Origin of the sequence: Shewanella sp. AS16 (genome assembly GCF_021412365.1) — a bacterium.
Taxonomy (GTDB): domain Bacteria; phylum Pseudomonadota; class Gammaproteobacteria; order Enterobacterales; family Shewanellaceae; genus Shewanella; species Shewanella salipaludis.
The window spans coordinates 1-57671 of the sequence record NZ_JAKCLK010000002.1; the positions used below are offsets into that span (position 1 = coordinate 1).

At 54.6% G+C, this 57671-nt stretch carries 46 protein-coding genes, 4 tRNA genes, 1 rRNA gene and 1 riboswitch (1 of these 52 running past the window's edge); of the genes, 31 read left to right on the top strand and 20 right to left on the bottom strand.

Going from position 1 to position 57671, the window contains the following annotated elements:
* Together LZP73_RS04875 and pssA are read right to left on the bottom strand one after the other, a co-directional pair.
* Nucleotides 1-117, bottom strand: a 16S ribosomal RNA gene (locus LZP73_RS04875); the annotation flags it as partial.
* Nucleotides 118-927: 810 nt separating this feature from the next.
* Entirely contained in the window at nucleotides 928-1809 is an 882-nt protein-coding gene (pssA, locus tag LZP73_RS04880; RefSeq protein WP_234233354.1) for a CDP-diacylglycerol--serine O-phosphatidyltransferase, read from the bottom strand.
* Between the two features lie 124 nt (nucleotides 1810-1933).
* On the opposite strand from pssA, the gene LZP73_RS04885 reads away from it, so the two are divergent.
* The gene (locus LZP73_RS04885; RefSeq protein ID WP_234233355.1) at nucleotides 1934-2380 is read left to right on the top strand and encodes a DUF4124 domain-containing protein; all 447 of its coding nucleotides are present in this window, start codon (nucleotides 1934-1936) and stop codon (nucleotides 2378-2380) included.
* An 88-nt stretch (nucleotides 2381-2468) separates the two neighbouring features.
* On the opposite strand, the gene clpB is transcribed toward LZP73_RS04885, so the two are convergent.
* The 3 genes from clpB to rluD all read right to left on the bottom strand — a co-directional run bounded on the left by clpB (nucleotide 2469) and on the right by rluD (nucleotide 6832).
* Complete coding sequence (clpB, locus tag LZP73_RS04890; protein WP_234233356.1) at nucleotides 2469-5042, bottom strand: ATP-dependent chaperone ClpB; 2574 nt, start codon at nucleotides 5040-5042, stop codon at nucleotides 2469-2471.
* 95 nt (nucleotides 5043-5137) lie between these two features.
* A complete protein-coding gene (pgeF, locus tag LZP73_RS04895) occupies nucleotides 5138-5857 on the bottom strand; it encodes a peptidoglycan editing factor PgeF (protein ID WP_234233357.1) in 720 nt (239 codons plus the stop codon).
* Nucleotides 5858-6832, bottom strand: coding sequence for a 23S rRNA pseudouridine(1911/1915/1917) synthase RluD (gene rluD / locus LZP73_RS04900; RefSeq protein ID WP_234233358.1), 975 nt, complete (start codon nucleotides 6830-6832; stop codon nucleotides 5858-5860). It lies immediately after the preceding gene.
* A gap of 122 nt (nucleotides 6833-6954) precedes the next feature.
* Between rluD and LZP73_RS04905 the strand changes: the two genes are divergently transcribed.
* The 6 genes from LZP73_RS04905 to LZP73_RS04930 all read left to right on the top strand — a co-directional run bounded on the left by LZP73_RS04905 (nucleotide 6955) and on the right by LZP73_RS04930 (nucleotide 10612).
* Nucleotides 6955-7716 carry an outer membrane protein assembly factor BamD gene (locus LZP73_RS04905; RefSeq protein ID WP_234233359.1) on the top strand — a complete coding sequence of 254 codons (762 nt, stop codon included), beginning with the start codon at nucleotides 6955-6957 and terminating at the stop codon, nucleotides 7714-7716.
* Nucleotides 7717-8350: 634 nt separating this feature from the next.
* Nucleotides 8351-8426 (top strand) — tRNA-Phe (locus tag LZP73_RS04910).
* 54 nt (nucleotides 8427-8480) lie between these two features.
* Nucleotides 8481-8567: transfer RNA gene (locus LZP73_RS04915), tRNA-Leu, on the top strand.
* 48 nt (nucleotides 8568-8615) lie between these two features.
* Nucleotides 8616-8702, top strand: a tRNA-Leu gene (locus LZP73_RS04920).
* 27 nt (nucleotides 8703-8729) lie between these two features.
* Nucleotides 8730-8816 (top strand) — tRNA-Leu (locus tag LZP73_RS04925).
* A gap of 173 nt (nucleotides 8817-8989) precedes the next feature.
* Nucleotides 8990-10612, top strand: a complete 1623-nt coding sequence (locus LZP73_RS04930; RefSeq protein WP_234233360.1) for a methyl-accepting chemotaxis protein — start codon at nucleotides 8990-8992, stop codon at nucleotides 10610-10612.
* Between the two features lie 126 nt (nucleotides 10613-10738).
* Here LZP73_RS04930 and LZP73_RS04935 read toward each other — a convergent pair whose 3' ends face one another.
* Entirely contained in the window at nucleotides 10739-12601 is a 1863-nt protein-coding gene (locus LZP73_RS04935) for a methyl-accepting chemotaxis protein (protein ID WP_234233361.1), read from the bottom strand.
* A 573-nt stretch (nucleotides 12602-13174) separates the two neighbouring features.
* Here LZP73_RS04935 and LZP73_RS04940 point away from each other — a divergent pair.
* Nucleotides 13175-14134, top strand: coding sequence for a DUF4097 family beta strand repeat-containing protein (locus LZP73_RS04940; RefSeq protein ID WP_234233362.1), 960 nt, complete (start codon nucleotides 13175-13177; stop codon nucleotides 14132-14134).
* A gap of 110 nt (nucleotides 14135-14244) precedes the next feature.
* Here LZP73_RS04940 and rsuA read toward each other — a convergent pair whose 3' ends face one another.
* The gene (gene rsuA, locus LZP73_RS04945; protein ID WP_234233363.1) at nucleotides 14245-14973 is read right to left on the bottom strand and encodes a 16S rRNA pseudouridine(516) synthase RsuA; all 729 of its coding nucleotides are present in this window, start codon (nucleotides 14971-14973) and stop codon (nucleotides 14245-14247) included.
* A gap of 290 nt (nucleotides 14974-15263) precedes the next feature.
* On the opposite strand from rsuA, the gene LZP73_RS04950 reads away from it, so the two are divergent.
* The 4 genes from LZP73_RS04950 (at nucleotide 15264) to LZP73_RS04965 (ending at nucleotide 19309) form a co-directional block, all read left to right on the top strand.
* The gene (locus LZP73_RS04950; protein WP_234233364.1) at nucleotides 15264-17345 is read left to right on the top strand and encodes a M13 family metallopeptidase; all 2082 of its coding nucleotides are present in this window, start codon (nucleotides 15264-15266) and stop codon (nucleotides 17343-17345) included.
* Between the two features lie 159 nt (nucleotides 17346-17504).
* Nucleotides 17505-18299, top strand: coding sequence for a RelA/SpoT domain-containing protein (locus LZP73_RS04955; protein WP_234233365.1), 795 nt, complete (start codon nucleotides 17505-17507; stop codon nucleotides 18297-18299).
* Nucleotides 18300-18368: 69 nt separating this feature from the next.
* Complete coding sequence (locus tag LZP73_RS04960; protein WP_234233366.1) at nucleotides 18369-18776, top strand: SMI1/KNR4 family protein; 408 nt, start codon at nucleotides 18369-18371, stop codon at nucleotides 18774-18776.
* 32 nt (nucleotides 18777-18808) lie between these two features.
* Nucleotides 18809-19309 (top strand): DUF4447 family protein, encoded by a 501-nt coding sequence (locus LZP73_RS04965; RefSeq protein WP_234233367.1) that lies wholly within the window; start codon nucleotides 18809-18811, stop codon nucleotides 19307-19309.
* Nucleotides 19310-19391: 82 nt separating this feature from the next.
* Here the strand turns inward: LZP73_RS04965 and LZP73_RS04970 are convergent, their stop codons facing one another.
* Both LZP73_RS04970 and LZP73_RS04975 read right to left on the bottom strand, forming a co-directional pair.
* Entirely contained in the window at nucleotides 19392-20009 is a 618-nt protein-coding gene (locus tag LZP73_RS04970; protein ID WP_234233368.1) for a glutathione S-transferase family protein, read from the bottom strand.
* A gap of 114 nt (nucleotides 20010-20123) precedes the next feature.
* Entirely contained in the window at nucleotides 20124-22700 is a 2577-nt protein-coding gene (locus LZP73_RS04975; protein ID WP_234233369.1) for a TonB-dependent receptor plug domain-containing protein, read from the bottom strand.
* Nucleotides 22701-23197: 497 nt separating this feature from the next.
* On the opposite strand from LZP73_RS04975, the gene LZP73_RS04980 reads away from it, so the two are divergent.
* From LZP73_RS04980 to LZP73_RS04990, 3 genes are all read left to right on the top strand, one after another.
* On the top strand, nucleotides 23198-24469 hold the full coding sequence (locus LZP73_RS04980) for an Nramp family divalent metal transporter (protein WP_234234197.1): 1272 nt from the start codon (nucleotides 23198-23200) through the stop codon (nucleotides 24467-24469).
* Between the two features lie 147 nt (nucleotides 24470-24616).
* Nucleotides 24617-25081 carry a DUF1456 family protein gene (locus tag LZP73_RS04985; RefSeq protein ID WP_169565146.1) on the top strand — a complete coding sequence of 155 codons (465 nt, stop codon included), beginning with the start codon at nucleotides 24617-24619 and terminating at the stop codon, nucleotides 25079-25081.
* A 208-nt stretch (nucleotides 25082-25289) separates the two neighbouring features.
* Nucleotides 25290-26978 carry an NAD-dependent malic enzyme gene (locus LZP73_RS04990; RefSeq protein WP_234233370.1) on the top strand — a complete coding sequence of 563 codons (1689 nt, stop codon included), beginning with the start codon at nucleotides 25290-25292 and terminating at the stop codon, nucleotides 26976-26978.
* Between the two features lie 129 nt (nucleotides 26979-27107).
* On the opposite strand, the gene LZP73_RS04995 is transcribed toward LZP73_RS04990, so the two are convergent.
* Both LZP73_RS04995 and LZP73_RS05000 read right to left on the bottom strand, forming a co-directional pair.
* A complete protein-coding gene (locus LZP73_RS04995) occupies nucleotides 27108-27542 on the bottom strand; it encodes a DUF3069 domain-containing protein (protein ID WP_234233371.1) in 435 nt (144 codons plus the stop codon).
* A 32-nt stretch (nucleotides 27543-27574) separates the two neighbouring features.
* Nucleotides 27575-28090, bottom strand: coding sequence for a phosphatase PAP2 family protein (locus LZP73_RS05000; RefSeq protein ID WP_234234199.1), 516 nt, complete (start codon nucleotides 28088-28090; stop codon nucleotides 27575-27577).
* Nucleotides 28091-28324: 234 nt separating this feature from the next.
* Here LZP73_RS05000 and LZP73_RS05005 point away from each other — a divergent pair, with 234 nt between their 5' ends.
* Both LZP73_RS05005 and queG read left to right on the top strand, forming a co-directional pair.
* On the top strand, nucleotides 28325-30208 hold the full coding sequence (locus tag LZP73_RS05005) for a diguanylate cyclase (protein WP_234233372.1): 1884 nt from the start codon (nucleotides 28325-28327) through the stop codon (nucleotides 30206-30208).
* 78 nt (nucleotides 30209-30286) lie between these two features.
* On the top strand, nucleotides 30287-31522 hold the full coding sequence (gene queG, locus LZP73_RS05010) for a tRNA epoxyqueuosine(34) reductase QueG (protein ID WP_234233373.1): 1236 nt from the start codon (nucleotides 30287-30289) through the stop codon (nucleotides 31520-31522).
* 166 nt (nucleotides 31523-31688) lie between these two features.
* On the opposite strand, the gene LZP73_RS05015 is transcribed toward queG, so the two are convergent.
* Complete coding sequence (locus tag LZP73_RS05015) at nucleotides 31689-31904, bottom strand: dodecin (RefSeq protein WP_169565151.1); 216 nt, start codon at nucleotides 31902-31904, stop codon at nucleotides 31689-31691.
* 173 nt (nucleotides 31905-32077) lie between these two features.
* A complete protein-coding gene (gene metE / locus LZP73_RS05020) occupies nucleotides 32078-34348 on the bottom strand; it encodes a 5-methyltetrahydropteroyltriglutamate--homocysteine S-methyltransferase (RefSeq protein WP_234233374.1) in 2271 nt (756 codons plus the stop codon).
* A gap of 162 nt (nucleotides 34349-34510) precedes the next feature.
* Here metE and LZP73_RS05025 point away from each other — a divergent pair, with 162 nt between their 5' ends.
* Nucleotides 34511-35419, top strand: a complete 909-nt coding sequence (locus LZP73_RS05025; protein ID WP_234234201.1) for a LysR family transcriptional regulator — start codon at nucleotides 34511-34513, stop codon at nucleotides 35417-35419.
* 78 nt (nucleotides 35420-35497) lie between these two features.
* On the opposite strand, the gene LZP73_RS05030 is transcribed toward LZP73_RS05025, so the two are convergent.
* The 3 genes from LZP73_RS05030 to LZP73_RS05040 form a co-directional block, all read right to left on the bottom strand.
* Nucleotides 35498-36229, bottom strand: a complete 732-nt coding sequence (locus LZP73_RS05030) for an HDOD domain-containing protein (protein ID WP_234233375.1) — start codon at nucleotides 36227-36229, stop codon at nucleotides 35498-35500.
* A 316-nt stretch (nucleotides 36230-36545) separates the two neighbouring features.
* Nucleotides 36546-38498, bottom strand: coding sequence for a TonB-dependent receptor (locus tag LZP73_RS05035; RefSeq protein WP_234233376.1), 1953 nt, complete (start codon nucleotides 38496-38498; stop codon nucleotides 36546-36548).
* Between the two features lie 105 nt (nucleotides 38499-38603).
* Nucleotides 38604-38820: riboswitch (cobalamin riboswitch) on the bottom strand.
* A gap of 100 nt (nucleotides 38821-38920) precedes the next feature.
* Entirely contained in the window at nucleotides 38921-39571 is a 651-nt protein-coding gene (locus LZP73_RS05040; RefSeq protein WP_234233377.1) for a hypothetical protein, read from the bottom strand.
* 431 nt (nucleotides 39572-40002) lie between these two features.
* Between LZP73_RS05040 and azu the strand changes: the two genes are divergently transcribed.
* Entirely contained in the window at nucleotides 40003-40476 is a 474-nt protein-coding gene (gene azu, locus LZP73_RS05045; protein ID WP_442800715.1) for an azurin, read from the top strand.
* Nucleotides 40477-40514: 38 nt separating this feature from the next.
* Here azu and LZP73_RS05050 read toward each other — a convergent pair whose 3' ends face one another.
* The 3 genes from LZP73_RS05050 to LZP73_RS05060 form a co-directional block, all read right to left on the bottom strand.
* Complete coding sequence (locus LZP73_RS05050; protein ID WP_234233378.1) at nucleotides 40515-41120, bottom strand: pentapeptide repeat-containing protein; 606 nt, start codon at nucleotides 41118-41120, stop codon at nucleotides 40515-40517.
* A gap of 341 nt (nucleotides 41121-41461) precedes the next feature.
* A complete protein-coding gene (locus tag LZP73_RS05055) occupies nucleotides 41462-41773 on the bottom strand; it encodes a DUF3622 domain-containing protein (RefSeq protein ID WP_234233379.1) in 312 nt (103 codons plus the stop codon).
* Between the two features lie 151 nt (nucleotides 41774-41924).
* A complete protein-coding gene (locus tag LZP73_RS05060) occupies nucleotides 41925-42956 on the bottom strand; it encodes a DUF808 domain-containing protein (protein ID WP_234233380.1) in 1032 nt (343 codons plus the stop codon).
* 212 nt (nucleotides 42957-43168) lie between these two features.
* Here LZP73_RS05060 and rpiA point away from each other — a divergent pair, with 212 nt between their 5' ends.
* Complete coding sequence (gene rpiA / locus LZP73_RS05065) at nucleotides 43169-43822, top strand: ribose-5-phosphate isomerase RpiA (RefSeq protein WP_234233381.1); 654 nt, start codon at nucleotides 43169-43171, stop codon at nucleotides 43820-43822.
* A 164-nt stretch (nucleotides 43823-43986) separates the two neighbouring features.
* Here rpiA and LZP73_RS05070 read toward each other — a convergent pair whose 3' ends face one another.
* Nucleotides 43987-45504 carry a CYTH domain-containing protein gene (locus LZP73_RS05070; protein WP_234234205.1) on the bottom strand — a complete coding sequence of 506 codons (1518 nt, stop codon included), beginning with the start codon at nucleotides 45502-45504 and terminating at the stop codon, nucleotides 43987-43989.
* A gap of 231 nt (nucleotides 45505-45735) precedes the next feature.
* Between LZP73_RS05070 and LZP73_RS05075 the strand changes: the two genes are divergently transcribed.
* The 11 genes from LZP73_RS05075 to nrdD form a co-directional block, all read left to right on the top strand.
* Nucleotides 45736-46416 (top strand): TIGR00153 family protein, encoded by a 681-nt coding sequence (locus tag LZP73_RS05075; protein ID WP_169565160.1) that lies wholly within the window; start codon nucleotides 45736-45738, stop codon nucleotides 46414-46416.
* Nucleotides 46417-46440: 24 nt separating this feature from the next.
* A complete protein-coding gene (locus LZP73_RS05080; protein ID WP_234233382.1) occupies nucleotides 46441-47709 on the top strand; it encodes an inorganic phosphate transporter in 1269 nt (422 codons plus the stop codon).
* 113 nt (nucleotides 47710-47822) lie between these two features.
* On the top strand, nucleotides 47823-48401 hold the full coding sequence (locus LZP73_RS05085) for a TIGR04211 family SH3 domain-containing protein (protein ID WP_234233383.1): 579 nt from the start codon (nucleotides 47823-47825) through the stop codon (nucleotides 48399-48401).
* Nucleotides 48402-48637: 236 nt separating this feature from the next.
* Nucleotides 48638-51832 (top strand): bifunctional proline dehydrogenase/L-glutamate gamma-semialdehyde dehydrogenase PutA, encoded by a 3195-nt coding sequence (gene putA, locus LZP73_RS05090; RefSeq protein WP_234233384.1) that lies wholly within the window; start codon nucleotides 48638-48640, stop codon nucleotides 51830-51832.
* Between the two features lie 428 nt (nucleotides 51833-52260).
* On the top strand, nucleotides 52261-53436 hold the full coding sequence (nirK, locus tag LZP73_RS05095) for a copper-containing nitrite reductase (protein WP_234233385.1): 1176 nt from the start codon (nucleotides 52261-52263) through the stop codon (nucleotides 53434-53436).
* A gap of 125 nt (nucleotides 53437-53561) precedes the next feature.
* The gene (locus LZP73_RS05100) at nucleotides 53562-54440 is read left to right on the top strand and encodes a hypothetical protein (protein WP_234233386.1); all 879 of its coding nucleotides are present in this window, start codon (nucleotides 53562-53564) and stop codon (nucleotides 54438-54440) included.
* Nucleotides 54441-54462: 22 nt separating this feature from the next.
* The gene (locus LZP73_RS05105) at nucleotides 54463-55110 is read left to right on the top strand and encodes an SCO family protein (protein WP_234233387.1); all 648 of its coding nucleotides are present in this window, start codon (nucleotides 54463-54465) and stop codon (nucleotides 55108-55110) included.
* An 11-nt stretch (nucleotides 55111-55121) separates the two neighbouring features.
* Nucleotides 55122-55580: a copper chaperone PCu(A)C gene (locus tag LZP73_RS05110; protein WP_234233388.1), complete on the top strand. Its 459-nt coding sequence runs from the start codon at nucleotides 55122-55124 to the stop codon at nucleotides 55578-55580.
* Nucleotides 55581-55677: 97 nt separating this feature from the next.
* Complete coding sequence (locus LZP73_RS05115; protein WP_234233389.1) at nucleotides 55678-56478, top strand: Crp/Fnr family transcriptional regulator; 801 nt, start codon at nucleotides 55678-55680, stop codon at nucleotides 56476-56478.
* Nucleotides 56479-56863: 385 nt separating this feature from the next.
* Nucleotides 56864-57316, top strand: coding sequence for a 4Fe-4S cluster-binding domain-containing protein (locus LZP73_RS05120; protein WP_234233390.1), 453 nt, complete (start codon nucleotides 56864-56866; stop codon nucleotides 57314-57316).
* 12 nt (nucleotides 57317-57328) lie between these two features.
* On the top strand, nucleotides 57329-57671 hold the beginning of the coding sequence (gene nrdD, locus LZP73_RS05125) for an anaerobic ribonucleoside-triphosphate reductase (RefSeq protein WP_234233391.1). It continues 1457 nt past the right edge of the window; 343 of the gene's 1800 nt are visible here — the first part of the coding sequence; it begins with the start codon at nucleotides 57329-57331; its stop codon lies beyond the right edge, outside the window.

Sequence of the window (57671 nt, forward strand, 5' to 3'; positions counted from 1 at the left end):
CACCCGTCCGCCGCTCGCCGGCAAAGATAGCAAGCTATCTTCCCGCTGCCGCTCGACTTGCATGTGTTAGGCCTGCCGCCAGCGTTCAATCTGAGCCATGATCAAACTCTTCAATTAAAGTTTTTTGAACCACTCTTTGTTACAAGAGAAGTTCGGCTCAATGAATTCTGATTCGAATCAATCTTGCGATTGACTCTTTGTACATATTGCTATGAACACTCATCGTTACATTGATTTAAATTTTGACTGCCAACCCTAAGGCTAAGCAGTTTCGATTAACTCAACACCTGTGAGTGTCCACACAGATTTCTTGTTTTAGATTGTTAAAGAGCGTTGACCTCGTTGGGTCGGGGCTGATGCTTCATCAGCTCAGGGTCGTGCATTTTACGCATTTCCCGTTTGGCGTCAAGGAGTTTTTAAAACTTCTTTTCGCTGTCGATTTAAGCGCCATTCTCAACAGAGAGTAACAGTCTCAAATCAACCCGACTCGGTGGTTAACTTTCGCTGTCTGCCGTGTCAGTGGATGCGCATTATAGGGAGTTCCAGCGGCCGCGCAAGGGCTTTATCCAATAAAAACACCCAAGCGGGCAGAAAACATACCAAACGTTCATAAGTAAGCCAATTTGGCCCCAAACGAGTGGAAGTTTCCTTTATTCTCGCCGCGTTTTCAGTGATTCCATCGCTGACTTATCGGCTTTTGAGCGAAAACATTCAACCTTCTATGCCGAATACTCACAGGCTAATGCCCGGGTTTTGCTCAAGGAAAATAATTGTGGCACACAATGAACTGGCTTGCCTGCGACTCGATAGACCAATAACTAATAACCAAAGAGAGTAAAAGAAGTATCTGATATGAAAAAATCCGGCCAAAACCGGATTTAACTGCTAGGACAAATTCGATGACCCGGGCCTCACTCTCGCCCCAGCTTACTCGGCTTTATCTTGCTTATCTTTTGCATTGGTTTCTTGCTCGGCATCAGTTTTGAGCTCCGGCTTAACTTGGGTTGAGTTCTCCTCCTCGACTGACGAGGCAACATTTAGGTCCGAGTCTCCTCGGTTGCGCTCCTCACTGCCGTGGCTGGCCCTGAGCTTTCTTAGGGTACGTATGGTGATCACAGGACCCGAGAGTGCATAGAGATAGAAACCAACGCAAAGAATTAATGCAGGTTGTACCGAGATCACCACAAAGACGCCAACCAGCAGCAAGATCACTATGAAGTTCACCTTACCGCGCCAGTCCACTTCTTTAAATGAATGGTATCTGAAGTTGCTGACCATCAGGAGCCCAACGAGCGCAGTGACTAAGGCCACAATCCAACTGACATCGGCGCCCGAGATGTCATATTGATGGCCACACCAAATACTCCCGGCGATAACGGCGGCGGCAGCCGGGCTGGCGAGTCCCTGAAAATAGCGCTTATCGGCGACACCTACCTGGGTATTGAAGCGAGCGAGACGCAATGCCGCGCCGGCACAATATATGAAGGCGGCCAGCCAACCTATCTTGCCTAAATCCGCCAGGGCCCAATTATAGGCCAGCAACGCCGGCGCCATGCCGAAAGAGACCATGTCGGCCATGCTGTCATATTCGGCACCGAAGTCACTTTGGGTATTTGTGAGTCTGGCGACCCGGCCATCGAGACCGTCGCAGATCATGGCGACGAAGACAGCGATAGCCGCCGCCTCGAAGTGACCATTCATGGAAGCGATAACGGCGTAGAAGCCTGAAAATAGCCCGGCGGTGGTAAAGAGATTAGGCAGCAAATAGATGCCTTTGTTTTTCACTGTTTGGTTGACTGGATTTGGCATACACTGAATTCATTATTGTCAGAGGTTAGCTTTAGCTCCAAGATAGCATACTTTCAGGCGAGTGCCGGATATCGATGAGTCGGGTCGATAGCACTATCTCATTGGAACACCTTAGGATCTCTTTATGTTAAAAAACATCTTTTCGATTTGTCTGCTGTGGGGCTCAGTTGCGCCAGTATTTGCCACTAGCATATATACCTGGGTCGACAAGGATGGGGTTACCCATTACAGCCAACAGGCTCCCGAAGAAGGGAAAGCGGCACAATTAGACAGCCAAAGCATAGAGCCGGGCAAGATAGGCTCCATAGCCCCGACTAAGCGCATGGGAAGCCAAGCGACAGCGGCCGACTCGGCACCTTCGGCGGCCTTGAGCAAGGCTTCAGATGTTAAACAGGCTAAAGCTAACTGTGAGAGTGCGCGTCAAAACCTTAATGTGCTGACCACTTATACCAAACTCAACCGCCGCGACAAGACCTCGGGCGAAACCTTGGCCATGACGGAGGAGCAACGCCAGCAGGCGATACAAGAGCAAACCCGAAGAGTCGAATTTTTTTGCGCTAAGCAACCTTGACGCCACAGGCACCACACTTATAGAAGACATAAAAAAGGGAAACTCGACGTTTCCCTTTTTCATCTCGTGTATCGCTAGATACCCTTGGCTATTGCTCGAATACCAACTCTGAACCTGAACAGCCGACCTTGATGGCCTTGCCCGGCAATAAATCACCACGCAGCAGCTGTTGCGCCAGCGGATTTTCGACTTCCTGCTGCAACGCCCGCTTCAGGGGTCTGGCGCCATAGACGGGATCGAAGCCCAACTGAGCTATCAAACTCAGGGCATCGTCGGAGATCTCCAGCTCGAAATCTTTCTCTGCCAGACGCTGACGCAAGGCATCGATTTGAATGCTGGCGATGTGCTTGATGTTGTCGGCATCCAAGGGGTGGAAAACTACTGACTCATCGATCCGATTCAAAAACTCCGGCCTGAAGCTATGCATGACCACGTCCATCACATCGGCCTTCATTTGCTCATAACTGACTCGACCAAAGCTATCCTGAATGATGTCGGAACCCAGATTCGACGTCATGATAACCACGGTATTCTTGAAGTCGACGGTACGCCCCTGACCATCGGTCAGGCGACCATCGTCCAGCACTTGCAATAGGATGTTGAACACATCTGGATGGGCTTTTTCCACTTCATCGAGCAAGATCACTGAGTAGGGTTTACGTCTCACGGCCTCGGTCAGATAACCGCCCTCTTCATATCCCACATACCCAGGAGGGGCACCGACCAGACGAGATACAGAATGCTTCTCCATAAACTCGGACATGTCGATGCGGACCAAGGCCGACTCAGTATCGAACAGGAATCTCGCCAGGGCCTTACACAATTCCGTTTTCCCCACCCCGGTAGGGCCGAGAAACAGGAAGGAGCCTATGGGGCGATTCGGATCCGCAAGCCCGGCACGGCTGCGGCGAATGGCGTTGGAAACAGAATCCACCGCCTCATTTTGGCCTATCACCCGCTTATGCAGTGCGCCTTCCATCTGCAGCAATTTTTCCCGCTCCCCCTGCAGCATGCGCGACACAGGGATCCCCGTCGCCTTGGACAGCACTTCGGCAATCTCGACATCCGTGACCTTATTGCGCAGCAGGGTCATGTCCTGCATTTCCGCTTGTGAGGCCAGATCCAGCTGTTTTTCGAGTTCAGGAATACGGCCGTATTGTAACTCGGACATGCGGGTCAGATCGCCGGCACGGCGGGACACCTCAAGATCCATGCGGGCCTGCTCGAGATCCGCCTTGATATGCTGAGTCCCCGCCAGAGCGGCCTTCTCCGTATGCCAGACTTCATTGAGTTCTGACACCTTGGACTCGACATCGGCCAACTCGGCACGCAAGTGCTCCAATCGACGCCGGCTGGCCTCATCGTTTTCTTTCGACAATGCCTGTTCTTCCAGCTTCAACTGAATGGCGCGGCGCTCCAGTCTGTCCAAGGATTCTGGCTTGGAATCGATTTGCATGCGGATACTGGAGGCGGCTTCATCGATAAGATCTATCGCCTTGTCGGGCAATTTCCTGTCGGACACGTAGCGATGGGACATGGTCGCCGCCGCGACTATGGCAGGATCGGTAATTTCCACATGGTGATGCAGCTCGTAGCGCTCTTTCAGACCGCGCAAGATGGCAATGGTATCTTCGACACTGGGTTCATCCACCAAGACTTTCTGGAAACGGCGTTCGAGCGCCGCGTCTTTCTCTATATATTGGCGGTATTCGTCCAGCGTCGTGGCACCGACACAATGCAAGTCGCCGCGCGCCAGTGCGGGTTTAAGCATGTTGCCTGCATCCATGGCGCCATCCCCTTTGCCCGCACCCACCATGGTATGCAACTCGTCGATGAAGAGGATCACCTGGCCCTCTTCCTGCGCCAATTCGTTGAGTACGGCCTTCAGTCTTTCTTCGAATTCACCGCGATATTTGGCGCCGGCGATCAGCGCGCCCATGTCGAGCGACAGCACTCGCTTATTCTTGATGCCTTCGGGCACTTCACCGTTGATGATCCTCTGTGCCAGGCCTTCGACTATGGCTGTCTTACCTACCCCGGGCTCACCGATCAACACAGGATTGTTTTTACTGCGACGCTGCAGTACTTGTATGGTGCGGCGAATTTCTTCATCACGGCCGATCACAGGATCCAATTTGCCCTGTTCAGCACGCTCGGTGAGATCTATGGTGAACTTCTTCAGCGCCTGGCGCTGATCTTCGGCATTGGGATCGTCCACATTCTGACCGCCACGCATTTGCTCTATGGTTTGCTCCATCAATGCCTTGTTGGCACCGGCGTTTTTCAAACAGTTGGCCAAGGGATCATTGCCTTCCAGCGCAGCCAATATGAACAGCTCGCTGGAGATGTATTTGTCTTTGCGTTTCTGGGCCAGCTTATCGCATAGATTCAACAGGCGGATCAGCCCCTGGGACAACTGCACATCGCCCCCCGTACCTTCAACCTGGGGCAGACGATCCAGCTCCTGGCTGAGCGCCGAGCGCAAGGCACTGACGCGGATCCCGGCCTGGGTCAGCAAGGGATGGATGGAACCTGAGTCCTGATTCAATAATGCCATCATCAGATGCAAGGGTTCGATAAACTGATGATCGCGCCCGAGCGCTAACGACTGGGCGTCTGAAATGGCAAGCTGAAATTTGTTGGTCATACGATCGAGCCGCATACAGCCTCCTGAAACTACAAATGAAGTTATCGCATTTAGTTAGTTTAAAGATGGGGACTATTCAGACAATTTCAAGCAGGAGACACAAATTCGACTCAAGATTTGAGCCAGATCAAGGAGGCCATTCTGCCGCAAAAGCGATCGCGACGATAAGAAAAATACTCTGTCGCTCGTTGAAAGGTGCAGACATTGGCGGCATAGATACGCTCGACGCCGGCAAGTTGGAGTCTCAGGGAAGCCAGGCCAAGGAGATCGGCCAGATATTTATCGGCATGGGGAACGAAAAAAGTCTCGGCCTGGGCATGTTTAACCACAAACTGCTCCCTCACCTCGGTGCCGACTTCGAACGCCTGTGGTCCGATCGCCGGACCAAGATAGGCCTGCAAGTTTGCCGCCGGCGCCTTGAAAGCTGCGATGGCGGCCTCTATCACCCCATCACACAAACCACGCCAGCCGGCATGCACCGCCGCCACTTCGGTACCCGAAGTGTCGCATAGCAAGATGGGCAGACAGTCTGCCGTCATCACCACGCAGATGTTTTCGGCTCTATTGCTGTAACTGGCATCTGCGGTTCGCATCGACGAAGCGCCGAGATCGACCAGCCGTGTGCCATGCACCTGCTGCAGCCACTGAGGTTCGAAGTTCAAGCCCAGGTTGTGTTTGAGCAAGGCACGGTTGGCCAACACGTCGGCCTCCCTGTCCCCCACGTGCAGTCCAAGGTTCAGGCTGTCATAGGGGGGGAGGCTGACGCCGCCATGACGCCCTGTCATGGCGATGCCAACATTCTGCGGTAGCGGCCAGTGCTGAGTTAACATTTACAGGTATTCTATCGGATGCTCGGCCGTGTCCTGACGCAGTGCCTTGGTCAGTATCACCATGTCTTCCGGAATGGGGGCCTGCCAGCTCATGATTTCACAGCTGAAGGGATGCGCCAATTCCAGCCTGACCGCGTGCAGGGCCTGACGTTTGAAGTTTTTCAATATCTCGAAAAACTCCGGACTCGCCGCTTTCGGTGGACGGGGACGACCACCATAAACAGGGTCGCCCAGCAACACATGGCCTATGTGCGCCATATGCACCCGGATCTGATGGGTACGGCCAGATTCCAGCCTGAGTCGCAAACGGGTATGGTTACGGAACTTCTCCGCCACCCGGTAGTGAGTCACAGCAGGTTTTCCCGCATGATGCACCGCCATATGGGTACGCTTGGTAGGATGACGGCCTATGGGTTCATCCACTGTGCCGCCGCCTGTCATGGTGCCCAACACTATGGCCTCATACTCACGGGTAATTTCCCGCGCCTGCAGGGCTGCCACCAGGTGAGTCTGAGCCTCGACGGTTTTCGCTACCACCATCAGGCCGGTAGTGTCTTTATCCAGACGATGTACTATGCCAGCACGAGGCACATGCTCGATCTCAGGGCAATGGTGCAGCAGGGCATTCATCAGGGTACCATCGGCATTGCCCGCGCCCGGATGAACCACTAAGCCCGCCTGCTTATTGATCACCAATATGTGTTCATCTTCATAGACTATGTCCAGGTCTATGGCCTGTGCTTTGGCATGCACTTCTTCTTCCAGCGTCGCACCAACCTCTATCTGTTGTGATTCGAGGACCTTTTCACGGGGCTTATCGACCACCACGCCATCGACCTGGACTGCACCGGAGAGGATCCATTCCTTGATGCGCGTACGCGAGTAATCGGGAAACAACTCAGCCAATGCCTGATCGAGTCTCAAGCCGGTTTGTGTTGCTGAAATCTCGCTTTTTAGATTAATCTCTTGTGTCATAGGAACCGTACCCCGGTTTTGGGGTCCAAAAAAGTGTGCTATCTGTTACAATCGGATGTTTTCTATTTTATAGTGAAATGGAAAAATTCTTAACTACAACTTAAAAAGAATTGAATTCAAGTATGTATAAATTTTCCAAAGGCGTAACCTTAGTCCTGCTTTCACTGGCCTTATCTGCCTGTAGCAGTAGCCCCGACGATGAAGATATCGTTAGTCAAAAGTCCCCTGAGATACTTTACTCTCAGGCCCGTACGTCGATGGAACTCGGTAATTACTCTAAGGCTGTCCGCACCCTGGAAGCTCTGGACTCTCGCTTCCCATTTGGTCCGCATAAGACTCAGGTTCAGCTGGATCTCATCTATGCCTACTATAAGATGGATGACGCGGCGTCTGGCCTGGCCAGCATAGACAGGTTTATCCGTCTCAACCCCACCCATCCCGATATCGACTATGTCTATTATATGCGTGGACTAGTCAACATGCAGGCCGATAACTACTTGTTTCACGACATGTTGAATATCGACCGAACCGATCGCGATCCGAAAAATGCACAGGATGCCTTCAAGGACTTCGATAAGCTCATCAAAAGTTATCCCAACAGTAAGTATGCCGCCGATGCACAAAAGCGCATGCAAGGACTGAAAAACCGTTTGGCGAAATACTCGATCACCGTGGCCGAGTATTACATCAAGATGAATGCCTGGAGTGCCGCCGCCGTTCGAGCCCAGTCTGTACTGGAAACCTATCCGGGCACCCCTTCTACAGAGAGGGCGCTGGAGATCATGGTACAGGCTTATGACGCATTAGGGCAGGAACAACTGAAGCAGCATGCGCTCATGGTAATGCAAGCCAACTATCCAAACAATCAAATCTTGTCAAACTGACGCATGGGTTCAGCGCCAGGAATCACAGAACGCCCCGCTATCGGGGCGTTTTATTATCTGTATCTATATAAGCCGGCAAGCTTGTCGGCCTAGGCGTTGGTTAGCGCCTAGGGCCTTGCCCTATGTCGACAGCACTGACGGGCATCATTCCATCTTCTTGTAAGCCACCTTCTTGTAAGTCTTTCCTCATAAGCCACCTTCTCGTAAACCACCCTCTCATAAACCGCTGTAGCCTTGTCTCGCCCTAGGCCAGCAAGGCCCAATTCGAAAGGGGCCGCAACCCTAAGCTGCCACACACCAAACCAGCGGCATCCAGCGGCACAGTAACTGTGACTTAAATGGCAGGTATAGCGACAGAGGCTTTAGTGACAAGGGCTTCTGTGACGAGCGTCTTAGGGTCGAGGCAATCAGGCCTGGCTCTGCGCAACGCCTTAGCTCCCAAAAAATGAGATGCATACGGATAAGCGCCGCGCTGCATCCCATGGCCACTATGCACGCCCAAGTTCAGGCCAGATGACTCCGAAGGCCCAAACCGGGCTTTATGCACAAAACTTATTCAAACGAGCGGCTTTTTAAGATATTTAGCAGAAACTAGTTGACTGGAACCGCCAAAACCCTTTAAATTGCGCCCGTCGCCCGAATAGCTCAGTCGGTAGAGCAGCGGATTGAAAATCCGCGTGTCCCTGGTTCGATTCCGGGTTCGGGCACCATCTTTAACTCAGTTGCCAAGGCGGCTGATATTAAAGGGTTGCAATAGGTACAGTGCAGGTGTGGTGGAATTGGTAGACACGCCAGCTTCAGGTGCTGGTGCTCGCAAGGGCGTGGAGGTTCAAGTCCTCTCACCTGTACCAAATTGCAACTTTAGGGAAAGGCATTTTATTCCTGATTAGAATAACAATGCAGGTGTGGTGGAATTGGTAGACACGCCAGCTTCAGGTGCTGGTGCCCGCAAGGGCGTGGAAGTTCAAGTCTTCTCACCTGTACCAATTTTTTGGTACGCTAAATCAATCAATGCAGATGTGGTGGAATTGGTAGACACGCCAGCTTCAGGTGCTGGTGCCCGCAAGGGCGTGGAAGTTCAAGTCTTCTCATCTGTACCAACATTTAAACCTCGCTTAGCGGGGTTTTTTTGTATCTGCAACATTCAAAATTATTTATAGATACCCCTCTTTCTCCTGCTTTGCTATAACTGATGCTAATGCATGTTACTCATGCTGTAAGCACACACGGTTCAAGGATGACCTCCATCAGTCTACCTATAGCGAGTGCAATAATGAACTTACAAATAAAGCACAAAATGGTACTGGGCTTCCTGATCCCCTTAACTTTTCTGATCAGCGTTTGTTTGATTGCCATCAACATGATGAGCAAGATAGAAGCCGGAGTTGTCAGCATTTACAATGACAGAGTCGTGCCATTGGAAGATCTCAAGGTGATTGGCGATGATTACGCAGTTTATGTGATAGATGCCATCAATAAGGCAAATGCGGGTGAGTTTAGCGCAGAACAAGCCGCCTATGCCCTGCAAAATGCCAATACCGAGATCCGGCAGCGCTGGCAAAAATATATGGCCACCACATTAACGCCGGAAGAATCCCAATTGGCCGGAGAAGCCGACAGGCTCTTTGGTCCGGCCAATGGCATGATCACAGAACTCGAGCTGAAGCTCGCTCAGCTCAACGGCAAGATAGACGGCAAATTAACCCAGGATATAGTCCCCCTGTATCGGGTCATAGATCCCATAAGTAATAAGATCGCCGCTCTTGTCAGCTTGCAACTAAGGGTGGCAGGCGAAGATAAGGACAAGTTGAACGCCATTCACGCATCATCGACAACCCTGTTTATCCTGCTGACCCTGCTCGCGGTCATCGCCAGTCTAGTGATCGGGTTTTGGGTGAACCGCAGTGTGATGAAACCGATAGCAGATATCTTCACTCAGCTGCAGAAGATCCAATCAACCTCAGATCTTACCGTGACTTTTGTCCCCTTTAACGACGACGAATTGGGCAAGATATCCACCAACCTAACCCAAGTCATAGCGCATCTAAGGGGCATCTTGCTCTCCATAGCCCAAGCCGCCAATACCGTCAGCGACTCAGCGGCTGAACTCAGTAACTTTACCCATGAAGCCAACGAACGCTTATACCAACAACAGGCAGAAACTGAACAGACTGCGGCGGCAATGAACCAGATGACGGCCACGGTTGCCGAAGTGGCTCAAAGCGCGACTGCCGCTGCCGACTCGGCGAGAGATGCCGATGTCAATGCCGCCAACGGCAATGACATAGTTCAGCAATCCATTGGCAGCATGTCGCAGTTATCGGTACAAATTCAAGAAACCGCCAGCGTCATTACATCGCTGGCAAATGAAAGCCACAATATAGGTCGGGTACTGGATGTCATCAAAGGCATTGCAGAACAGACCAACCTGCTGGCGCTGAATGCGGCTATCGAGGCGGCCAGAGCAGGAGAGCAGGGCCGAGGTTTCGCCGTGGTTGCCGATGAAGTCCGCACCCTGGCCAAGCGCACTCAAGAATCGACCCAGGAAATTGAATCCATGATCGTCGGACTCCAGCATGGAGTCAATGAGGCTGTCAGCACCATGGAAGTCGGTATCAAACAAGTTGAGGAGGCCAACAGCAAGGCCAATGAGGCAGGACAAGCATTGGAGGGGATTGTTATTTCCGTCGATAACATCACAGAGATGAATACCCATATCGCCACCGCCGCAGAAGAACAGAGCAGTGTCGCTGAAAGTATCAACCGCAGCATCATAGCCATCAGCGATATAGCCCAGCACTCGACCCAAGCCGCGGCCGAACTGAATGACTCGGTCAAGAAATTGAACGAACTGGCGACTGTGATGCGCACCCAAGTCGGCGAGTTTAGGCTCTAGCTTTGAATCATATCTTCTGCCAGCAGCAGAGGCTGCACGCTTCTACTGCTGGCAGAGTGGGTAAACCAACAAGATAAACGCTCTCCCCCACGGACACCCGAAGAGAAGAGCCGTGATTCTCACTCATTAAATCTTGAACTGACTCACAGCCTGGAACAGGAACTCGGCCCTGGATTTCACTTCATTGGAGGAAGAGGCATTTTCAGCGGCGGCATGAGAAGACTCTTCGGCGATGTCACGGATCACCACCACATTCTTATTCACTTCGGCCGCCACCATGCTTTGCTCTTCGATCGCCGCCGCTATCTGAGTGCTCATATCCATGATATTGGTGACATCGGCGTTGATCTGCTGCAGCAGGGTACCGGCGGTCGCCGCTTGCTGGGCACTGTCGGCACCTTGCTGCTGACTCGCCTCCATTAATTGCACTATTGAGCGGGTCCGACTCTGCAGAGTCTGGATGATGTTGGCAATTTCCTGAGTCGACTCCTGAGTGCGCATCGCCAGACTGCGTACCTCATCGGCAACCACGGCGAAACCTCGGCCCTGCTCTCCGGCTCTGGCCGCCTCGATGGCGGCATTGAGCGCCAGCAAGTTGGTCTGTTCGGCGATGCCGCGGATCACATCCAGAACACTGCCTATGGTGGCGCTGTCATGCTCCAGCTCACCCACAACCCTGGCCGATTCGTCCAACTGCTGGGCCAAGGCCTGGATCTTCTCTATGGTTTGCTCCACTCCCAACTGGCCATCCTGGGCATTCACATGGGTTTCACTCGCCTTCGCCGCCGCCAATTCTGTGTTCTTGGCGATCTCTTCTATGGTGGCCCCCATTTCCGTTATGGCCGTCGCCACCATGTCAGTCTCATTGAGTTGCCGTCCCACTCCCTGGGATGCCAGGCCGGCATTGTGGGATAGCTCGGAACAGGACTGATTCATGCCGCCAATAGATTCTATGACTTGCTCGATCAACTGCTGAAAGCTTTCCACCATACGATTGAAGTGCACCGCGATCTGGCCTATCTCATCCTGGCTGGCAACCTCGCAACGCTGGGTGAGATCTTTGTTGATTTCAATATTGCTGATGACCTTATTGATGCTGTTGATGGGATCGATAATGCTGCGAACGATCAAATAAGTCACCACACATAGCAGCAGGGTGATGACCAAGAACTCTACCAGGCCTATGATGAAAACATTGCTTTCAACATTTCTAATGGCCGAGACTGTCTGCTGCTTCAAGGCTTCGGAATCGACTTCCGTCTGGGCGACCGCATCCCGCAGCTTGGCCATCTTGCCGTCATTGCTGCTCAGGCCCAATTGCTGCTCTTTGGTGACCAAAGCCGTGAAGGCGGTCTGATATTGCTGCATCAGCCTCTGGATTTCGCCCTTGGTATTGGATGCCAGCGAAGAAGACTGCAAGCGTTGATTGAAATCGGCAAAATGGGCATTGAAACCATCCATATACTTAAGATCCCGGCGCAGCATAAAGTCTTTTTCGCTGCGTCTGAGTTGCAGCATGGCGACTTCCAGTTCAGGCTCATTGAAATCTTTCAGCAGGGATTCAACATTATGCACCGCCTCGCGCAACTCACCGTAGAGGCCGGATTTAGGGGTCAGACCTATTTCCTGTTGCAGAACAACCACATCGTTGAACAAGGCACTGTAGCTGCCCAGGCTCCGACTGAAACCGTCCAGGGATTGAGTCGAAATATCATAATCGACCAAGGTGTGTTGCAGTGACTGACTCAGATCTGAGATCCGTTCATGGGTTAACTTGGTATGAGCCACATAGTCGAGATCCAGACGGGCAAAGAAGTCTTTCTCATCTTTGCGCAGCAGCAGCACTTCTTTTTCCAATTCAACCACATTGCTTATGGCCAGCGATAATGCGGTCTGAGTATGGCTCGAGTATCTCTGCAAGCCGAACATGGCCACGACCGCCATGATCGACAGGGTTGCACTGAGTAATAATTTTGAGCGGATCAACATGACAACGCCTCGGGGTAAGTGACAGATTTCATGCCTGTTGCTTCGCTCGGCTAAAAGCAAAGCCCCAAAGCAACAGAATACAAGCTATCCAGCTGTCAGGAATTAAGGGTACGACGTCCGTATCGCGATATAAAACCAAGGTCTAAGTATATGCCAGGAACCGATGGTAAAACATACATGAGCCGCCCCAACGCAGTTTAAAAGCCACTACTCCGACCATAAGATGGGTCGGGGCCGACAAAGATGGACTCTCAGACATTAAGGCGACGGAACCATCCCAGGACTGAACTCTTGCCACAGATAGTTTTTTTGTTCATCTTATGATCTTTTCAGATGCAACTTCACCCGAGCTTAAATCTCTTGCCTTACACTGGGTTATCCAATAGCCATGGAATACAAGATGCGGGAAAGACGGTGAGCAGAGGGTTAAGCCAAGTGTTAACGGTACCCAGGGCCTTAAGCTGACACGACAGGGAAACAAGGCAACCGTGGCCTGGGTGCAACAAAGGGCAACAGCACTGGCGCAACAGGGCCAAAACTGCCAATAAATGCCAATGGTTCAGGAGATACAATATGAAATCTGTCCAATTCCCCCCACAGCTGGGCACTCTGCTGTTCGCCGGTCTGCTCTGTTTTTATGGTCCGGCCTTTGCCGCCCAGCAAGTAGAACGGCAACTGAGCGTCCAGGATTCCCCCAAACTGTCAGTCAAGGTGCAGCGCGGCCAGGTCCAGATCCTCAGCTGGGACAAACAGGAAATTTCTGTGTCCGGCACACTGGACGAGCAGAGTGAAGGACTGGTGTTCGAACAGCAAGGCAACAGTATCACCCTGGAGGATAAGCTGCCACGCAACGCCCAAGGTCATGGCAAAAAGGGCTCGGCGCTCACCATCAAGGTCCCCAGGGAATTGAACCTGACTGCCGAAGGCGTATCGGCCGATTATCGGCTCAGCACATTGACGGGGGAACTGAACGTGGCTCTGGTCAGTGGCAACCTCAGTGCGGAACGGCTCGATGGCCATAGCCGGCTGCGGACCGTCTCCGGCGACATCAAGAGCCAGGCACTCGCCGGCAAGAGTCTACTGGATACCGTCTCAGGGGAGATAATCGATGACGCCAGCACGGGGGAGATAAGTTATCGCCTGGTGAGCGGCGATCTCGATGCCAAGAGTGACGCCAGCCACATCGACATAGAACAAGTATCCGGCGAGCTGCGGGGGCAATTCCCGAAAATCGAGCGCCTGACACTGAAAAGCGTCAGCGGCGACAGTCAATTGAGTTTGCCAGCCGAGATACTGAGCGCCAGTCTCGAGAGCGTCAGTGGCGATCTGTCGCTGAATTTCAGCGGCCAGACAAACCTGAGTTTTGTCATAGACGGCGGTCCCGGAGGCAAGATAGTCAATGAGTTAAGCCAGGATAAACCCGTTAAGAAGAAATACTCCCCCAGAGCCGAACTGAAATTCCAGACAGGCAAGGGCCGGGGGGAGATGCACGTCAGCACCATAAGCGGCTTGGTGAAGCTAGGCTCACACTAAGGCTGGCATAGACCAAGATGTAATCAAACCAACCAGGGGCGGCCGGCCCTCGCTTAAAGTTGGCCCTCGTTTAAAGCCAGCCCACTTCAGCGCTATGGCATTAACCCGAGCTAGCCGACGGAGGCAATTTCCTCCGGGGTCAAATAGCGCCATTGGCCGAGCTCAAGCTCTGAGTCCAGTTCAATCTGGCCTATGCATTCCCTATGCAGCGCCACAACCTTGTTGCCCACGGCGGCAAACATGCGTTTCACTTGGTGATATTTGCCTTCGGTAATGGTCAGTCTGGCCTTGTGAGGTTCTAAGATCTCGAGCAACGCAGGTTTGGTCGGGCCGTCCTCGTTTTTCAGTTCTATGCCCGCCGCAAAGCTGGCCTTGAGCGACTCATCCAGGGGATCGGCCAGTTGCACCAGGTAGCGTTTGGTGCACTCTTTCTTCGGAGAAGTGATCTTGTGCGACCACTGGCCGTCGCTGGTGATCAGCACCAGGCCAGTGGTATCGGCATCCAGACGCCCGGCGATATGCAAGGTATCGGCTTTGGCGACATCGAGCAGACTCAGCACAGAGGGATAAACTTCATCTATGGTCGAGCATAGGGTATCCACCGGCTTATTCAGCATCAGGTAGCGCACCCCAAGCAGAGAGAGCGGCTCGCCATCGAGACACACACGGGTGGTTTCAGTCACTTTAAAGCCCGAGTCTTTGACGACCACACCATCACAACTCACCTCGCCCCTATGCAGGGCTTTCTTCGCCAGCGAGCGGGTCAGCTCGGTACTCTCACAGATAAATTTGTCTAAACGCACTTCAATACTCGGCTTAAAATAAGGATCTGACGCCATTATGAGGCCCACACAGACAAAGGGCAAAGATTTGCTTGTCCCTCCCCTTGGCGCCTCCCCCAGCTCAAAATCCATGGACGCGCCCCCTTCAGTAACCTTTAGTTACATATACGGCCGCTCCCGGCCCATGGAGAGGAGGTAATACACTTGTTTACTTTGGCAATAAAGCCTTAATATACATGCCATAATGCCTGTGATTCGCCCTTGTCAAAGAGCTGGCGCGAGGCATTGCGACAAGCATGCATACTAAAGGCTCCGGTTGAGGGCCGTCATAAATGGAAGGAAGCAAGATGAGAAATGTATTGATTGGAGGCCTGTGCGCCTCGCTGATCCTGGGCCTGAGCGCCTGTAATGATGAGGCCAGCAACAAGGCTCCGGAAACGGGCAAGACGGCCACGGCACAGGCCGTCACCAAGGTCTTGGGATCAGGCATCGAATTTGCCAACTTCGATAAGTCGGTACGTCCACAGGATAACTTCTACGACTATGTGAACGGTACCTGGCTCAAGCAAACCGAGATCCCGGCCGATCGCACCAGCGTCGGCGCCTTCTATGATCTGCGTGAAAAATCCCGTGACGATGTCAAAGCCATCATAGAAGAAGTTGCGGCAACGGCCAATCTCAAGCCTGGCACAGATGAACAGAAAGTCGCAGATCTGTATCGCTCCTTCATGGACACTGACACACTCAACAAACTTGGGGTATCGCCTCTGGCCAAGGAAGTCGACGCCATCCAGGCCATAGCCTCTAAAGACGATTTGGTGACTTATTTCGCCAAGAGTCAAATCGTAGGCGGCGGCACCCCAATGGCATTCTATATAGATGTAGATGCCAAAGACTCCAGCCGTTACGCTACCCATATCTGGCAATATGGCCTGAGCCTGCCGGAAAAAGACTATTACTTCAACGAAGCCGAGCGCTTCGTCAATATACGCAAGGCCTTCGTCGAGCATATCGCCAAGATGTTCACCCTGGCGGGCTTCGCAGCCCCGCAAGAAAGCGCCGAGAAAATCATGGCGCTGGAAACCGCTATCGCGGCCCAACACTGGGATGTCGTCGAAAGCCGTGACAGCACTAAGACCTACAACAAATACCAGGTTAAAGATCTGCCCACTCTGGCACCTGATATCAACTGGAATGCCTACCTGACTGCCTTGGGCGCCGACAAGCAAGGCGACATCATAATCAACCAGCCGAGCTATATCGAAGGTCTGGGCAAATTAGTCAAAGACACAGACCTGCCGACGTGGAAGACTTACATGCAGTGGCAACTGCTGACTCACTTCGCCGGTCAACTGAACGATGCCTTGGATAATGAAAACTTTGCGTTCTTTGCCAAGACACTCAACGGCCAGCAAGAACAGGAACCACGCTGGAAACGCGGCGTCGCCACGGTCAACAATCTGCTGGGCGAAGTGGTAGGTAAGGTGTACGTCAAACGTCACTTCACTCCGGAAGCCAAGGACAGAATGGAACAGCTGGTGGAGAACTTACGTGGCGCTTACGGCGACAGCATACAAGAACTCTCTTGGATGAGTGCCGATACCAAGGTCGCCGCTAAAGACAAGTTAGCCAAGTTCAATCCCAAGATAGGCTATCCCAACAAGTGGGAAGATTACAGCAAACTGACCATAGCGGCTGACGATCTGGTCGGCAATGCGATGCGTGCCAGCCAAGTAGAACACCAGAGAGATCTGGAAAAACTGGGCGCCCCGATCGACAGAGATGAGTGGCACATGACCCCACAAACGGTCAACGCCTACTACAATCCCACCATGAACGAGATAGTGTTCCCGGCCGCCATACTGCAACCGCCCTTCTTCAACATGCAAGCCGATGATGCGGTCAACTATGGCGGCATAGGCGCTGTTATAGGTCATGAGATGGGTCACGGCTTCGACGATCAGGGTGCCAAGTTCGATGGCGAAGGCAACATGCGTGACTGGTGGACAGAGCAAGATCTGAAAGAGTTCTCTGAACGCGGTACTGCGCTCATCGCCCAATACGATGGCTACCAGGTATTTGATGATCTGCACGTCAACGGCGGCCTGACGCTGGGCGAAAACATAGGCGATCTGTCCGGTGTGACCATCGCTTATCGCGCCTACAAGAAATCATTGAATGGCAAGGAGGCCCCGGTTATCGACGGCCTGACAGGCGATCAGCGCTTCTTCATCGGCTTCACCCAGATTTGGCGTGCCAAGATCAAAGAAGAATCACTGCGTAACCGCGTGGCGACCGATCCCCATTCGCCTGCCGAGTTCCGGGCACTGGGCGCCCTGTCCAACATGCCGCAGTTTTACACCACCTTCGGCGTGAAGTCTGGTGATGCCATGTATGTCGCACCGGAAAAACGCGTCAAGATCTGGTAATCAGACGCGACATAACTCAAAACAGGCGCCCGAGGGCGCCTGTTTTTTTTTACCTCAGCCCCACCACCTCCCAGATGAATAAAACTTAATTTCAGATTCAGCCTGGATTAAGTCCGGCAAGTATAACTTGGTACCACAGCCACCCAAGGTGAGGCGTCCATGACTAAGTTATTCCGCACTTCCTTTATTTTCCTGCTCCTGCTATCGAGCCGAGCCAGTTTAGCCAATCCACTCGCGCTGGAAGCCCCATTTCAGGAAGAACAGAGCAAATACAGCCTCAAAGGGTTTCCTGGGAACAACCATCTCGGTCTCAGTGCCCTGCCAACCGCAAGCTACCTTCCCCTGAGGCAGAACAGTAATGACCTGGACACCCTGTATGCTCAAGCCTTCGCAGCCCAGATAGAGCTGGCAGAGCTGCTCCAGCCGATTGCCGAACAGACCCGGGTTCAGATGCAGCTCCCCCAGATAAAGAGTTATCAAAGAGCCCATCAAAAAGTGCAGCTCAAGTTTGCCGGTGATGCAGGTAAAATCACAGATCTCAGCCGTGCCAGCCTGATAGCGGACACTATCCATGACCTGATGGCGGCCTACAAGGCCTTGAGCCAGCGCATGCAAATAGTGCAATTGAAGAACCGCTTCGCTGCCCCCAAGGCGTCGGGCTATCGCGACTTGAACTTGCTGGTGAAACTGCCCAGGAGCGGCATGATCGCCGAGGTACAATTACACCTCAGGGACATAGCGGCAATAAAAAATGGCGCTGAGCATCGAGTGTATGAGCAGGTGCAGGCGCTGGAAGCGGCGGCTATCGAACAACAGCGGCCCTTGAGTGAATTCGAATTGGCGCAGATAGCCCGCCTGCGACAGGCATCCCATAAGCTGTACCACAAGGCTTGGCTTAGCTATAAGCGCCAGGATGAGGCCATGGCTTCCCCCGGGCGGTTGGCCTACGGCTAACTCAGGCTTGTCTGAGTTTGCAGACAAGCTATACTCCTGCACCATACGCCATTCATCCGTGGAAAAAACATGCACGATATCATAGAGCGGTTACAGGAATTGAGTGAAACTGTGCCTGTGCCACTCGAATTACCCAGTTTCGAGCAACTGGTTGAGGTTGAAGAACAAATTCTCATCCCGCTGCCACGGGATCTGAAAGAGTATCTGCTCTACGCCAGCGATGTCATCTATGGCGCGATAGAGCCTGTCACAGCCGCAGATCCCCATTCCCACACCTACCTGCCGGAAGTCACTTGTTATGCCTGGTCCATAGGCATGCCCAGAGAGATGATTGCCATCTGCCAGCAAGGAGACAGCTTCTATTGCATAGATCAGGAAGGCCAAATCCATCACTGGCAAGATGGCGATTTCGATGAGGAATACTGGGAATCCTTCTGGCATTGGGTCCAGGATGTCTGGCTCAAGGGACGGGCTTAACGCCTGCTGTTATTAACTTTTGTGGAACTATTATGTCTAAAAATACCGGCCTTAACGCCATAGAAATGCAGTATCTGCGTCATTCCCTGAGCCTGAGCCAGGCCCAGGTTGCCGACCTCACCAAGCTAACGGAAGCCGAGGTCAGCGCCTGGGAAACCGGAGAGCAGGAAGCGCCAGGATTAGCGCAGAAGCAGCTCTTGGACCTGGATGACACCATAGAGATGCAGGTACTCAACACCACAGATGGCATAGAAGAGCTATTCAAGAAAGAACCCAAGCGCCGGCTGGCGTTTGTGGTCTACCCGACCCAGGCACTGTACAACCAATATAACCCGGAGTTCTTAAGCTCACTGCCATTGACTGAGTTGTATAACACCGCGGCCTGGCGCATCAAGAAGGAGTGCAAGTTGGTGCTGGAGGTCGATGTCAGCTTAGTGGCATTGGATGTCGAGTCTTACAAGGCCTTCCGCGAACAACAAGGCCTGAGTGAAAGCCGCGAAAGCCGTGCCAAGTGGGCGGCCACCCAACTTTAACTTGGCTCCGAGTAGAATGGCTGGATAGACCACAAGCCTCTCCAGCCGCTCTTCATGGATTAACCCGCCAATAGCTTAGCTGCTAAGCCTTGGTTTTTTCCAAGGCGCTATGCAACGCCTGGCGCTGCTGCAACTTGTCTCTGTAGGCTGCCAATTGAGGGGGAATTGTCTGTTCGAACAGGGTCGCCCACATTAGGGTGTGAGCCAATAGGATATCGGCGACAGTCAATTTGTCACCGAACAAGAATCCCGTCCTGGCGAAGTCACTGCTTGCCAACCAGGTTTCGGCTATGGCCGCCGCCTTATCGAACTCCCATTTTGCCACCCCAAACATGGCCTCCAGCCGCAGCTCTTCCGGCAGCGCGAACCTATGCTTACCTATGCTCCACAGGGGCTGCTCCAACTCTGTGATGATGAAACTGACCCAACTGTGATGCAGTCCGGCCGCGTGGCTACCCGGCTGGGGTAAAAATCGGCCCTCGCCATAGCGCTCCGCCAGATATTGCATTATGGCCGCCGACTCCGTGAGCACCAGCTCGTCATCCACCAGCACAGGCACCTTACCACAAGGGTTAAGTGCCAGAAACTCTGGCGAGCGCTGCATATCGACCCGCTGAAACTGCCAGTCCAGTGCCATTTCTTCCAATAACCAGGACACGCGTAATGCCCGGCTGCGTTGGGTTCCGTATAAGGTGATCATAATGTGACTCCAAGTCTAAGTTGCCAATGACATAGCCTAACCAAACATCAAAAAAAAAGACTGCATCAGTGATACAGTCTTTTATTTTCAGTTAAAGTTCAACAACAAACTGACTTAGAAGTTTACCGTTAACTTGGAGTAGATATAACGCCCCATAGGGTTATGGACTGAGATCACATAACCATAGAGATCGGTATCACCATCACCGATGGCGAATGGCGGCTCTTCATCAAACACGTTGTTCACGCCCAAGGTCAACTTGACAGTGTCACTGAAACGGTAGGAACCCGACATATCCACCAGGACTTGGGAATCAACCATGCGTGACTTGTTGTCTTCGAAATCCAGTGTGCCATCGAAATCTATGTCTGGGGTATCTTCAAACTCGCCTATGTAACTGATGTTCAGGTTAGCGGAGAAGTCATCCATCTGCCAGTTGGTGGTTGCCAGCCAACGGTGCTGTGGAAATTTATACTCACCGGTATAGTCGAGATGATCTTTCTCGAAGCTATACAGATAGCTCCACTCCAGGCCGAACTTGAGATCACCATAGTTGTCCAGCTCCAGTCCATAGTGGGCAGAGATATCCGCACCTTGCACTTTTTGTGAACTCAGGTTGATGAAACTTGAGTGGATAACATCAATTGGTCCCAGAGTCTGACCCGGCTGAGGTGCTAGGCGCTCACAGATAGTGCTGTTCTGATCGTTACAGTTGGCGTCATAAATAGCGCCCAGTGGCTGCTTGTCGATCTTGTTGTCCTGGGTGATGCTGAAGATATCTATACCCATGTCAAGCTTATGGGTTGGCGCCCAAATAACACCCACGTTCCAGGTCTCGGATTCTTCGGCATCCAGCTCCGAATTACCGGCAAACTCTGTGTTGTAATCCAATGCTTCGCAATCAACCCCATCGGCAGCGCAGCGATAGTTATCCTTAAAGAAGCTGCTCTCCTGTGAGGGTCCCAGGCCAATTTGCGCCAAAGATGGGGCACGGAAGCCGGTGGACCAGGAACCTCGGGCCGTCAACTCATCCATGATGCCCCACTGGAAGGCAATCTTGGGGTTGGTGGTAGAACCGAAGTCGCTGTAATGGTCATAACGGCCCGCCAGCTGCAGCTCGAAGTCATCTGTCACAGGAATGGAAAACTCGACGTAGGCGGCATACTGATCACGGTCAGCCGCGGCGGATACCGCCTCGGTACCGAAGATCAGCCCGCGCTGAAACTGATCGTCAGGGATGTCACTGACATCCTCTTCGCGATATTCTGCCCCGGCTGCCATCATGATAGAGCGATCACCCAAGGTGAAGGCCTCACCCGTGATGCTGGCATCATAGGACGTCAGATGGGATACCCCTTGACGCACCAGACTGGTGGTGATGCGATCTATGACATCCTGCGAGTTCATGGTGCCGCCGAAGGGGTTATAGTTGCCTGCATCTATCTCGGCCTGCAGGAAGTCTGTCCTGACCCAACCCTGGTTGCGATCGCCTGTCTGCAAAGATTCGCTGCGGCCCTTCTGGAAAGAGGCTTCCCAATCCCAGTCCTTGATGGTGCCGCGCAGGCCAGCAACGATACGCGTGGTATCAGACTCTATGTCCCAGCGACGGGCGCCCGCATCTACGGTACGGAAACGACCTATCTTTACGTCCATGCCGAAAGGGTTGTTTGGGTGAGTTCCAGGAACCGTCAGTCCGGCACCTTCATCCAGAGGCGTAGGTGCCCCCCCAGCTTTGGAGGTATTGTGTTGCGCCGCGACTTCGAGGAAGGCCGTCAACTCGTCAGTAAAATTATATTCGAACTGACCTATGGCGCCGACACGCTCCGCTTCGGGAACCACCAGATTGTAAGGGCCGTAATCGAATACGCAGACTTCATCATCTATATTTTGAGCATCCGGACACGATGGATCAACGGTCTGCACTCCACCGACGTAAAAATACCCAGGAAAACCACGGGATGAACGGAAGTCTTCACCACCATAGGGACTCTGGTCGGCGGTGCCGAAACGCCCCAGATCGGTGGCGGCCAGGGTGTCGTTCTTGAAGTAATCGAGAATAACTGAGGCGCTGCCCTTGTCGGACTTGGTGCCCCACACCAGGCTGGCGGTCTGTTCATCATAACCTGTGCCGCTCGCCTTGCCGTAACCAAGATTCACCTCGATGCCCTCAATGTCTTTCTTGAGGATGATATTCACTACCCCGGCGATGGCATCAGAGCCATAGATGGCCGAGGCGCCGTCTTTGAGAATATCTATGCGTTCGATGGCGGACACTGGAATGTTGTTAATGTCGACGAAGGAGTTAGTGATGCCTTCGGCGAATGAACTGACGGAGGCGCGCCTGCCGTTGATCAATACCAGAGTCGCATCCGGTCCCAAACCCCGGAGGCTGATGGAGGCGGCACCGTTGGCGGTCGAGTCCTGGCTATTGCCCCGGGTCGAAAAGGCACCTGCACCGTTGGCCGGCATGCGTTCCAACAATTGCTGCAGATTGTCGAACCCCATGTTGGCGATGTCGTCTTTGTTGATCGACTGCACAGGTGAAGGGCCTTCGAGATCGGTACGCTTGATGCGAGAGCCCGTCACTTCGATGCGTTCAACTTTCTCTTCGGCAGCGAACACGGTAGGAGCCAAGGCCATTGAGATTGCCAGCGCGCAGGCGGAAGCCTGCCAATATTGAGGTCTTTTCATATTCATCCCTATACTCAGTAATTATTATTTTATCCAGTGACTCACAAGAATCACATTCAAGCAACAAACACCCATACAAAATAGTAGTTTAATTAACAAAGTCAATGCCTTTATCGGAACGGCGGACGGTTAACCATTGGTTGTCGCGAAGTAAATACGGCGTGAGCGGTGGCTAATCAACACAATTTAAGGGAGCGGCAATCAGCACTAAGGTATTGAAATATGCTGTGCGTCCTTGGTGGACAGGCCAGTAAAGAATCAGGCTTAGCTAAGCAGAGCCCCTTGTCCCTTAACCGTCCGCCCGGTGAAGGCAAGCAGGGTCCTATGAACAGAATCGCATGAACAGAGTTTATCCTGCCCTGAATAGGGCAGATCCGAGTTCTGCTAATTAAATTAAGCTGTTACCCTGACGGAGTGTTTAACGGATAAAATATCGGCAAGCATGCACTCGGGCCATGATGCCTAACAGAATAACAACCCTGGACTCAACACCTATGATGGATATCACCGACAATCAGCCTGGCACCGGGCGTTACCGGCAAGCATTACCGCAACTGTTACAGACCATGGGCCCGGGAATATTGATGGCGGCCGCCGCCATAGGCGCTTCGCATCTGGTGGCATCCACCCGCGCAGGCGCCGAATTTGGCTGGCAGCTCGCCTGGGTGATACTGGCGGTTAATCTGTTGAAGTATCCGTTTTTTGCCGCAGGGGCACGCTATACCTCGGCCACGGGAGAAAGCCTGCTGCATGGCTACCTGAAACAGGGCAGAGGCTATCTCGGCCTGTTCACCTGCCTCAACGCCATCGCCGCCGTCGCCAGCACCGCCGGGGTCTGCATGCTCACCGCCGCCATGCTGACCCAATTCGTGCCACTGCCGATAGAGCTGCTTGCCTTATTGGTGTTGCTGAGTTCCCTGTTGCTCCTGTTATTAGGTCACTACCGGGTGTTGGATAAGCTGTCGAAACTCATCATGCTGACCTTGACACTCACCACACTGATCGCCGCCGCCCTGGCCTGGAAAGTCGCCAGCCCTGTCCCGCCAGGATTTGTGTCCCAGTCTCCCTGGCAATGGGTTCATGTGGGTTTCCTGGTGGCCATGATGGGCTGGATGCCGGCACCGATCGAAGTCAGCAGCTGGAATTCCCTATGGCTGTTGGAAAAGCAAAAGATGCAGCGGGTGAGCAAGGCTCAGGCATTGCTGGACTTCAATCTGGGCTACCTGATCACCGCCCTGCTGGCACTGGTATTTCTTGCGCTAGGCGCCCTGGTGATGCATACCAGTGGCGAGCACTTCTCGGCCTCGGGGGCGCAATTTGCCAATCAGCTCATCCACCTCTACAGCCAAGTCATGGGCAGCAACAGTCGTTATTTGATTGGCGCCGTGGCGTTTCTATGTATCTTCAGCACCACAGTGACAGTGATCGACGGCTATAGCCGCACCCTGAATATGGGCTGGCAGTTGCTGAGAAAAGCGCCCGAGTCCGGCGGTCGCCTGAATCTCATCATGCTCGGCATCTGCGCTCTCGGGCTCATGTTGATCTTGTTCTTCAAAGGGGCTCTGCTGCCATTGCTCGAATTGGTGATGACGCTGGCATTCCTGACGACAAGCGTGTTTGCCTGGCTGAACTATCGGCTGATGACGGGTCCATCGATCGCCAAAGAACATAGATATGGCTTAACAATGAAACTGTTGTCTTATGTTGGCCTGGGCTATCTTTTTGGTTTTTCCGCCCTGTTCATCTATTGGAAACTGTTCATGCAATGAAAACGGCTAAGCTGCTCTTGCCGGAAGCCATGCCGGCTTCCGGCAAGATCCCCCAGGCATGGCGCCAAGTATTGCTCCCGACCTCGGAAGCAATTGGGTTATAATGCCGCTTCAACCTATTAAGCGCAGCCGCGCCAAGAGAAAACCATGACTAACAATGATATATTGCGCCGTTTGCGCTTCGTGTTCGATTTCAGCAATGCCAAGATGATCAAGATATTTGCCAAGGCCGGACGGGAAGTCGCTGTGGACGACCTGATTAACCTGTTGCGAAAAGAAGAGGAAGAAGGTTACCAGGCCTGTAACGACACCACATTATGTCAATTTCTCGATGGTTTGATCATAGACAAGCGTGGCCTGAAACCCGGAGCAGAAATTCCCAAGCCTGTGTCACGCCTGAATAACAACATGACCTTCAAGAAGCTCAGGGTGGCACTGGAACTGCGCGAAGAAGACATCATCTCGACCCTGGCGCTGGCCGATGTGCAGATGTCCAAGTCCGAACTCAGTGCCCTGTTCCGCAATCCAGAGCATAAAAACTTCAAGGAATGTGGCGATCAGATACTGCGCAATTTCATCAAGGGGCTCTCCTTGAAACACAGAGGCGTCTAGTCTCCGCTGCCAACATGAATGACGCGGCCAATGAGCCGCGTTTTTTATCCCCCAAGACCCCTGTTTTCAAACACCCGTTCATCATTTCGACTAAAAAAAAACCGCAATTCCAGCGCCTTGGGGGCAACAAATAAACAGGTTTCATGTTAATCTTAGCCGACTCACTGCAACCATTTTCTCAACATCAGCATTCAACCTAAGGTTACCTATGGACGATAATAAACGCCCCCTGTATCTTCCTTTTGCCGGGCCTGCGATTCTTGAAGCCCCATTGATCAACAAGGGCAGCGCTTTCACCGAAGAAGAACGCATTTTTTTTAATCTCGAAGGCCTGGTGCCTTACGTCATCGAGACCATAGAAGAGCAGGCGTCACGCGCCTATGATCAATTCAAGAGTTTCAACAACGACCTGGATAAGCACATCTATCTGCGCAACATCCAGGATACCAACGAAACCCTATTCTATCGCCTGGTGCATAACCACATCACCGAGATGATGCCCATCATCTACACCCCGACCGTCGGTCTGGCCTGTGAGCGTTTCTCGAAAAATTATCGCCGTAACCGCGGCCTGTTCGTCTCCTATCCGAACAAAGACAGGATAGATGACATACTCAACAACTCCACCCGCCACAAGGTCAAGATCATAGTAGTGACCGACGGTGAGCGCATTCTGGGACTCGGGGACCAAGGCATAGGCGGCATGGGGATCCCCATTGGCAAGCTCTCCCTCTACACCAGCTGCGGCGGCATCAGCCCGGCCTATACCTTGCCCATCACCCTGGACGTAGGCACGGACAACCCGCAACTGTTGGAAGACCCCATGTACATGGGCTGGCGTCATCCGCGCATCGGCGGCGAAGAGTATGCCGACTTCATCGAAGCCTTCATGCAGGCAGTGCATCGCCGCTGGCCCGAGGCCTTGATCCAGTTCGAAGACTTCGCCCAGAAGAATGCCATGCCTATCCTGGAACGCTACAAGGACAAGTATTGCTGCTTCAACGACGACATCCAGGGCACGGCTGCCGTGACCGTCGGCTCTCTGCTGGCCGCCTGTAAGGCCGCCAAGACTCGGCTCAGCGACCAGCGTATCGCCTTCCTCGGCGCCGGCAGCGCAGGTTGCGGCATAGCCGAAGCCATAGTGGCGCAGATGGTATCCGAAGGCATCAGCGACCAGCAGGCACGCCAACAGGTGTTCATGGTCGATCGTTGGGGACTGTTGCAGGACAACATGCCTAACCTGTTACCATTCCAGCGGAAACTGGCTCAGAAGTGTGCCGACTTGAGCAACTGGAGCAATCCGGGCGAAAACATTTCGCTGCTGGACGTAGTCAACAACGGCAAGCCAACCGTATTGATCGGCGTCTCTGGGGCTCCGGGACTCTTCACCGAAGAGATCATCCGTGCCATGCATAGCCATTGTCCGCGGCCGATTGTCTTCCCGCTGTCGAACCCCACCAGCAGGGTCGAAGCCACCCCGAAAGACATACTGCACTGGACTTCGGGTCAGGCCTTGGTTGCTACCGGCAGTCCGTTCGAACCCGTGGTAGTCGAAGATGAAACCTTCGAAATTGCCCAGTGCAACAACAGCTTCATCTTCCCAGGCATAGGTCTGGGGGTGCTGGCCTCAGGTGCCAAACACGTGTCCGATGAAATGCTGATGGCATCGAGCCGCGCCTTGGCCGAATGCTCACCGCTGGCCATCGACGGTCAAGGGCCGCTGCTGCCTAATCTGGAAGACATACATAAGGTCAGCAAACATATCGCCTTCGCCGTCGGCAAGGTGGCTATCGAGCAGGGCCTGGCACTGGCCACCAGTGACGAGCTCTTGTTGCAGGCCATAGAAGACAACTTCTGGAACCCTGAATACCGCCGCTACAAGCGCACCTCTTTCTAAGCGGCCCTTTTTCTAAGCAGCTTTTTTCTAAGCTGCCCAGCGCCGCCAAGAAAAACAACAGCCCGGCATTTGCTTGCAAATGCCGGGCTGTTTATTTCCTGCCGAAATCGGTTCGGCTTAACTCAAGGCTCAGGGCGCCATGACTTGCTTGAAGCTGTTAAGCATAGATCTGTCGGTACGGGCCTTCTTCAACTTGCGCAGGCTCTCTTTCAGCGACTGTTCGGCCAGGCGACCGAACACACCATTGTATTCATTCTCATCCACAGCTTCTTCCGTCTCGGCCTGATCGGCTATCTCCTGTGCCACCCGGCTCAACTGCAACCAGGCATTGGCGATATAGAAGCCATGAAAGGCGGCCTTCTCCATTAAGCCTCTGGCGCTGGCAGGCAGGGCATCCCAGGCCTTGCCAAATGCCATGGCCCTGTCTTCGAGTAACTCATTGAACAGCCCTTGATAGGCCTCGGCCAGACTCTCGGGTAACTGAGCCATGGGCAGGACTTTGTTGGCCACATTAAACGCAACCTGCTCGGCAGTGTCACGATAAGACGCTGAGACTTCACTCATAAATACACTCTGCTCACTCATAGGGTTTATGGTTAGAAACGACCGCTCACATAGAGGCCATAAGTGCCATTGCCGGCGATGGGGGTCAGATTAATCCCCTTATAAGGCTGGGTGAAATACCAGCCGGCCAGGGTACCGATGGCGGCACCGGCCAAGACATCTTCGAGATAATGTTGATCGCTGGCCACCCTGGTGTAACCGACATAAGCCGCGCCTATGTACGCGGGTAGGCCATATTGCCAGCCATATCTTTGCTGTATGAAGCTGGCGGCCATGAAGCTGTCGGCCGCATGCCCGGAAGGAAAGGAGTCATCACCACTGGCATCTGGCCTTTGCTTATCGATGGCATATTTCAATCCCTCGACCACTAGTCTGCTACTGACGGCGGCCTTGGAAAACTGCCAGGTCCCCTCATGGCCATCTTCGTAGACCAAGGTAGTGCCCAGTGCCGCAGCAGGGAGCAACAAGTGCAGCACGTCGCCCGAGGTTTCCAGGTTTCCCGCCTGGGCCAGGCCACAAGTGCCCAACAGGGTTAGCCCCAATAAAATGCCTTTCAATGTTAACTCCGTGAATACAGGTAAATGAAAGCGCTTGTTATACTCTCATCCCCTGGCGAATGCAAAACCCCGCAAAACCCCTTCCCAAAAACAAAGGGCAACCAAAATCCAAACAATTGGTAACAATTGATAACAATTGGCGTTGGGATTAGATACAATCCCGGCACCATTCTTGGGGATGGCTAACCTTAACCGCTCATGAGTGTCAGACAACGGACATAGAACTTGAAGAACCCCCTGAGCACCTCGGCTCTCTCATTCTTACTGGGATCTTGCCTCTGGGTGCACTTCCCGCTGCAGGCGGCAGATCCAAGGCCAACGGCCGATGACATCTTTGCCCTGCTGGAAAGCGGCGCTCCCATAGCCAATGCACAGGCCAAGGCCGAGCTGGAAAAATTGCAGCAACTGCTTGCCGGCGCTGATGACGCCGGCAAGCTGAGACTGACCAAACTTGAGTGCTGGGCCCACGACCAAGACTCGGCCAGCGAAATCGATGCCGCCATAGACTTCGCCGATGCCCAGCTGGCAATGGCTCAGATACAGGCTCACCCCAACACTTGGATAGATATACTCCTGTGCAAATCCTGGTATTCACAACAGAAGGGATTAATAGCCCAGGCCAGCCAGGGATACGATAAGGCTCTGGCTGCGGCCCAAGACGCGAATGACCCAAGATTGCTCGCCGACGCCCATAACCTGCGCGGCAACATGAAATCCTTTCAGGGCGACTTTGCCCTGGCACTGGACGATCTGATCGCCGCCCAGCAGCTGTACGAGCAGCTGGGGCTCGACTACTGGGGTCAGTACAATCTCAACGATCTGGCGACCGCCTACCGCCGTCTGGGGGATTATCCACTGGCGATCAAGTATTACCAGCAGTTGGAACAGAGCTATGAGGCCAGGGGTGACAAGAATAATGTCATCTCAACCAACACGGATATTGCCTTGGCGCTGGAAGAGTCCGGCGATTATGAGCAGGCGCTGGGGCGTTACTTGCAGAGTTATCACTATTGGCAAGGGGAGCGGAAGACGGTCCTTGCCGCCCAAGTCGCCGCCTATATAGGCAACAGCTTGCTCAAACTGGACAGGGTCGATGAAGCGCTCGGCTATCTGAACCAGGCACAGCAACAACTCCCGGCCGAAGCTCAGGCTACCCGTAGTTTTCTGGAGCTGTTTCTCGCCGAAGCCAGTTTCAAACAAGGCCAGCCGGATCAGGCTCTCGACTATCTGAACCGGGCAGAAACGGCATTCGACGCCATCCACAATGTCCGCGGCCTGAGCCAACTCTATGCGCTCAAGAGCCGGGTTCATGCCGCTAAGCAGGATTGGCAACAAGCCTTCGCGGCGTTAGAGCAATATGTCGCAGTGCACAGGGATCTGGACGCCAAACTGCAGGCGATACACACCACAGAAATGCGCACCCGCTTCGACAGCGAACGCATGGAGACGGAAAACCACAGGTTGCAGGAAAATCAACGCCTGAAAGAACATGAGCTGAAAATACTGGAGCAAAATAAAATGCTCCAGCGAGCCGTGATCTCACTCTCGGCGATCATTTTGGGCATAGTCTCGCTCTTCGCCTTTCGCCAGGTACGCAGATCCCGTAACCTGGAAACCTTGGCCCACACGGATCACCTGACTCAGCTGCCAAACCGGCGTCATAGCTATGCCACAGGGCAACGGGAACTGGCACTCGCCCAGTCGCAACGGACGCCCCTGGCGGTGATCCTCTTCGATGCCGATCATTTCAAGCAGATCAATGACAGCTTCGGACATGAGATAGGCGACAAGGCGCTGTTGGCCCTGGCCAACATCAGCACCCGCCTGATGCGCAAGCAAGATCTGGTCGGCCGGATCGGAGGCGAAGAGTTTCTGGTGATACTGCCGGACACTTCCCTGGCACAGGCCGAGGCCATAGCCAGACGCTTGGTCGAGACTGTCGCCAGGGAACAAAGCCGGGAGCTCCCCTCGAGCCTGAAGCTGACGGTGAGTGCCGGGGTCGCCGCCCTGAACCAGGAGCGGGAATTCGGCGCCCTGCTGAAACGCGCCGATCACGCCCTGTATCAGGCAAAATCCTCTGGCCGTAATTGTGTCAGGCAGGCGTCCTAGTGCCTGCCAAGCCCCTGTCCACACCTGAGTTAAAACTGGTATCATTGGCGGGTCACCTTTTAGTCATGACCCTAACCTATGCCCAATACCAGTCTTAATCCCGTCAGCACATGCGCTCCTCTCGACTCGCTCGACAGGCGTCAGTTGGGGCGACTCGCCTTGCAGATCAAGGAATGGGGCAAGGCCCTGGGTTTCGCCCAGGTTGGGATCTGCGATACGGATTTAACCTCCCAGGAGCCCAAGTTACAGGCCTGGCTGGATGCTGGTTACCATGGTGAAATGGGCTACATGGCCAACCACGGCATGATGCGGGCCCGTCCTCAGGAACTGCATCCAGGCACCCTGAGAGTCATCTCGGTGCGCATGGACTATCTGCCCCCAGAGGCTGGCTTTGCCACTAACCTGAGCGATCCCAATCTGGGCTATATCTCGCGCTACGCCGGGGGACGTGACTACCATAAACTCATGCGTAATCGCTTGAAAAAGCTCGGTGACCAGATCAGCGCCGAACTTCAATCCCTGGGGTTCAGTCAGGCCAACTCCCGGCCCTTTGTCGACTCGGCGCCCATCTTGGAGCGGCCGCTGGCGCAGAAGGCCGGCATAGGCTGGACCGGCAAACACTCGCTGATCCTCAACCAAAATGCCGGCAGCTGGTTCTTCCTCGGCGAGCTGCTCATAGATCTGGCCCTGCCCGTAGATCTGCCGGTCGAAGAAGGCTGCAACACCTGCGTCGCCTGCATCAAGGCCTGCCCGACCGGTGCCATAGTCGCCCCCTATGTCGTCGATGGGAGACGCTGCATCTCCTACCTGACGATAGAGCTGGCGGGCAGCATTCCGGAAGAATTCCGCCCCCTGATGGGAAACCGCATCTATGGCTGCGACGACTGTCAGCTGATCTGCCCGGTAAACACTCAGGCTCCTCTGACCCAGGAAGCGGATTTTCACATTCGTAACCCACTGCAACAGCCCGAACTGCTGAGCCTGTTTGGCTGGAGCGAAGCCGAATTCCTCAAACTGACCGAAGGCAGTGCCATACGCCGCATAGGCCATAAACGTTGGCTGCGTAACCTGGCCGTTGCCCTGGGCAATGCCCCCGCCGCCCCGGCTATCCTAGCCGCCCTCGAAGCCAGGCGCAGTGATGCAGAAGTCGATGATATGGTGCGCGAACATATAGACTGGGCCATGCGCCAACAGCTAGCCAAACAACAAGCGGCCAAACAGAATACCGACTCCAGCACTCAAGCCTCGAGCGGCACCCGCAAGACGGAGAGGTTGATCCGCAGCATCAGGAAAGGCTTGCCAAGAGACGCCTGAGATCTGCAGGCACTCACGGCTCAGTTCTCTCAGGTTTCAGTTCTACTCTGGTTTCGGCTCTACTCTGGCTTCTGTTCTCCCCAGGCTTAATCTGAGCCGTGGCCAAATAAGCAAGGGTTACAAGAGTAAGCAGTGGCTCAGCCAACAAGGCGGCAGAGCAATTGCCTTAATCGCCAGCCGGCTCCAGGGTGAAGCCCACCTTCAGCGTCACCTGCCAATGGGCTATGACCCCCGCCTCGAGCTGTCCCCGGGTTTCGACCACTTCAAACCAACGCAAGTGATGCAGAGTCTGGCTCGCCGTCGCTATGGCATTGTTGACTGCCTCGTCCGAGCTCACTGGTGATGAACCGACCAACTCTATGACTTTATAAGTATGACTCATGTGCCTACCCTTCAATGCTCGCAAAAAGATAAGCTCAGTATAGTCACTGTCGGCCGCGCCAAGGGGCAACATGGACAAAAGCCATGGGAAACCGGTCGCAAAACAGGGGAGACATGCATGTCTCCCCTGTTGGCTTCTCCCTTGACTCATGAACGGCTAAGCCATTGGTGCAATTAGCCCAACTTTCGCCTCAGCTCCCTGGTCGCCTGCACCATGTTATTCAATGCCGGTTCGACTTCTTCCCAGGTGCGGGTCTTCAGGCCACAGTCAGGGTTCACCCACAGCTGACGCAGGGGGATCTTGGCCGCCGCCTTCTCGAGCAGGTGCACCATGGCCTCGACGGTCGGGATATTGGGCGAATGTATGTCATACACCCCAGGACCTATCTCGTTGGGATACTCGAAATCTTCGAAGGCGCTGAGCAGTTCCATCCGAGATCTGGAGGTTTCTATGGTGATCACATCCGCATCCATGGCGGCTATGGCGCCTATGGTATCGTTGAACTCGCTGTAACACATGTGAGTGTGGATCTGCGTTTCATCCGTTACCCCGGCGGCGCTCAGCTTGAAGGCATTGACGGCCCAATCCAGATAATGCTGCCACTGGCTCTGTTTCAACGGCAAGCCTTCGCGAAAGGCGGGCTCATCTATCTGTATTATGCCTATGCCGGCCTCCTGCAGATCTTGCACCTCATCACGGATAGCCAGCGCCAGTTGGGTCGCTATGGCATCGCGGCTGATGTCTTCGCGGGCAAAAGCCCAATGCAATATGGTCACAGGGCCTGTGAGCATGCCCTTGACCGGCTTATCCGTCAGGCTCTGGGCGAATACCGCCCAGTCGACAGTCATGGCCTTGGGACGACTCACATCACCATAGATGAGTGGCGGCTTGACGCAGCGGGAGCCATAACTCTGTACCCAGCCATGCTTGGTGAAACCCACGCCTTCGAGCTGCTCACCGAAATATTCCACCATGTCGTTGCGTTCGGCTTCGCCATGCACCAGCACATCTATGCCCAGTTTCAGCTGACGCGCTATGGTGTCACGGGTCACTTGCTGTAATTGCTCAGTATAGGCGGCATCTGTCAACTCCTGCTTGCGCCAACGGCTGCGCAGTCCGCGGATCGCCGGGGTCTGGGGGAAAGAGCCGATAGTCGTAGTCGGCAGCAGCGGCAGACGATACTTCTGCTGTTGCTTCTGCTGACGCACGCCGAAGTCGCTGTCGCGCTCATAATCTGCCGTCGTTAGGGCGGCGACCCTGGCCTGCACCTCGTGATCTGCGGCGCTGGCCTTGGCGGCGCGGCGCGCGGCACAGGTTTCGATGATGGTCCGGGCAGAGGCCGATGCCGGGTGTTGCAGCAACTCGCGCAACTGTCCCAGCTCACCGAGCTTCTGTCTGGCGAACGCCAGTTGCTGTTTCAACTCAGGGGCCAGTTGCGTCTCCACCTCGAGATCCACTGGGCTATGCAGCAGGGAGCAGGACGTGCCGAGCCACAGACGCTCGCCCAGACTCGCCGTCAGCGGGCTCAGCTTTTCCGCCAACAGATCCAACTCGGCCGCCCAGACGTTGCGACCATTGATCACCCCCAGAGACAGCACCTGCTCCGGCGCCAAGGCGTCGACGAAAACCGCCAGCTGTTCGGGCGCGGTCACCAGATCCAGATGCAAGCCGGCAACAGGCAAGGCAGATACCAGAGGCTGATGATGGGCTATGCTGCCATAGTAACTGGCCAGCAGGAGTTTCACCTTGGCCGCCTTGAGCAGCTCATAGGCAGGAGAAAATGCCGCCTGCCATTCGTTATCCAATTCCAGCGCCAACACAGGCTCATCCAGCTGCACCCACTCGACCCCCTGCAAGGCGAAACGCTGCAAGATTTCAGCATAGGCGCCCACCAGCCTGGGCAATAGGCTCAGCTTGTCGAAGTCCTGCCCCACTGTCTTGGATAGATAGAGGAAAGACACGGGTCCGAGCAATACGGGTTTAGCCTGGTGCCCCAGAGCCTGGACTTCGGCAACTTCATCGAACAGCTGTTCGTAGGCGACATTGAAGTCTTGCTCGGCACTCAACTCGGGCACCAGATAGTGATAGTTGGTGTTGAAATACTTGGTCATCTCGGAAGCGGCGGCATCCTTACCGCTCGGTGCCCGGCCGCGGGCAACCCTGAACAAGGTATCCAGATCGATTGCACCTTCGCCTCTATGGCGTTCGGGGATAGCATTCAAAGTGGCGCTCAGGGTCAAGACCTGATCGTAGAAGGCGAAATCTCCCACAGGTAACTGGGTTATGCCGGCATCGGCCTGCCACTGCCAATGGGTATGGCGCAGCTCACTGGCGACCGCCTTCAGCTCCGCCTGGGTGATTTCACCACGCCAATATTTTTCCAGGGCGAATTTCAGTTCGCGGCGACGGCCGATACGGGGGAAGCCAAGACTATTCAATTGCATACAAGTTACCTCTTGATGATGAGAGCGGTTAACCGCTGCGACGCCGTTAAGGATAAAACCCATCCGGGCATCTGGACGTCTAGAAGTTTACTGTGTTAGTCTCAGGACAGGCAATCGAATTGATTTCAAGGGAAACATGAACGAGATTCATGTGGGGGTATGATGATAGAGCTAAGACACCTACGCACTCTGATGGCACTCAAAGAAAGTGGCAGCCTGGCCGCCGCCGCGAAGAAACGCTTCGTGACCCAGTCGGCACTGTCCCATCAGATAAAGGAACTGGAAACCCGGATAAACTCGCCTATCTTCGTGCGCAAGAGCAAGCCGCTCTCCTTCACCCTCGAAGGCTCCAGGCTGTTGCATCTGGCGGAAGAAATTCTCCCCCTGGTGTTGGAGACGGAAACGGATCTCAAGAAGGGGCTGGATGCCGATGCCAACCGCTTGCGGGTCGGCATCGAATGTCATAGCTGCTTTCGCTGGTTGATGCCTGTGATGGAGCAATTCCGTGAAGCCTACCCCCAAGCCGAATTGGACCTGTCCAGTCGCCACCTGTTCGACTCCCTCAACGCGTTGGACATGGGGGAGTTGGACATAGTGCTGACCTCGGATCCTGTGCCCGGCCATGCCTTGGCCTATCAACATTTATTCGATTTCGAAGTTAAACTCCTGGTTGCCAAAGATCACCCGCTGGCAAAGGAAACTCATGTGGTGCCGCAGCAGCTGGCGAGGTTGCCGCTCATCAGCTATCCGGTACCTCTGGCCCGATTGGATATTTATCGGCACTTTCTCGAACCCGCAGGGGTCGAGGCCGGCGAACAGAAGAGCTGCGATCTGACCATGATGTTGCTGCAGCGTGTCGCCTGTAAGGATGGGGTGGCGGCCTTGCCCAACTGGTCCATCAATGAAGCCCATGGCTTGAGCCTGACGTCGGTCAAGCTGGGGCAGGAAGGCCTGAAACGGCCACTGTTCGGCGCCTATCGCCGCAACAGCAGCAATGCCAGGCTGATACAGCGCTGGCTGGAGTTGGTCGCAGGCGAAGGGCTGCAACATCAGCTCAAGCAGCCGAACTAACGCCCCTGGCTGAAAATGGCATAAGACATAAACAAAAACGCCTGCAAGTTGCAGGCGTTTTGGTTGTCAGGCATAGGATCATGACAAGGCGCTTAACAGCAAGCCCTGTTTGGCCAACACCTTCCTGAGTACCAGCCCTGGCGAGTTAACCTCATGGGTCTGCCTCAGGTTATGGGCAATCATAAATTCCTGCCGCAGATCTTTATCGAGATCCAACCCTTCCAAGGCATCCAGGGTGAGGCTCTTCTGATTATTATCTATCAAAGACTTAATCAGACTGATTGGCAGCGACTGTTCAGACTCGGCATTGAGATAGGCGAAGGCCGTCAGGCTGACTATTTGTCCGAAGACACTGAACAACGCCAGGGTATGCACTTCGTCGGCATCGACGCCGGCAATCTTCAGCTCTACCAGGCTGTCGACGGCACTGGTCGCGATATTCTCGGTCAGATCCCAGTAACCCGACACCAGTTTCTTGTAGGGTTGAGGCAACTCATCCAAACGTTCCTTCAGATAAAAGGTGAAGGCATAACGATAGACATTGACCTGACCCAGGCGGATCAAGGCATCCTTTAGGGTCCGGGACTTAGCCAACAGCGAACCGGCATTGACCGCCGTGTTACTGCGCCACAGCAAATGCGCCGCCAGGGCAGGATCGCTCCCGACTATGTCGACTATGTTGCGTATGTCACCTTCGGCTATGATGGCCTTCTTCAGCGGCATCAAGATGTCGCGGCGGCCCAACACTTGCTCTTCGTTGGCAATGATTGCCTTAACTTGAGTAAAGACTTGCAGCTCAAGATCTGTCATGGGACCTGTTAAACCTATTTATTGGCTATTGTTCTTGGTAAGACACCCTTTCTACGATCAAGAATTTACCCATAAAACCGCCTCTCAGGTCAAGCCTTTGGCCGCAGTATGGTGAGATAAGTTAACATTTCCCTGAAACCGGAGCCGAATGTATCGTCAAGCGGGCCTGAGCCCAACGCTCTCACTGGCCCTAGATATATGGGTAATAGGCTTTAATCGGGGAACAAAAAAAGCCGGACCCGAGTCCGGCTTTGCAGCAGGTTCAGCCAATACCGAACCACACTGGCACCAGCAGGTTAACGCCTGGCTATGAGGCTTAGAAGCGATAGCTGGCGCTCAGGCGCACGGCGCGGCCGGTGCCGGAGTAATAGCCATTGCCCCAAACACTGTAATAACCGGCACTGACATAATCCTTATCGAACAGGTTATCCACCCTCAGGCTGGCGAGCCAAGCCTGATGGCTGTAGTTGAGCGCCAGATTCGTCAGCACATAATCATCGAGTCGAGGATCCAGGTTGGCATTATCACCTTCGATGAAACGCTCACCCGTATACTGGGCTTCGGCGAATACTTGCCACTGGCTGTCGATATCCACGCTGACATACCCTCTGCCAGTGTGCTTGGCGACCCAAGACAATGCCTTACCCTGGTTCATGCCTGCGGTAAATTCCGCGTCCGTGTAGTTGTATTCCAGTCCCAGCTGAATGTCCCGACTCAACTGCCAATCCCAGTCCAGATCAGCGCCGTAACGACGAGATTGATCCGCGTTGACGTTGGCACCAGGATAATTGCCGCCTATAGGTGTTGGTGCGCTCGCATCGAACACTATCTCATTCTCCAGAGCCAGCCGGTACAGATTAAGACTCAGGGTCTGGGTCGACAGGGACCAATCCCAACCCGCCTCGTAGGAACGGCCCGTCTGGGGTTTGAGTCCCAACACCCCAGGAGAGGTATAGGCCTGCTCGTCCACCTTGGCGAAACGGAAGTTACTCTCGGCACGCAGATAGAATCTGTGATCATGGCTTGGGCGATAGTTCAGCCCCAGTTCCAGGGCACTGGCGTCTTCATCCAGATCTATTCCCAGAGGATACGCATCCTCATCTTCGAGAGAATCCGATACATCTGAATAACGGCCCCCGACCACATAACTCAGGCTCTGGGTCAGAGGCACGTCTGCCTGTACATAGGCGCTCAAGAGTTGCTGCACATTGCTGCGCTGCATGTAAGACAAATCAAAGTCGGCCTCACCGCGGCTCACATCGGCACCGGCGATGATGTTCAACTCGCCATTACGGGTGGCTATGCTGGCCATGGCCTTGGGATTAAACTCCAACAAGGAACGGCTGTTTTCGCCACTTTTCGAGACCACCAGGGTATCACTGTAATTTACATCCGCCGCCAACGCCCAGGCTTGAGTCAGCTGATGCTGATAGCCCATGCGCGCCGCCGTGGTCATGTTGTGATAATAAGCACCTTTGCTCCATTCATTGGCCTGGCGTGGATTGGCCTCGAACTCTGCCTGAGTCAGTGCCCCCGGCGCTTCACGCTTGTCGTCATAATAACCGGTCTCGACGAAGAACTTATCCGTCGTCGTTTGGTACTGCACCCGTCCCAGGATGGAACCGGTTTCATTATCGTTGTTGTCGCGATAATTTTCGCTCTGCTGATAGCTTCCCGCCAGATAGTAGCGCCAGTCCTGATTGATGGCACCCGATACATCGGCACGACCTTCATAGGTATCGAAGCTGCCGCCGGACACTTGTACGCTGCCGCCGCTGGCATTGGGCGCCTTGGTGATGATGTTGATGACGCCGCCAACGGCCTGATCGCCATAGAGTACGCCGGCACTACCGGAGAGGATCTCGACCCGCTCGACCTGGTTCAAGGGAATGGCATTGATGCTGGGGGCGGCTATGTCGATATTATTCAAACGACGGCCGTCAACCAAGATCAGCGTGTTGTTGGCGGCTTGACCTGCGCTGAAACCACGCAGGGCGAATACCGCACCCGAATTATTGTCAGAAACCTGGAGCCCACTCTGGCCGCGCAACAACTCGGTCAAGTTAGTCGCGCCGCTCATTTGGATTTCGGCACTGTCGATGACGTTGACATTGGCGGCAATATTCAAGATGGACGCTTCGGCACGGCCTATCACAGTGAGGGTTTCATCGACATGAGAGGCAACATCGCCTGCCTCGGCGGCGAAGGTGAACGGCAGGCTCAGCAGGCCGGCGATCAGTATTGACAGTTTTGTAGCTTGTGTTCCCATTGACCTTTAACTCCTGAAAGGAAAACGGGGCATGGGTGCCGCACCAGAGCCCCCCACTGATAGCAGGAGCGCCACTGGCACATTTCGAGATCTGCCCACCGAAATCGCGAAATCACCTTAAGGGCCGGTCTCCGGACTTAGGTTATGTGCTGCGGACAGACATAGCTGCCGACTCACCCGAGCCCGGGCTTTTTTAACGCTCATCCTTGCGAGCGCGCCCGGCTCTCACCTCATACCGTTGCGGGGGCAGTGCCTGAATCTCACAGGCTTCCCGATTATCCCGTGCTGTTACCGCACAGGCACCACTAAAGGTTGACTGAAATTAGTTTTAATCATCAGAGTCAGGCGGTCTCCCGCCTGGACGGGCGCATTATAGACGTCTATATGGATAAATGTCTAATGCAGGGCGACAGCCGCAGGCGCTACTTGAGTGATAGGGGCTGAATGGTCGCGACAAAGTCACGGTAGTTGGTGGCGGCCAAGGGAACTTGGCGCAGGTTGAAGACCTCGCGGCGATCAGACTTATGCAGCAGATAGAGATCCACCTGCCCCAGGATGGCGGCATAGTAGCCTATCTCCCCCCTGGGCTCTGCGGGGGCGGGTTGCAGCTTGGCATCAGACTGGAGCACTAACTCGGTGCAGCCCATGATGGCCTGAAAACCTGGATGACCATCGACCTGGGTCTCACCCAGCTTCTGATAGACCAACTCCCCCCGGCACACATCCCGATAGCTTATCGCCAGTCGGTCGAGGAACTGCTCGGCCGTGACTTCGGCGGCCAGGCCCTTGAAGCTTTGCACACAGATCATGGATGACCAGCTGCCGAGCGTCTGCTCCTGAGGCACAAATTCGGCCTGGATCATGTTGACTTGTGTCTCGTTGGACGCGCGCTTCCATCCCTGGGGTAAATTGAACCCCAACTTTTGACTGAACCCGGTCAAAGCCGGCTGCCCGGGCTGGTCGGCCGGCACTTCGGCCAGCACAGGGGAATAGCTCAAGCAACAATAGAGTCCCAGTGCCATGACGCCTGGGGCCAATGAAATACTCACAGCTGCTGTCGAAGTCGCTTTCATACCGCTTGCATCCTTGTTCCATGGTGTAAAGAGAAAACGCTGTCAAACTTCCTTCAATTCTAGTTCGCTAACCTGACTTCACAAGCTGGGCGCGGCAACCAAGGTTTGCCGCTCTATGTCACCCTAGGCTCAAGCCTCTGGCCGTTAGCCGGCATAGCATACATGGCGCGCCTTCCCATGCCCTCCCCCACATGACAGTCTGCCTGGTACGAAAGCAAAACAAGATTAGCTGAAAAAGTGTACAATGTTCTGTGTATTTATTTCGGCAACCCGAGTCGCTCACACTCAGTCGACAGCGGCTGAGCCGTGGGCCGGACAACATATGTAAAGCGCTCGAAAACTCAATTGCAACCAATTCTCATTAATGTTTAAGTGTTTTTCAATCTCTATGGCTAACCTGGGTTAGCCGAACCAACAGAAGGACAATCACTATGAACAACAGCAAAATGACCAAACTTCTCAGGGGGGGGGTCGCTCTGGGGCTTCTCCTGGGAATAAGCGCTCACGCCAGCGCCAACGAATGCGAACTCGCCATAGGTGCCAACGACGCCATGCAGTATGATAAGCAGGCGTTAAGTGTGCCGGCGAGCTGTACTGAAGTCACACTCACCCTGACCCATACGGGGAGCCTGCCGAAAACGGCCATGGGCCATAACTGGGTGCTGAGCAAGGCCGAAGACATGGCCGCCATTGCCAATGATGGCATGACGGCCGGTCCCGAGCACAACTTCATCATGGACGCTGATACCCGAGTGCTGGCCCACACCAGCCTGGTTGGCGGCGGCGAGTCAGCCTCTGTGACCTTCAGCACCGCCGGCATGACCCAGGAACAAGCCTATAACTTCTTCTGCTCCTTCCCGGGTCATTGGGCCTTGATGCAAGGCAGCTTCAGCATCACGCCCTGAGACGGATCACAGGCGCCCCGGCGAGGCGCCTGTGATACTCAATCCACTATGCAAATGCCCAGGCCAGCGAGCAGCCTCACCGCCTCGAAGCGATCGAACCTGGCCTGCTGCACATTATTATGGCGCACATCCAGATCATACTGAGTGGCATCGACAAAGTCGGCCTTGACCAGCTGGGTATTGGCAAACAGGCTATTGCTGAAATCTGTGCCGGCAAACTGGCCGCCATTGAAATTCCCATCCCTGAAATCCACCTCGTGTGCCCTGCAGCCTGTCATGACCAGTCCACTCAGGCTCAGGCCGAAGAAAGACGAGTCGTTCAACAGGCAGTCGCTGAAATTGATCGGCGCCGACAGGGCCAATTGCGGCCAGCTGGCCCGGCCCCAGTTGATACCCAGCAGCTTGCATTCGGCAAAACTCACCTCGGAAAAGCGACTGAAGGCCAGATCCACCAGGCTCAAATTACACTGGCTGAATTGGCAATCGATAAACTCGCATCTTTCGAAGCGGGCATCGCTGAAATCACAGCCCAGGAAGTGGCAAGCCTCGAAGCGCTTGCGTCTGAGTTCCTGCCCGGCAAGCTCCAGGCCCTCGAACGTTTTGTTAAGGTATTCCTCTGTGTCTAGCTCAAACAAATTATTCACACTCCCAGGTATCAGTTCTGTGCAGTCTCACTTGGGCCACTCTAGCATAGACTCGCTCCGACATGGCTCCACTCTGGCATAGCTCCACTCTGGCATGGCTCTATCCTGACACAGCTCCACCCCGACATAGTCCTATCCTGACAGAGACTCGCTCAAGCCTGGGCAGGCAATGCCGCCGGGGCCAAAATGGGATTTGTCGGCAACAAAAAAGCGAGCCCATGGGCTCGCTCTCTTCGTACAGCCATATTTGGTGAACATGACCGAAACGCCACTTGGCTTAACTGCGGTTGTTCAAATAAGCACTCATTTCCGGAAGCGGAAAAGAGAGCCTGGCCAGCGACCTATTCTTCGTCGCTGTCTTCAGCTTCATCATAATTGCGCTCGGCCGCCAAGGCCGCCGCCAAACGTTTTTCTTCGGCGACTTTGGCCGCCTGGGTACGTTTCTCAGACTGCTGCTTGTTGCGCTCTACCTGGGCCTGCAAGAAAGACTTGAGCGTCTCTTCACCCCAGGCCTGGGCCTCGGCCTCTGTCGCCATGCCGTCCCTGAACTTGGAGACCACTGTCTTGGTCGATGTCATGCGTCTGACTATCTCGGCTTTCCAGCCCTTGCTGCTTTCGGTGACGCGAAAGTCGTATTTCTTACCTTTGCTCATTTGCTCTATTCCTCAATGATTTTTCATCGTTTGTTTTACCAAGCGGACGAAACGCTCACCATAAAACAAAGGGGGCGCAGTGTACTCGATTTCGCCGATAAAATATCGCTTGGGTGAAAATATTCTTGCCCGTAAATGAAACCGCCAGGGTTCAGCCTCTGAGCCTCTGTATTCCCGTCAGCAGCAGCAAACATACACCGCCGACCATGATCCCAAACAGGCCATTGAGCAGGCTTGGGGTAAAGAAGGCCAATCCTGGGCCCAGCAGCGCGATGCGGCCCACGGCTTCGGCAGCCCAAGCCAGCTTGTCTCCCAGGAAATGCAGTCCATGGGTCAAGATGCCGCCCCCCACCATAAACATGGCCGCGGTACCGACCAGGGTCAATGTCTTCATTAACTTAGGCGCGGATAACAAGAGCAGGCGTCCCAGACGTCGCCCCGGCAGCGCCATAAAGTGTTGCGGCGCACGCCGACTCAGATACAAACCCACATCATCCAGCTTGACTATGGCGGCCACCAGACCATAGACCCCCAAGGTCATTATGACGGCTATGATGCTCAGGGTGGCGAACTGGGTCCAGAGGCCAGAATCCGCCACTGTGCCCAAGGTAATGGCGATGATTTCTGCCGACAGCACGAAGTCGGTGCGTATGGCACCTTTGACTTTTTGTCGCTCCTGGGCCCTGAGGGCGGCAACGTGCGCCAGCAAGGGGTCCACCGCTCCCGCTGGTGGCGCATCTGCCTGTGCCGTGGCGATTTCGCGTTCGGGCGTCGGCCCTATGCCCGGTGCTGTCCCGTGCCGGGTAGGCTCATTCACCGCCCCTCCTCGACTGCCTGCTTTCCTCCTATGGCTGTAGCTATGATGCAGCTTTTCGAAACCTTCGAAACAGAGAAATAGCCCGCCGAGCATCAGCAAGGGGGTCACGGCCCAGGGGATGAAGGCGCTGATCAGCATGGCCGCCGGCACCAGGACGAGTTTATTGCGAAAGGAGCCCATGGCCACGGCCCATACCACAGGCAACTCGCGTTCGCTGCTGACACCCGACACCTGCTGGGCGTTGAGGGCCAGATCGTCCCCCAGCACGCCGACGGTTTTCTTGGCCGCCACCTTACTCATGAGGGCCACATCATCAAGAATGCTGGCAATATCATCCAGCAGGGTTAACAGGCTAGCGCCGGCCATATCGACTCCAATCGAAGAAAATCCCAATAGCCATATTAACCCAAGCCGAATGACTGTAATACCTGAGTTTTTCTCTCTGCCAATCGGTAAATATTTTGTGATTGCAGCCAAATATTGCCATGAAAGCTGCGGATTTTTGACCACCTATGCCGTGGGGAAAGGGTATACTAGGCGCTGGATTTCCCACTCATATGCCGTTACAGGATGTCATTATGACTCAAGATGAAATGAAAAAAGCTGCCGGCTGGGCCGCACTCAAATATGTCGAAAGAGACAGTATCGTTGGGGTGGGCACAGGCTCTACCGTCAACCATTTTATTGATGCGCTGGCGACCATCAAGGCCGATATCGAAGGCGCCGTCTCCAGCTCAGAGGCTTCGACCGCCAAGCTGAAGGCGCTGGGGATCCCGGTTTACGATCTCAACAGCGTCGATCAACTCGACATCTATGTCGACGGTGCCGATGAGATCAATCCCCAGATGGACATGATCAAGGGCGGTGGTGCCGCACTGACCCGGGAAAAAATCGTTGCCGCCGTCGCCAAAAAATTCATCTGCATCGTCGATAATACCAAGCAGGTGGATGTTCTGGGTGAGTTTCCATTGCCGGTGGAAGTCATCCCCATGGCGCGCTCTTACGTGGCCAGGGAATTGGTGAAGCTCGGCGGGGATCCCGTGTATCGCGAAGGCGTAGTGACAGACAATGGCAATGTGATCTTGGATGTCTACAACATGAAGATCCTCAATCCCAAGGAGATGGAAGACAAGATCAATGCCATAGTCGGCGTGGTCACCAACGGCCTGTTTGCCAAACGCGGTGCCGATGTGTTGCTGGTCGGCACCCCTGAGGGCGTGAAGACCTTCTAAGCTAGGCCCTGAGCCAGCATGCCCGGGCATGCTGGCTGAAGTACTCAATTCAAGCTCTCTCTCCAAATGCGCTCAAATCACTCTAAGCTCTCTATCTAAGTACCTAATCTCAGTGCTTTACCTAAGTACTTACCTAAGCGCTTTGTCTATGGGGTCGTTGAAGCTCAACCCCAATAGGGGACATTCTGCAGCGCACTGCGGCGGGAATGCTCCATGGCAAACAGCAGGCTCTGGTGCTTATCATAGAGCCAGGCCTCCATATCCAGCCCGGCGGCGCTGCTCAATTCGGCCAACAACAGATAGCACCCGAGCACATGTATGCCAACGGCGAGATCCTGCCACGGGGCCCGGAATTCATCCCGCAGCGCCTGAGGATACAAACCACCGTAAGCCAGTCCCACCAGGAGGCACTCATCCAGGGTGTTGGCCAATTGCAGATAATCCTGACTCGCCAACCTTGCCTGCACTGGCATGGCCTGTTGGAGTCGGGACCAGGACGCCTGCTGGCAGAGATCGGCGAAGTCTTTCAAGTTGGCGGCCAGGGACGGCACCTGGCTCTTCTCCAGGCGCAACAATTGCTGTACCAGCGCCAGTTGTAACTGACCATATTCGGGCAGCGCCCAGAGGCCGCTCAAGCGCTGTGGCAGCTTAAGTTCATCGAGCGCCTGCAGCAAGGCATCGGATAAGATCTGCGCCCGGGGATGTTTGGCGAACAAATTCGCATCTTGGCCTAGCAAGCCTACCAGAGTCTTGCCCTGGTCGATGAACGCCAACTCGGCTTCGATACAGGCAAATCCCGATGCCAGCATGCTATCCAGTAAGTCGAACTGCGCCAGACTGAGTCTGAGGAAACGAATGCAGGCACGCAGCCGTGTCCAGAGTACCACGGCTTCGCAGGGATCATTCTCGGCGGCCAACTGGGCCTCCAACAACTGCCAGCGTTCCAGCCCGGTTTCCACCAGGGTCTGTAGAGTTTGCGTCTGATTGAGCTCTGGACTCAGGGCGATAAAGTCGAGCGGTTGCGGCACCAGGCTGCTCCCCTTTGCCACCGACCGACTCTCAGCCAACTGGTAGCCTCGTTGGGCCTTGCTGGCCTTGCCCAGCCTGACCGGCACCCGCTTGGCGACCAGTTCCGCCAGGGTCAGGAGCGCCGAGGTGTCGCCGGCCAACAGCTCAAACTCGAGCTCACAGATGGCCTGTTGCCGTCCCTTGGCCGTTATCTTGCCAAGGTCCAATGCCACTTCGACTAAGCTGGCCCCACAGGCACTGTCAGCGCCTTCGACGCTGATGTGCCAGGCGCGGCGGGTAAAATCCGTGTGGAACAGGCAAGTCAATCCGGCTTGGGTGGCGGCCACGTCGGCTCCCTCTGGCCAGATTTTGGCAGGAAACAGGCTCAAATCTGGGACATTTTGCGTGATGGTGACATTATATTCGGGTCGGGAATGAATACCGCCGACCACCTTGCCCGCCGTTTTTATCGTCTGTTCCCTGTGGGCATCCCGACGCCTGACCCGCAACCCCATGTCCCAGCGACGCAATTGCAGCTCAGGGGTATCGAAATAACCATTAGCCAGTTGCACCTCGGCGTGCGCTTCGGCACCTGGGAAGGCATCGAGGATTTTTATCAAGGTTTCTTGGTAGTTAGGTGGGAAAAACAACTTAAGTTCTATCTCGGCATCCATCAAACAACGGCTCGCTTTGTCATCAAATATTCATCAGCACGTCATTATTTAGTCATAATGTCACATTGCTGTCATAAAAATCCCCTAGTATTGGGATTTGCAGTTCATATATAAGCGGTTAGAATAATCCTGTGGTTTTTTCTCAAAAAACACAGTTTCAATACGCGGACGCTTGAGTTAACATGCGCCCGCTTTTTCCAATAATGGAATAACCTAAATAGGTAAACGGCAATGCCAGTAAACTCTATTTTGGGCGTGTTTGCAAAATCGCCAATTAAGCCTCTACAAGAGCATATAGACAAAGTATACGATTGTGCATCCATACTTGTCCCCTTTTTCGAAGCGACTATCTCGGGTGACTGGGATAAGGCCGCTCAGCTGCGTAAGCAGATAAGCCTGGCTGAGAAACAGGCCGATTCACTCAAACGTGAAATCCGTCTCACCCTGCCCGGTGGCTTGTTTATGCCGGTTGAGCGTACCGATCTGCTGGAGCTACTGACCCAGCAAGACAAGATAGCCAACAAGGCAAAAGATATCTCTGGCCGCGTCATCGGCCGTCAACTACTCATCCCTAAAGTGATGCAGCCCCCCTTCATCGCCTATCTGCAGCGTTGTCTCGACGCCGTCGCATTGGCGCAGCAAGCCATCAACGAACTGGACGATCTGCTCGAAACAGGTTTCCGCGGTCGTGAAGTGGATCTTGTGGCAAAAATGATTAACGAACTGGACATCATCGAAGAAGACACCGACGACCTGCAAGTTCAGGTACGCCGGCAGTTATTCGCCATGGAATCGGAACTGAATCCTGTCGATGTAATGTTCCTCTACAAGATCATCGAATGGGTCGGCGACCTGGCCGATCTTGCCGAGCGTGTCGGTTCACGCATGGAGCTGATGCTGGCTCGCGTTTAACAACAAGATTATCAAGGTAATAACATGGTTGATGTATTAATCACCAATGGCCCCTGGCTCATTGGTATTGCGGCCGCTTTTGGCTTTTTGATGGCATGGGGTATAGGTGCCAACGACGTAGCCAATGCGATGGGCACCTCGGTTGGGTCCAACGCAATCACAATTAAACAGGCGATCATCATAGCGATGATATTCGAGTTTGCCGGCGCCTATTTAGCGGGTGGCGAAGTCACCAGCACCATACGCAACGGCATCATAGATCCTGCCTACTTCACCGAGGCGCCGCAGCTGCTGGTCTATGGCATGATAGCCTCCCTGCTGGCCGCAGGTATCTGGCTGGTAGTAGCGTCGGCATTGGGCTGGCCCGTGTCTACCACTCACTCCATAGTCGGCGCCATCATAGGTTTCGCCGCCGTGGGTGTGAGCACAGATGCCGTCATATGGGGCAAGGTTGGCGGTATCGTCGGCTCTTGGATCATCACCCCGGCCATCTCGGGTTTCATCGCCTTCATCTTATTCCAAAGCGTGCAGAAGCTGATCTTCAACACGGATAATCCGCTGGCAAACGCCAAACGTTACGTGCCTTTCTACATGGCATTGGCCGGTTTTATCATGTCACTGGTGACCATCACCAAGGGTCTGAAACACGTAGGTATCCATTTCAGCAGTGTCGAAGCCTATGGCTTAGCCACAGCGATCGCCATCCTGATCGCCATCGTCGGCAAGATAGTCATTTCGCGTCTGAAAATGAGTGACAAAGCCGATCGCCAAGCCCATTTCGGTAATGTCGAGAAAGTGTTTGCGGTACTCATGGTCATGACGGCCTGCTGCATGGCCTTCGCCCACGGCTCCAACGATGTGGCCAACGCCATCGGCCCCTTGGCCGCAGTGGTTTCAGTGGTCAGCAGCGGCGGTGAGATTGCCTCCAAGTCTGCCCTGGTATGGTGGATCCTGCCGCTGGGTGGCATAGGCATAGTCATGGGTCTGGCCATCTTCGGCAAGCGCGTGATGCAGACTATAGGCAAGAACATCACCCACCTGACGCCGAGCCGTGGCTTTGCCGCCGAGCTGGCTGCCGCTACCACAGTGGTCATAGCCTCGGGTACTGGCCTGCCAATCTCCACCACCCAAACCTTGGTTGGGGCCGTGTTGGGTGTAGGTATGGCCCGTGGTATCGCCGCCATCAACATGGGCGTGGTACGCAACATAGTAGTGTCTTGGGTCATTACTTTGCCGGCCGGCGCCGGTCTGTCGATCATCTTCTTCTATATGATCAAAGGCATTTTCGGCTAGGCCAGGGCTCAGTCGCCAGCATGAATGAGAGGGAAGTCATATGACTTCCCTCTTGCATTAGCGCCGCCAAATCCCTAGCATGTGGACAATCTTTCGTTGATGAGAATTGATAAGTGTTAAGACTCCTGACTCTGGCAGCGATATTGCTGCTCTCTCCCAGCTTGTTGGCCGCAGGCCAAACCCGTTATATTTCCGACAATGTTTTTCTCTATCTCCTCGGTGGCCCCGGCACCCAATACCGCATTCTTGGCAGCGTCGAAGCCGGCCAGCCAGTGACCTTCACCGGCGAAACCCAGGCGGAATATTCCAAGATAGTCGACCATAAGGGGCGTGAAGGCTGGGTGCAGACCGACATGCTGAGCGCAGAGCAAAGCTTTCGTGAACGTTTGCCCCAAGTCGAGGCCAAGCTGGAACAGACCCAACAGCAGTTGAACAGCCTGCGTAACAGCAGCGACGGTGCCATGCAGGAACTGGCGAGCCTCAAGTCACAACTGAACAAGACCCAGAGAAGCCTGGAGCAGGCCAGCCAGGAACGCGATCAGGCGACCGACAAACTGGCGAATATCGCCAGGAATGAAAGGTTTAACATGTGGAGCCAGGGCGTGATGATCGCCGGCATAGGCATGATAATAGGCATCTTCCTGGTCTATCTGCCAAGACCACAGCGCCGCAAGAAAGATCGCTGGATGTAACCCTTCCTCACCTTGCAAAACAAGCCAGCCCATACCCAGCTGGCTTTTTTTTATCTGCGCCACCGAGACAAATTTTCATCCAGATCAAACTTGCTCTACTTAGTGTGCGACTTTGGTGTCGCCCGGCAAATTTTGGTTGTATAATCTCGCGCGAAAAACGCCCACATTGTATACAAAAATAAGAAAGCGTTTTTTCTATTCAACGACAGTGACACAGTCCCTATAAACCGGCCCAGATGGAAGCGATTATTATGTTCAAAGCGAGTGAAGTACTGGCAGGTCGTTACGACAATGCCAATCTCGACGAACTGTTCAAAGCGATCAGCGATAACTATATTGTCGATGAAGAACAATATCTGTCCGAACTGATCAAGCTAGTTCCGTCGAGCGATGAAGCGATCCAAAGGGTCACTCGTCGCGCTCATGATTTGGTGGATCAGGTTCGCCAATACGACAAGAAAGGCTTAATGGTTGGCATAGACGCCTTCCTGCAGCAGTACAGCCTGGAGACCCAGGAGGGTATCATCCTCATGTGTCTGGCCGAGGCCCTGCTGCGTATTCCCGATGCCGACACCGCCGATGCCCTGATCGAGGATAAACTCTCGGGTGCCAAGTGGGACGAGCACATGAGCAAGAGCGACTCGGTACTGGTGAACGCCTCCACCTGGGGCCTGATGCTGACCGGCAAGATAGTCAAGCTGGACAAGAAACTCGACGGCACTCCGAGCCACCTGCTCAAGCGTCTGGTTAACCGCTTGGGTGAACCCGTGATCCGCCAGGCCATGATGGCGGCGATGAAGATCATGGGTAAGCAATTCGTTCTCGGCCGTACCGTCAAGGAAGCGCTGAAGAACAGCGAAGACAGACGCAAGCAAGGCTACACCCACAGCTATGACATGCTGGGCGAAGCGGCGCTGACCGCCAAGGATGCCCAGAAATATTTCGACGACTACTCCAACGCCATCGCCACCTTGGGGGCGCAGCAATACGATGAGAGCCAGTCGCCACGCCCTACCATCTCGATCAAGCTGTCGGCACTGCATCCACGTTACGAAGTGGCCAACGAAGACAGGGTTCTGACCGAACTCTATGCCACAGTGATCCGCCTGATAGAACAGGCCCGCGGCCTCAACATAGGCATATCCATAGATGCCGAAGAAGTGGATCGCCTCGAGCTGTCACTCAAGCTGTTCAAGAAACTCTACAACTCGCCGGCCGCCAAGGGTTGGGGATTGCTTGGCATAGTAGTGCAGGCTTACTCCAAGCGCGCCCTGCCGGTACTTGTGTGGTTGACCCGTCTGGCCAAAGAACAGGGTGATGAGATCCCGCTGCGTCTGGTAAAAGGCGCCTACTGGGACAGCGAGCTCAAGTGGGCCCAGCAGGCGGGCGAAGCCGGCTATCCGCTGTTTACCCGTAAGGCGGGCACAGATGTGTCCTACCTGGCCTGTGCCCGCTTCCTGCTGTCCGATGCCACCCGAGGTGCCATCTATCCGCAGTTTGCCAGCCATAATGCCCAGACAGTTGCCGCCATCATGGACATGGCCGGCGATCGCCATTACGAGTTCCAGCGCCTGCATGGCATGGGACAAGAGTTGTATGACACTGTCTTGGCGGAAAATCGTCGCCAGACAGTGCGCATCTATGCCCCCATAGGCGCCCATAAAGATCTGCTGCCTTACCTGGTACGCCGCCTGTTGGAAAATGGCGCCAACACCTCGTTCGTGCATAAACTGGTCGATCCCAAGACCCCTATCGAGTCTTTGGTGGTGCACCCACTGACCACGCTCAAAGGCTACAAAACCCTGGCTAACAACAAGATAGTGTCACCCGCCGACATCTTCGGCGCTGAACGTAAAAATTCCAAGGGACTCAACATGAACATCATCTCAGAATCCGAACCTTTCTTCGCGGCGCTGGACAAATTCAGCGACACTCAGTGGACCGCGGGTCCCCTGGTCAACGGCAAGACGCTTGCGGGTGAGACTCACCCTGTGCTGAGCCCGTTCGACACCTCACTGACCGTGGGTCAGGTAGCCTTCGCCGACAGCCAGGCCATAGAACTGGCATTGGCCTCGGCCGACAAGGCCTTCAGCGGCTGGTGCCGTACCCCGGTCGAGACCCGCGCCAATGCGCTGCAGAAGCTGGCCGACTTGCTGGAAGAAAACCGTGAAGAACTGATCGCCCTCTGTACCCGTGAAGCGGGCAAGAGCATCCAGGACGGCATAGACGAAGTGCGCGAAGCGGTCGACTTCTGCCGTTACTATGCGGTGCAGGCCAAGAAGATGATGGCCAAACCCGAGCTGCTGCCGGGCCCGACGGGTGAGCTCAACGAGCTGTTCCTCCAGGGACGCGGCGTATTCGTCTGTATCAGCCCATGGAACTTCCCATTGGCAATCTTCCTGGGTCAGGTCGCCGCGGCGCTGGCGGCCGGTAACACAGTTATCGCCAAGCCTGCCGAGCAGACCAGTCTCATAGGCTACCGTGCCGTGCAACTGGCACACCAGGCGGGTATCCCAGCCGAAGTGCTGCAATTCCTGCCGGGCACGGGTGCCAGCGTAGGCTCGGCCATCACAGGCGACGAGCGCATAGGCGGCGTCTGTTTCACCGGTTCTACCGGCACAGCCAAGCTGATCAACCGTACCCTGGCCAACCGTGAAGGCGCCATCATTCCCCTGATCGCCGAAACCGGCGGTCAGAATGCCATGGTAGTGGATTCGACCTCACAACCCGAGCAAGTGGTCAACGACGTGGTGTCCTCTTCGTTCACCAGTGCCGGCCAACGCTGTTCGGCGCTGCGGGTCCTGTTCCTGCAGGAAGACATAGCGGATCGCGTGCTGGACGTGCTCCAGGGCGCCATGGACGAGCTGAGCATAGGCAATCCTGGTTTGGTGAAGACGGACGTCGGCCCGGTGATCGACGCCACCGCCAAGGCCAACCTCAATGCCCACTTAGATCACATCAAGCAGGTAGGCAAGCTGATCAAACAGCTGGAACTGCCCGCCGGCACGGAAAAAGGCCACTTCGTGGCCCCGACCGCAGTGGAAATCGACTCCATCAAGGTACTGGAGAAGGAACACTTCGGGCCTATATTGCACGTGATCCGTTATCAGGCCGCGGATCTGCCCAAGGTGATAGACGAGATCAACAGCACCGGCTTCGGCCTGACGCTCGGCATCCACAGCCGCAACGAAGGTCATGCGCTGAACGTGGCCGACAAGGTCAACGTGGGTAACGTCTACATCAACCGCAACCAGATAGGGGCCGTGGTCGGAGTACAACCCTTCGGTGGTCAGGGCCTGTCGGGCACGGGCCCCAAGGCCGGTGGTCCACACTACCTGACCCGTTTCGTGACAGAAAAGACCCGCACCAACAACATCACCGCCATCGGCGGCAATGCCACCCTCTTGTCACTGGGTGACAGCGAGGAATAAGCACCGCGTAGGCACTTTGGGTGCCACCTTGAGTGCCTATTATGAGCCCGAACCGGGCTGATGAAATAAAAAGCCAGACTGCAGGTCTGGCTTTTTTGTTTCGGCTATCCGGATGTTCCTCCCTGCCAGCCTTTGCCAGGCGTCATGTTGCGCTGGCCATCCGAGGTTGGGGCCGGGTTTGCTCAATTGTTGCCCATGACTGAATTCAGATACTGCTGCAAGGCGCCTTTGAAGGAACGCCATGGCGCCATTAACACAAAATTGGGCTTGAGATCACACTTGTTAACATTCTTGACTTAACTTGACCAAAATCAAGTACCCGGCTTCCGTAACCCCTTAACCTTGGCTGCAACAACACACTAACAAGCATCAGAGACGCTCTGGCAGTTCGAGCTCTAGGATGACAAGCGTTAATAACGGAGCATCATATGAAAAAGCACACTTCAAACTCTCCAGCTGTGATCGACGAACAACGCCGCCAATTCCTGGGGGGCTCTGTCGGCATGGGCTTAGTAGGTGCAGGATTGGCCGCAGGTTTAATCTCGGGCCAGGCCCAAGCCGGCACCAATGCCAAGAAAGTGGATCGCATGGCCAATTACACAGCAGATCAGCTGGAGCGCGTGACGCTGGAGCTGGTGAAACCGCCAATGGTGCCCAAACACGATCAAGTTGCCAAGGGCAAGCCCAAGATAGTCGAAGTGAAACTGGTCGTCGAAGAGAAACAGGTTGAATTGGAAAATGGCACCAAGGCCTGGGTATGTGCCTTCAATGGCAGCGTACCGGGTCCGCTGATCGTTTGCCACCAGCACGACTATATCGAACTGACCCTGGTTAACCCCAAGACCAACGCCCTGGCCCACAACATAGACTTGCATGCGGCCACCGGCGCCTTGGGCGGCGGCGCCATGACCTTAGTGTCTCCCGGGCAGGAAGTCACCTTCCGCTTCAAGGCCACCAAGACGGGTACCTTTGTGTACCACTGTGCCCCGGGCGGCGTAATGATCCCCTGGCATGTGGCCATGGGCATGCATGGCTCCATCATGGTGTTGCCAAGAGACGGTCTCAAAGATGGCGAAGGCAACCCCATTCGCTATGACAAGGCCTACTATGTGGGTGAATCCGACTTCTATGTGCCAAAGGATACCAAGGGCCAATACAAGAGTTATGACACAGTCACCGGCAGCATGAATGATGTGTTGGAAGTGATGAAGACCCTCACCCCATCCCACATAGTCTTCAACGGTGCGGTGGGCGCCCTGACAGGCAAGAACGCCATGACGGCCAAAGTGGGCGAATCTGTACTCTTCATCCACTCCCAGGCGAACCGCGACACCCGGCCGCACATCATAGGTGGTCATGGGGATTACGTCTGGGCCTCGGGTTCATTCACAGATGCGCCGCAACAAAATCTGGAAACCTGGATGGTTGCCGGTGGCAGCGCCTGCGCCGCCCTGTATACCTTCCGTCAACCCGGTCTGTATGCCTACGTCAACCACAACCTGATCGAAGCCATAATGAAAGGCGCCGCCGGTCACGTTAAGGTCGACGGTGAATGGGACGACAACCTTATGGTGCAGGTCAGAAAACCCAGCAACATAGCCTAACGGCTTGAGCCTGGGCCCAGGGAGTCGACTCCCTGGGCCCTTCATGCCTTCAGTCACGACTCAGTGCAGACTGTCAACCACAGATAATCACAACCAGAGTCGCGCCATTGCAGCCAGGAGAAACTATGAAGGACCTTAGCTTCCGGCGTATGCCGCGCTTCATGTCGCTATGCCTGGTTATCGCCGCCATGGCATGCGCCCCATTGAGCCAGGCCGCCGAGCAGGAAATCGACTACTCCCTCTATGGCGCCGTTTACGCCTGGTACGCTCAATTGGATCTCGGGGTACTGCCCCGCCACTTGGCCACGGCAGACAGCGAACTGGATTTTGCCGAATACCCTCAGGCCCAGCCCCAGAGAGGGGCCCACCATATACTCAAGCTCACCCAGCTGACGGCCGACGACGCCCAGCGCCGGGTAGAAGTCACTGTCGATTACCAGGACAGACCGACTGATGGCGACTTGGTCCAGGGCCGCTATCTGGTTCAGGAACTCACCCTGACGAGCGACGGCTTTAAAGTGAGCCGCAGCCAGACCCGAGTCAACGAGCCGGATGACTTCACTTCCCGCTACCGTGCCGCCGCCGACAACAATCTCATTCGGGCGTTGCTCTATCGCTGGACCCAGGCCCTGGACAGCCAGGCACAAGCCCAGCCGCCACAGACAGGCCTCATGCCCATGCTCGCCGAGCATGCCCAGTTTGAGAGCCCTGAGCCCCAGGTGCAGGCGCCGCAGCAATACCTGCCTTACCTGAGAGTGCTCAAACATAGCAAGAGCCGGCGCGCCATCAAGAACCTGAATATCGAGCCAGGCTCGGCCGCAGCCGAGTACCGGGTCAACTTCGAATATCAATGGACAGCAATCAACCAAGAAGGCGATACCGAATTGGCGCAACTCGGGGTCGAGATGCGGATTGAGATAAGAGATGGCGTCGCCGTCATAGCCGCCTACAGGGAAGCCTACCTGCCGCCGGTGACGGATCCCGGCGCCGAGACCCGTTGTTAATTTGCCAGAAGAGGACAAAGCCATGACATCGATAAGACACAAACACACTCGTTGGGGCAGCCTCCTATGCTTAGGCCTGGGCTTAGGCTTGGGACTGGTCTTCAGCACCGCCAGCTGGGCCGGCATGCCGATCCTCAAGGGCATAGGCGGCGACTTCAGCCTACAGAGCAGCAAGGGGGGCGAAGTGCAACTCTCAGACTTCAAGGACAAGGTGGTGATGATGTTCTTCGGCTATACCAATTGTGCCGATATCTGCCCAACCACCATGGCGCACATCAGCCAGCTGATGCATAAGCTGACCCAGGAGCAAAGGTCACAGATCCAGGTGCTGTTTGTCAGCATAGACAGCGACTATGACACGCCCAAACACCTCAACAAGTACCTGAGCTACTTCGACCCCAGCTTCATCGGCCTGGTCGACAGCCGGGAGAAGATAGACAAGGTCGCCGCCCTCTTCAAGGCCGACTATGTCAAGCTCGCCGATGAGAAGGTCACCACAGAATACAAGAAACTCAGTGTCGAAGATAAGAATGCCCCGGCGCAACAGGGTTACCTCTACTCCCACACGGCCAAGATCTATGTCTTGGACGGTAAGCAAAGAGTCAGGGGGTTCTTCTATACCGGCACCCCGCTGGCAGAGATGCAGCAACAGATTGAAAGTTTACTTTAAGGAGATAAAAGATGAGATTCAGATTACTCGGCCTGGGCCTCTTATGTTTGAGCAGCTTGGGCGTCAATGCCAGCGAATTGATGGTGCATAATGCCTGGATCCGTGCCATGCCACCCAGCTCGCGGGTCGTGCCTGTGTACCTGATCCTGCATAACCCGGGCAACACAGAACTGGTCCTGACCGGCATACAAAGCCCCAGGGGCCGCATCGCCCTGCATCAGAGCATGATGCACAACGACATGATGCGCATGCAGCCCGTAGCGCAGATCAGCATTCCGGCGCACGCCGTGGTCAAATTGGCCCCCGCGGGGCTGCACGGCATGATGTCAGACTTCAGCTCAGGTGTGCCCGCCGAAGGCGACACTGTGCCACTGACCCTGATCTTGGCCCAAGGTGAGACCCTGAAGGTGACTGCCGAGGTGCTCAACCAGGGCGAACAAGCCGAGCATAACATGCACCAGCAGCACTGAGGTTGGCAGCCAGGACCCTGGCCGACTCGAAATGCCACTGGGCTGATCTGGATCAGCACTTTGGTGCGCCAGTGGCTTACACTGATGGAGTCGACTCATGTTTCAAGGAAGCCGGGTGATCAAAGATAGCCAAATAAGCGACCTGCTCCACAGCCATCATCTCTTTTCCAGCCTGGCCGAGACCGAGCTGGAACAACTGCTGCGCTGCGCCAGCGTCATGGGCCTGCCTGCACATGAGATCTTGTTCCATCAGGGAGACGATGCAGAGCGCTTCTACCTGATAGTCAAGGGGCACCTCCGCCTCTACCGCACCAGCGTGCAGGGCCAGGAGAAAGTCATCGAAGTGGTACGCGAGGGCAGCAGTTTCGCCGAAGCCCTGATGTTCAATCAACAGGCCAACTATCCCGTGTCGGCGCAGGCGGTATCCGACTGCAAACTCATCAGTTTCGACAGCCATGCCTACCTGCATCTGCTGAGAAACAATCCCAGTGCCTGCATCGCCATCATGGCCAACATGAGCCACAGACTCAGAAAACACGTCAACGAAGTGGAGCTGTTGTCGGTACAGAATGCTCAGAACCGCTTGCTGCTGTTTCTGCTGCGCAACATGCAGACCATAGCCCCGAACCAGGGCCTGGTCACCCTGGACATACCCAAGCGCATGCTGGCTTCGCGTCTGTCGATCCAGCCGGAAACCTTTTCCAGATTGATCAAGAAGATGGTAACCGAGGGACTGATCCTGGAATCCCACGGCGAGATCCATATAAGGGATGTGAGCCAACTGTACGCCGACGCCAATATTCCCATGGAAGACATAACCGCGCCTTCGACGTCGGGTAGCGGCGCCGATAAACCCCGCCCCAAGGGCCAATCGATCGCGATACGCCAACTGAAATAACCGCTGCGAGTCCTGCTGCCACGCAATGCCAACACCGCACAGGTCATTTAACGCCTGCAGCTGACGCGGCCATGGATAGCCGCCATAGCACCTTCCCCCATGCTCCTTGCTCCTTGCTCCTTGCCCCTTTCCCCTGGCCGCAGGCCGCACTTGGCATGCTCTTGTCTGCCCCCGAACTCCTTCCCCCTATGCCTTCCCGGCCCGAATACCCTTGCTCGGGTGCCCTTGCCCAGGAGCCCTTGCCCAAGCACCGGCCAGTTTTTTGACCCAATAAAGATTAGCTGGCCAAAGTTTGATTCACATCAAAGGAGGGGCGAGTAGCGGATGCATCAAACACTATATATAGGTATATTTTAACAACAAATCACAATATATAGTAATTACGATGTTTAACTCTCTGACGCCACAGATCGCACTGCAGGAAGTACCAGGGGAAGTCTCCCTGCTGTTCAGCATCACAGGTTGTGATGTCGGCTGCAAAGGCTGTCACTCGGTCGAACTCTGGGATGCCAGCTATGGCGAGCCCCTTACCCAGGGTCGCTATCTGGCCTACCTGGAACAGTATCAAGGCTTTGTCAGCTGCATAGTGTTTTTCGGCGGCGAGTGGCAACCCGGGTCCTTAATCCCCTGTCTGGCATTGGCCAGCAGCATGAACTTCAAGACCTGCCTCTACACGGGGCGGGAGCGGGTAGCTCCTGAGATTGTCGCCCACCTGGATTACCTCAAGACAGGGGAATTCAAACAGCAACTCGGCGGCCTTGCCAGCCCAGGCAGCAACCAGAAATTTTATGACCTTAACCGCAAGCAAATCATCAACTACAAATTCATCCGAGAATAAGGAGATAAGCAGATGCAAAACATACCCTCAGAGCTGATAACCGAAAAGGTTCAATTCATTCAAGATTATATCAGTGCCGCCAATGCCGCCGACGGGTCCAAATATGACGCCAATGCCAATGTCAGCAGCAAAAATCTGGCGACCCTGGAGACGGAGCTCAACAAGGACATCAACATCGCCATCAATCGGCGCCTGATGAAAAATCAGATCAGCCAACTGTTCGATGCCTCGCTCGCCGAGGAGTATGAAAACAGCATCAATGAACACTTGATCTACGCCCACGATGAAAGCTCACTCAAACCCTATTGCGTCAGCCTGTCCCTGTATCCCATGTTACTGGATGGCCTCACCAAAC

Bases quoted from the DNA above. Each gene is read 5' to 3' on its own strand.
- pssA (WP_234233354.1), bottom strand. From the start codon at position 1,809: ATGCCAAATCCAGTCAACCAAACAGTGAAAAACAAAGGCATCTATTTG.
- LZP73_RS04885 (WP_234233355.1), top strand. From the start codon at position 1,934: ATGTTAAAAAACATCTTTTCGATTTGTCTGCTGTGGGGCTCAGTTGCG.
- clpB (WP_234233356.1), bottom strand. From the start codon at position 5,042: ATGCGGCTCGATCGTATGACCAACAAATTTCAGCTTGCCATTTCAGAC.
- pgeF (WP_234233357.1), bottom strand. From the start codon at position 5,857: ATGTTAACTCAGCACTGGCCGCTACCGCAGAATGTTGGCATCGCCATG.
- rluD (WP_234233358.1), bottom strand. From the start codon at position 6,832: ATGACACAAGAGATTAATCTAAAAAGCGAGATTTCAGCAACACAAACC.
- LZP73_RS04905 (WP_234233359.1), top strand. From the start codon at position 6,955: ATGTATAAATTTTCCAAAGGCGTAACCTTAGTCCTGCTTTCACTGGCC.
- LZP73_RS04930 (WP_234233360.1), top strand. From the start codon at position 8,990: ATGAACTTACAAATAAAGCACAAAATGGTACTGGGCTTCCTGATCCCC.
- LZP73_RS04935 (WP_234233361.1), bottom strand. From the start codon at position 12,601: ATGTTGATCCGCTCAAAATTATTACTCAGTGCAACCCTGTCGATCATG.
- LZP73_RS04940 (WP_234233362.1), top strand. From the start codon at position 13,175: ATGAAATCTGTCCAATTCCCCCCACAGCTGGGCACTCTGCTGTTCGCC.
- rsuA (WP_234233363.1), bottom strand. From the start codon at position 14,973: ATGGCGTCAGATCCTTATTTTAAGCCGAGTATTGAAGTGCGTTTAGAC.
- LZP73_RS04950 (WP_234233364.1), top strand. From the start codon at position 15,264: ATGAGAAATGTATTGATTGGAGGCCTGTGCGCCTCGCTGATCCTGGGC.
- LZP73_RS04955 (WP_234233365.1), top strand. From the start codon at position 17,505: ATGACTAAGTTATTCCGCACTTCCTTTATTTTCCTGCTCCTGCTATCG.
- LZP73_RS04960 (WP_234233366.1), top strand. From the start codon at position 18,369: ATGCACGATATCATAGAGCGGTTACAGGAATTGAGTGAAACTGTGCCT.
- LZP73_RS04965 (WP_234233367.1), top strand. From the start codon at position 18,809: ATGTCTAAAAATACCGGCCTTAACGCCATAGAAATGCAGTATCTGCGT.
- LZP73_RS04970 (WP_234233368.1), bottom strand. From the start codon at position 20,009: ATGATCACCTTATACGGAACCCAACGCAGCCGGGCATTACGCGTGTCC.
- LZP73_RS04975 (WP_234233369.1), bottom strand. From the start codon at position 22,700: ATGAAAAGACCTCAATATTGGCAGGCTTCCGCCTGCGCGCTGGCAATC.
- LZP73_RS04980 (WP_234234197.1), top strand. From the start codon at position 23,198: ATGGATATCACCGACAATCAGCCTGGCACCGGGCGTTACCGGCAAGCA.
- LZP73_RS04985 (WP_169565146.1), top strand. From the start codon at position 24,617: ATGACTAACAATGATATATTGCGCCGTTTGCGCTTCGTGTTCGATTTC.
- LZP73_RS04990 (WP_234233370.1), top strand. From the start codon at position 25,290: ATGGACGATAATAAACGCCCCCTGTATCTTCCTTTTGCCGGGCCTGCG.
- LZP73_RS04995 (WP_234233371.1), bottom strand. From the start codon at position 27,542: ATGAGTGAAGTCTCAGCGTCTTATCGTGACACTGCCGAGCAGGTTGCG.
- queG (WP_234233373.1), top strand. From the start codon at position 30,287: ATGCCCAATACCAGTCTTAATCCCGTCAGCACATGCGCTCCTCTCGAC.
- LZP73_RS05015 (WP_169565151.1), bottom strand. From the start codon at position 31,904: ATGAGTCATACTTATAAAGTCATAGAGTTGGTCGGTTCATCACCAGTG.
- metE (WP_234233374.1), bottom strand. From the start codon at position 34,348: ATGCAATTGAATAGTCTTGGCTTCCCCCGTATCGGCCGTCGCCGCGAA.
- LZP73_RS05025 (WP_234234201.1), top strand. From the start codon at position 34,511: ATGATAGAGCTAAGACACCTACGCACTCTGATGGCACTCAAAGAAAGT.
- LZP73_RS05030 (WP_234233375.1), bottom strand. From the start codon at position 36,229: ATGACAGATCTTGAGCTGCAAGTCTTTACTCAAGTTAAGGCAATCATT.
- LZP73_RS05035 (WP_234233376.1), bottom strand. From the start codon at position 38,498: ATGGGAACACAAGCTACAAAACTGTCAATACTGATCGCCGGCCTGCTG.
- LZP73_RS05040 (WP_234233377.1), bottom strand. From the start codon at position 39,571: ATGAAAGCGACTTCGACAGCAGCTGTGAGTATTTCATTGGCCCCAGGC.
- azu (WP_442800715.1), top strand. From the start codon at position 40,003: ATGAACAACAGCAAAATGACCAAACTTCTCAGGGGGGGGGTCGCTCTG.
- LZP73_RS05055 (WP_234233379.1), bottom strand. From the start codon at position 41,773: ATGAGCAAAGGTAAGAAATACGACTTTCGCGTCACCGAAAGCAGCAAG.
- LZP73_RS05060 (WP_234233380.1), bottom strand. From the start codon at position 42,956: ATGGCCGGCGCTAGCCTGTTAACCCTGCTGGATGATATTGCCAGCATT.
- rpiA (WP_234233381.1), top strand. From the start codon at position 43,169: ATGACTCAAGATGAAATGAAAAAAGCTGCCGGCTGGGCCGCACTCAAA.
- LZP73_RS05070 (WP_234234205.1), bottom strand. From the start codon at position 45,504: ATGGATGCCGAGATAGAACTTAAGTTGTTTTTCCCACCTAACTACCAA.
- LZP73_RS05075 (WP_169565160.1), top strand. From the start codon at position 45,736: ATGCCAGTAAACTCTATTTTGGGCGTGTTTGCAAAATCGCCAATTAAG.
- LZP73_RS05080 (WP_234233382.1), top strand. From the start codon at position 46,441: ATGGTTGATGTATTAATCACCAATGGCCCCTGGCTCATTGGTATTGCG.
- putA (WP_234233384.1), top strand. From the start codon at position 48,638: ATGGAAGCGATTATTATGTTCAAAGCGAGTGAAGTACTGGCAGGTCGT.
- nirK (WP_234233385.1), top strand. From the start codon at position 52,261: ATGAAAAAGCACACTTCAAACTCTCCAGCTGTGATCGACGAACAACGC.
- LZP73_RS05100 (WP_234233386.1), top strand. From the start codon at position 53,562: ATGAAGGACCTTAGCTTCCGGCGTATGCCGCGCTTCATGTCGCTATGC.
- LZP73_RS05105 (WP_234233387.1), top strand. From the start codon at position 54,463: ATGACATCGATAAGACACAAACACACTCGTTGGGGCAGCCTCCTATGC.
- LZP73_RS05110 (WP_234233388.1), top strand. From the start codon at position 55,122: ATGAGATTCAGATTACTCGGCCTGGGCCTCTTATGTTTGAGCAGCTTG.
- LZP73_RS05115 (WP_234233389.1), top strand. From the start codon at position 55,678: ATGTTTCAAGGAAGCCGGGTGATCAAAGATAGCCAAATAAGCGACCTG.
- LZP73_RS05120 (WP_234233390.1), top strand. From the start codon at position 56,864: ATGTTTAACTCTCTGACGCCACAGATCGCACTGCAGGAAGTACCAGGG.